General features: G+C 66.8%; 51 protein-coding genes (1 of these 51 cut by a window edge). 19 read left to right on the top strand and 32 right to left on the bottom strand.

The genetic code is table 11. The features are described 5' to 3' along the window. Positions 1-83: 83 nt before the first annotated feature. The 3 genes from RSO41_RS13150 to RSO41_RS13140 are packed head-to-tail and all read right to left on the bottom strand — an operon-like array spanning position 84 to position 4,581. Positions 84-2,348: an ATP-dependent DNA helicase gene (locus RSO41_RS13150; protein WP_315619597.1), complete on the bottom strand. Its 2,265-nt coding sequence runs from the start codon at positions 2,346-2,348 to the stop codon at positions 84-86. Further along, entirely contained in the window at positions 2,345-4,021 is a 1,677-nt protein-coding gene (locus RSO41_RS13145; protein ID WP_315619596.1) for a VRR-NUC domain-containing protein, read from the bottom strand. The genes RSO41_RS13150 and RSO41_RS13145 overlap by 4 nt, the downstream gene beginning before the upstream one ends. 32 nt (positions 4,022-4,053) lie before the next feature. Further along, complete coding sequence (locus RSO41_RS13140; protein ID WP_315619595.1) at positions 4,054-4,581, bottom strand: retropepsin-like aspartic protease; 528 nt, start codon at positions 4,579-4,581, stop codon at positions 4,054-4,056. 100 nt (positions 4,582-4,681) lie between these two features. Between RSO41_RS13140 and RSO41_RS13135 the strand changes: the two genes are divergently transcribed. After that, positions 4,682-5,296 (top strand): flavin reductase family protein, encoded by a 615-nt coding sequence (locus RSO41_RS13135; RefSeq protein ID WP_315619594.1) that lies wholly within the window; start codon positions 4,682-4,684, stop codon positions 5,294-5,296. Between the two features lie 58 nt (positions 5,297-5,354). On the opposite strand, the gene RSO41_RS13130 is transcribed toward RSO41_RS13135, so the two are convergent. The 3 genes from RSO41_RS13130 to RSO41_RS13120 form a co-directional block, all read right to left on the bottom strand. Beyond that, on the bottom strand, positions 5,355-6,710 hold the full coding sequence (locus RSO41_RS13130; RefSeq protein WP_315619593.1) for an MFS transporter: 1,356 nt from the start codon (positions 6,708-6,710) through the stop codon (positions 5,355-5,357). A 240-nt stretch (positions 6,711-6,950) separates the two neighbouring features. Next, a complete protein-coding gene (locus RSO41_RS13125; RefSeq protein WP_315619592.1) occupies positions 6,951-8,981 on the bottom strand; it encodes a CocE/NonD family hydrolase in 2,031 nt (676 codons plus the stop codon). Between the two features lie 15 nt (positions 8,982-8,996). Further along, the gene (locus tag RSO41_RS13120; protein ID WP_315619591.1) at positions 8,997-10,304 is read right to left on the bottom strand and encodes an acetyl-CoA carboxylase biotin carboxylase subunit family protein; all 1,308 of its coding nucleotides are present in this window, start codon (positions 10,302-10,304) and stop codon (positions 8,997-8,999) included. A 113-nt stretch (positions 10,305-10,417) separates the two neighbouring features. Here RSO41_RS13120 and RSO41_RS13115 point away from each other — a divergent pair, with 113 nt between their 5' ends. Both RSO41_RS13115 and RSO41_RS13110 read left to right on the top strand, forming a co-directional pair. Further along, on the top strand, positions 10,418-10,558 hold the full coding sequence (locus RSO41_RS13115) for a hypothetical protein (protein WP_315619590.1): 141 nt from the start codon (positions 10,418-10,420) through the stop codon (positions 10,556-10,558). Then, positions 10,555-10,842 carry a hypothetical protein gene (locus RSO41_RS13110; protein WP_315619589.1) on the top strand — a complete coding sequence of 96 codons (288 nt, stop codon included), beginning with the start codon at positions 10,555-10,557 and terminating at the stop codon, positions 10,840-10,842. The genes RSO41_RS13115 and RSO41_RS13110 overlap by 4 nt, the downstream gene beginning before the upstream one ends. 179 nt (positions 10,843-11,021) lie before the next feature. Here RSO41_RS13110 and RSO41_RS13105 read toward each other — a convergent pair whose 3' ends face one another. Further along, positions 11,022-12,215, bottom strand: coding sequence for a toxic anion resistance protein (locus RSO41_RS13105; protein WP_315619588.1), 1,194 nt, complete (start codon positions 12,213-12,215; stop codon positions 11,022-11,024). Positions 12,216-12,247: 32 nt separating this feature from the next. Next, positions 12,248-13,312, bottom strand: a complete 1,065-nt coding sequence (locus RSO41_RS13100; RefSeq protein WP_315619587.1) for a cobyrinic acid a,c-diamide synthase — start codon at positions 13,310-13,312, stop codon at positions 12,248-12,250. Positions 13,313-13,332: 20 nt separating this feature from the next. Here RSO41_RS13100 and RSO41_RS13095 point away from each other — a divergent pair, with 20 nt between their 5' ends. After that, a complete protein-coding gene (locus tag RSO41_RS13095; protein ID WP_315619586.1) occupies positions 13,333-14,160 on the top strand; it encodes a helix-turn-helix transcriptional regulator in 828 nt (275 codons plus the stop codon). A gap of 48 nt (positions 14,161-14,208) precedes the next feature. Here RSO41_RS13095 and RSO41_RS13090 read toward each other — a convergent pair whose 3' ends face one another. From RSO41_RS13090 to RSO41_RS13065, 6 genes are all read right to left on the bottom strand, one after another. Next, the gene (locus tag RSO41_RS13090) at positions 14,209-15,432 is read right to left on the bottom strand and encodes an MFS transporter (RefSeq protein ID WP_315619585.1); all 1,224 of its coding nucleotides are present in this window, start codon (positions 15,430-15,432) and stop codon (positions 14,209-14,211) included. Positions 15,433-15,596: 164 nt separating this feature from the next. After that, positions 15,597-16,715: an agmatine deiminase gene (gene aguA / locus RSO41_RS13085; RefSeq protein WP_315619584.1), complete on the bottom strand. Its 1,119-nt coding sequence runs from the start codon at positions 16,713-16,715 to the stop codon at positions 15,597-15,599. A gap of 70 nt (positions 16,716-16,785) precedes the next feature. Further along, on the bottom strand, positions 16,786-17,697 hold the full coding sequence (locus RSO41_RS13080; protein ID WP_315619583.1) for a LysR substrate-binding domain-containing protein: 912 nt from the start codon (positions 17,695-17,697) through the stop codon (positions 16,786-16,788). A gap of 195 nt (positions 17,698-17,892) precedes the next feature. Beyond that, a complete protein-coding gene (locus tag RSO41_RS13075; protein ID WP_315619582.1) occupies positions 17,893-19,788 on the bottom strand; it encodes an amidohydrolase in 1,896 nt (631 codons plus the stop codon). 34 nt (positions 19,789-19,822) lie between these two features. After that, positions 19,823-21,343, bottom strand: coding sequence for an aldehyde dehydrogenase (locus RSO41_RS13070; protein WP_315619581.1), 1,521 nt, complete (start codon positions 21,341-21,343; stop codon positions 19,823-19,825). Between the two features lie 15 nt (positions 21,344-21,358). Beyond that, positions 21,359-22,597, bottom strand: coding sequence for a M20 family metallo-hydrolase (locus tag RSO41_RS13065; protein ID WP_315619580.1), 1,239 nt, complete (start codon positions 22,595-22,597; stop codon positions 21,359-21,361). A 322-nt stretch (positions 22,598-22,919) separates the two neighbouring features. Here RSO41_RS13065 and RSO41_RS13060 point away from each other — a divergent pair, with 322 nt between their 5' ends. From RSO41_RS13060 to aguA (RSO41_RS13050), 3 genes are all read left to right on the top strand, one after another. After that, complete coding sequence (locus tag RSO41_RS13060) at positions 22,920-24,338, top strand: aminotransferase (protein ID WP_315619579.1); 1,419 nt, start codon at positions 22,920-22,922, stop codon at positions 24,336-24,338. Between the two features lie 65 nt (positions 24,339-24,403). Continuing rightward, a complete protein-coding gene (locus tag RSO41_RS13055; RefSeq protein ID WP_315619578.1) occupies positions 24,404-25,747 on the top strand; it encodes a Na+/H+ antiporter NhaC family protein in 1,344 nt (447 codons plus the stop codon). Positions 25,748-25,761: 14 nt separating this feature from the next. Next, a complete protein-coding gene (aguA, locus tag RSO41_RS13050; protein ID WP_315619603.1) occupies positions 25,762-26,892 on the top strand; it encodes an agmatine deiminase in 1,131 nt (376 codons plus the stop codon). A 23-nt stretch (positions 26,893-26,915) separates the two neighbouring features. Here aguA (RSO41_RS13050) and RSO41_RS13045 read toward each other — a convergent pair whose 3' ends face one another. Next, positions 26,916-27,086, bottom strand: coding sequence for a hypothetical protein (locus RSO41_RS13045; protein ID WP_315619577.1), 171 nt, complete (start codon positions 27,084-27,086; stop codon positions 26,916-26,918). 267 nt (positions 27,087-27,353) lie between these two features. On the opposite strand from RSO41_RS13045, the gene RSO41_RS13040 reads away from it, so the two are divergent. Then, positions 27,354-28,367, top strand: coding sequence for an LLM class flavin-dependent oxidoreductase (locus RSO41_RS13040; protein WP_315619576.1), 1,014 nt, complete (start codon positions 27,354-27,356; stop codon positions 28,365-28,367). A gap of 69 nt (positions 28,368-28,436) precedes the next feature. After that, a complete protein-coding gene (locus tag RSO41_RS13035; RefSeq protein WP_315619575.1) occupies positions 28,437-28,805 on the top strand; it encodes a hypothetical protein in 369 nt (122 codons plus the stop codon). Positions 28,806-28,833: 28 nt separating this feature from the next. On the opposite strand, the gene RSO41_RS13030 is transcribed toward RSO41_RS13035, so the two are convergent. The 6 genes from RSO41_RS13030 to RSO41_RS13005 form a co-directional block, all read right to left on the bottom strand. Then, positions 28,834-29,595, bottom strand: a complete 762-nt coding sequence (locus RSO41_RS13030; RefSeq protein ID WP_315619574.1) for an ion transporter — start codon at positions 29,593-29,595, stop codon at positions 28,834-28,836. 77 nt (positions 29,596-29,672) lie between these two features. Then, positions 29,673-30,458, bottom strand: coding sequence for a M48 family metallopeptidase (locus RSO41_RS13025; RefSeq protein ID WP_315619573.1), 786 nt, complete (start codon positions 30,456-30,458; stop codon positions 29,673-29,675). 96 nt (positions 30,459-30,554) lie between these two features. After that, positions 30,555-31,358: an alpha/beta fold hydrolase gene (locus tag RSO41_RS13020; RefSeq protein WP_315619572.1), complete on the bottom strand. Its 804-nt coding sequence runs from the start codon at positions 31,356-31,358 to the stop codon at positions 30,555-30,557. A 131-nt stretch (positions 31,359-31,489) separates the two neighbouring features. Then, entirely contained in the window at positions 31,490-32,698 is a 1,209-nt protein-coding gene (gene pcaF / locus RSO41_RS13015; RefSeq protein ID WP_315619571.1) for a 3-oxoadipyl-CoA thiolase, read from the bottom strand. A 57-nt stretch (positions 32,699-32,755) separates the two neighbouring features. Next, a complete protein-coding gene (locus RSO41_RS13010; protein ID WP_315619602.1) occupies positions 32,756-33,523 on the bottom strand; it encodes a CoA-transferase subunit beta in 768 nt (255 codons plus the stop codon). Between the two features lie 20 nt (positions 33,524-33,543). After that, positions 33,544-34,362 (bottom strand): CoA transferase subunit A, encoded by an 819-nt coding sequence (locus tag RSO41_RS13005; RefSeq protein WP_315619570.1) that lies wholly within the window; start codon positions 34,360-34,362, stop codon positions 33,544-33,546. 509 nt (positions 34,363-34,871) lie between these two features. Here RSO41_RS13005 and RSO41_RS13000 point away from each other — a divergent pair. Further along, a complete protein-coding gene (locus RSO41_RS13000) occupies positions 34,872-35,651 on the top strand; it encodes an IclR family transcriptional regulator C-terminal domain-containing protein (protein ID WP_315619569.1) in 780 nt (259 codons plus the stop codon). 73 nt (positions 35,652-35,724) lie between these two features. Here RSO41_RS13000 and aroQ read toward each other — a convergent pair whose 3' ends face one another. The 6 genes from aroQ to RSO41_RS12970 form a co-directional block, all read right to left on the bottom strand. Beyond that, positions 35,725-36,159, bottom strand: coding sequence for a type II 3-dehydroquinate dehydratase (gene aroQ / locus RSO41_RS12995; protein WP_315619601.1), 435 nt, complete (start codon positions 36,157-36,159; stop codon positions 35,725-35,727). Positions 36,160-36,191: 32 nt separating this feature from the next. Further along, entirely contained in the window at positions 36,192-39,176 is a 2,985-nt protein-coding gene (gene glnE, locus RSO41_RS12990; protein WP_315619567.1) for a bifunctional [glutamate--ammonia ligase]-adenylyl-L-tyrosine phosphorylase/[glutamate--ammonia-ligase] adenylyltransferase, read from the bottom strand. An 85-nt stretch (positions 39,177-39,261) separates the two neighbouring features. Beyond that, entirely contained in the window at positions 39,262-39,633 is a 372-nt protein-coding gene (locus RSO41_RS12985) for a diacylglycerol kinase (protein WP_315619566.1), read from the bottom strand. A gap of 10 nt (positions 39,634-39,643) precedes the next feature. Next, positions 39,644-41,095, bottom strand: a complete 1,452-nt coding sequence (gene dacB, locus RSO41_RS12980; protein WP_315619565.1) for a D-alanyl-D-alanine carboxypeptidase/D-alanyl-D-alanine-endopeptidase — start codon at positions 41,093-41,095, stop codon at positions 39,644-39,646. A gap of 86 nt (positions 41,096-41,181) precedes the next feature. Next, a complete protein-coding gene (locus tag RSO41_RS12975; RefSeq protein ID WP_315619564.1) occupies positions 41,182-41,511 on the bottom strand; it encodes a DMT family transporter in 330 nt (109 codons plus the stop codon). Next, positions 41,508-41,927: a PACE efflux transporter gene (locus RSO41_RS12970; protein ID WP_315619562.1), complete on the bottom strand. Its 420-nt coding sequence runs from the start codon at positions 41,925-41,927 to the stop codon at positions 41,508-41,510. The genes RSO41_RS12975 and RSO41_RS12970 overlap by 4 nt, the downstream gene beginning before the upstream one ends. 112 nt (positions 41,928-42,039) lie before the next feature. Between RSO41_RS12970 and RSO41_RS12965 the strand changes: the two genes are divergently transcribed. Then, positions 42,040-42,942, top strand: a complete 903-nt coding sequence (locus RSO41_RS12965; RefSeq protein ID WP_315619560.1) for a LysR family transcriptional regulator — start codon at positions 42,040-42,042, stop codon at positions 42,940-42,942. 6 nt (positions 42,943-42,948) lie between these two features. On the opposite strand, the gene RSO41_RS12960 is transcribed toward RSO41_RS12965, so the two are convergent. Then, positions 42,949-43,638, bottom strand: a complete 690-nt coding sequence (locus RSO41_RS12960) for a tRNA (guanine(46)-N(7))-methyltransferase TrmB (protein WP_315619558.1) — start codon at positions 43,636-43,638, stop codon at positions 42,949-42,951. Between the two features lie 186 nt (positions 43,639-43,824). Here RSO41_RS12960 and RSO41_RS12955 point away from each other — a divergent pair, with 186 nt between their 5' ends. From RSO41_RS12955 to RSO41_RS12930, 6 genes are all read left to right on the top strand, one after another. Then, positions 43,825-45,717, top strand: coding sequence for a beta-ketoacyl synthase (locus RSO41_RS12955; RefSeq protein WP_315619599.1), 1,893 nt, complete (start codon positions 43,825-43,827; stop codon positions 45,715-45,717). Further along, the gene (gene coaD / locus RSO41_RS12950) at positions 45,714-46,193 is read left to right on the top strand and encodes a pantetheine-phosphate adenylyltransferase (protein ID WP_275286774.1); all 480 of its coding nucleotides are present in this window, start codon (positions 45,714-45,716) and stop codon (positions 46,191-46,193) included. The genes RSO41_RS12955 and coaD overlap by 4 nt, the downstream gene beginning before the upstream one ends. A 183-nt stretch (positions 46,194-46,376) precedes the next feature. Further along, a complete protein-coding gene (locus RSO41_RS12945; protein WP_315619557.1) occupies positions 46,377-46,625 on the top strand; it encodes a YfhL family 4Fe-4S dicluster ferredoxin in 249 nt (82 codons plus the stop codon). An 87-nt stretch (positions 46,626-46,712) separates the two neighbouring features. Further along, a complete protein-coding gene (locus RSO41_RS12940) occupies positions 46,713-48,032 on the top strand; it encodes an MATE family efflux transporter (protein WP_315619555.1) in 1,320 nt (439 codons plus the stop codon). A 116-nt stretch (positions 48,033-48,148) separates the two neighbouring features. Continuing rightward, complete coding sequence (locus tag RSO41_RS12935; protein ID WP_315619553.1) at positions 48,149-49,459, top strand: short-chain fatty acid transporter; 1,311 nt, start codon at positions 48,149-48,151, stop codon at positions 49,457-49,459. Positions 49,460-49,587: 128 nt separating this feature from the next. Then, positions 49,588-50,094, top strand: coding sequence for an acyl-CoA thioesterase (locus tag RSO41_RS12930; protein ID WP_315619552.1), 507 nt, complete (start codon positions 49,588-49,590; stop codon positions 50,092-50,094). 40 nt (positions 50,095-50,134) lie between these two features. Here the strand turns inward: RSO41_RS12930 and RSO41_RS12925 are convergent, their stop codons facing one another. Continuing rightward, complete coding sequence (locus tag RSO41_RS12925) at positions 50,135-50,266, bottom strand: entericidin A/B family lipoprotein (protein WP_285918391.1); 132 nt, start codon at positions 50,264-50,266, stop codon at positions 50,135-50,137. 204 nt (positions 50,267-50,470) lie between these two features. On the opposite strand from RSO41_RS12925, the gene RSO41_RS12920 reads away from it, so the two are divergent. Continuing rightward, entirely contained in the window at positions 50,471-50,902 is a 432-nt protein-coding gene (locus RSO41_RS12920) for an HIT domain-containing protein (protein ID WP_315619549.1), read from the top strand. Here RSO41_RS12920 and RSO41_RS12915 read toward each other — a convergent pair. Then, positions 50,899-51,264: a hypothetical protein gene (locus RSO41_RS12915; protein ID WP_315619548.1), complete on the bottom strand. Its 366-nt coding sequence runs from the start codon at positions 51,262-51,264 to the stop codon at positions 50,899-50,901. The two genes, RSO41_RS12920 and RSO41_RS12915, sit on opposite strands and share 4 nt — an antisense overlap. Beyond that, positions 51,261-51,806, bottom strand: a complete 546-nt coding sequence (locus RSO41_RS12910; protein ID WP_315619547.1) for a hypothetical protein — start codon at positions 51,804-51,806, stop codon at positions 51,261-51,263. Before RSO41_RS12910 ends, RSO41_RS12915 begins: the two co-directional genes overlap by 4 nt. Before the next feature lie 173 nt (positions 51,807-51,979). Here RSO41_RS12910 and RSO41_RS12905 point away from each other — a divergent pair, with 173 nt between their 5' ends. Beyond that, positions 51,980-52,453, top strand: coding sequence for a Dps family protein (locus RSO41_RS12905; protein ID WP_275286783.1), 474 nt, complete (start codon positions 51,980-51,982; stop codon positions 52,451-52,453). A gap of 33 nt (positions 52,454-52,486) precedes the next feature. Here the strand turns inward: RSO41_RS12905 and rmuC are convergent, their stop codons facing one another. Next, on the bottom strand, positions 52,487-52,632 hold the end of the coding sequence (rmuC, locus tag RSO41_RS12900) for a DNA recombination protein RmuC (protein WP_315619543.1). The gene runs 1,288 nt beyond the window's last position; only the last 146 of its 1,434 coding nucleotides appear in the window; the start codon falls outside the window, past its right edge; its stop codon occupies positions 52,487-52,489.

Raw genomic sequence — 52,632 nt, 5'->3', positions numbered from 1 at the left:
CGTAGCTCGTAGCTCGTAGCTCGTAGCTCGTAGCTCGTAGCTCGTAGCTCGTAGCTCGTAGCTCGTAGCTCGTAGCTAAAAGCCTAGAGTCGCCACCAGTCCGGCAACAACCCCCGATTCTCGGCCCGCGCGAAGCGGTCATCCATGAGCACCACCACGCCCCGGTCGTCTGGGCCGCGGATCACTCGCCCGGCGGCCTGCACCACCTTGATCATCCCGGGCACCCGATAGGTGTAGTCGTCGCCACGCCCGAAGCGAGCCTGCAGGCGCTGCTTGAGCGCCTCGTTGATCGGGTCGAAGGGCGGCAGTCCCAGGGTGACGACGAAGGCTCCCACCAGTCGCTCGCCCGGCAGATCGATCCCCTCGGCGAAGGCGCCACCGAGCACCGCAAAGGCGATGCCGCGGCCGCCGGGCACGAAACCGGCCAGGAAGGCCTCGCGCTCCGCCTCGTCCATGCCACGCCGCTGGGCGCGCACCGGAATCTCGGGGCTGGCCTCGCGGAAGCGCGCCAGCGCCGCCTCCAGGTAGGCGAAGCTGCTGAAGAAGGCCAGATAGTGTCCAGGCCGCCGACGATACTGGCCGGCCAGTTCCTCGACGATCGGCGCCAGGGAGGCCTCGCGATCCTTGAGGCGGGTCGAGATATCGGCACGGCAACGCACCTCCAGCTGTTCAGCATCGAAGGGCGAGGCAACCCGCCGCACCACGCTGTCGGCCGGCAAGCCCAGCAGGTCGCGATGGTATTCGGGCGGACTCAGGGTCGCGGAGAACAGTACCGTCGAGTGTGCCGCCTCGAAGCGCGGCCCCAGAAAGTCCGCCGGCACCAGGTTGCGCACGCTCAATTCCGCCCGGCCACGGCCGTTACGCCGCAGTTCGCAAAGGGAGTGGTCGCCGAAGCGCTCTGCCAACCGGGTAAAAGTGAGCGCTTCGAACAGAAAGTCGCGCAGGGCCGGGTCGCCGCCTTCGGGGTGCTCGGCCAGATAATCGCCGACCGCCGAGACCGTCCGCTGCAGGGCGCCGAGCCAGCTATCGGGCACCGCCGGCAGGGCCTGCCACTCGGTGTCCGGCGTATCGCGCAACAAGGCTTGCCAGCGCCGGACCAGGCCGCCCAACGGTCGCTTCAGTGCCGGAGGCGCCTCGCGGTGCAGCCGGTTGAGTCGCGGCTGGGAGAGCCCGGCGCTGTACATGCCTCGCGCCCGCTCCACCAGGTTGTGGGCCTCGTCCACCAGCAGCGACAGACGCCAGTCGTCAGCCCGGGCGAGGCCATGCAGCAGCGCGCCGTCATCGAAGTAGTGATTGACGTCGCCGACCAGCACATCGCACCAACGCGCCAGTTCCTGGCCCAGATAGTAGGGACAGACATCATGCGTCAGCGCCAGCTCGCGCAGGCTCTCGCGATCCAGCCAGCCTCGCTCGACGGCGGCCCGGCGCGCCTCGGGCAACCGATCATAGAAGCCACGGGCCAGCGGGCAGGACTCGCCATGACAGGCACGATCCGGATACTCGCATGCCTTGTCCCGGGCCACCAGTTCCAGCACCCGCAACGGCAGGCGCGTCGCCCCCCAAGGCTCGGCGCCGAGCGCCGACAGGGCATCCAGCGCCAGCCGGCGCCCCGGCGTCTTCATGGTCAGAAAAGCCAGCCGGTCGATATGGTGACGCGGCATCGCCATCAGGGTGGGATACAGCGCCCCCAGGGTCTTGCCGATGCCGGTGGGCGCCTCGGCCAGCAGGCAGCGACCGCTCGCCGCGGCCCGGTAGGCGTCTTCGGCGAGCGCGCGCTGTCCTGGACGAAAGTCACCATGGGGAAAGGAGAGCCCGGCGAGTGCGTTGTCGCGGCGACCGCGATGCTCCGACTCGCACGCCGCCCAGGCCCGGAAGCGTCGACACAGCCCCGCCAGGAAATCGTGAAGCTCGCCGGCTTCGGCTTCCCGGGTTAACACCGTCTCGGTGCCGGTGACGATATCCAGATAGACCAGCGCCAGGGTCACCCGCGCCAGGCCCTCGGCCTCGCACAGCAGGGCACCATAGGCCGAGACCTGCGCCCAGTGCAGGGCTCGCTGGTTGGCGCCCATGCGCGAGAGGTCCCCACGATGCGTCTTGATCTCTTCGAGCCGTCGGCGGCGCGGATCGTAGCCGTCGGCGCGTCCACCAACGGTCAGGCCTTCGATTCGCCCCGACAGCGCCACTTCGGCCCGATAGCCTTCCTCCCGACGCGCGACCACCCGAGCATGGCCCTCGATGCCCTCGCGGGCGCTGGGCGCGGGCGTGAAGCGGTGGTCCAGGTCGCCCTCCCGGGCAGTGAACTCGCACAAGGCGCGTACCGCTACCCGATACCCCTCGCCCGTCGTCATGGCGCCTCCCGCCACGTCACATGACACACCGCCGCCGGGATGTCATGCGACCGGAAGAAGCTCAACCAGCGACGCTGATTGTCCTGCAGGCGGTCTCCCGGCCCCTTGACCTCGATCAATCGATAGCCCGGCACCTCGCCATCAGGCAGGAACTGGATCAGATCGGGCAACCCGGAACGATTCACCAGAGGGTCGGCCAGCAACCGCTCGAAGCAGGCGCGCAGATGCGTTGCCGGCAGGCGCGTCAGGGCAAGCTCGACCAGCGACAGCGGCAGCCGTTCCCAGTTAACGAAGGTCGCGGCCAGCCCCTGCTTGGCATGCCAGCGATCGAGGATGGTACGGCGGTAGTGCCCGTCGTCCAGCTCGACCAGGCAGGCGTCGAACCGGTCCCGGCGGCGTGCCACGAAGTCTTCGCGGCCCAGATCCGCCGGCCCGGACTGAAAAGGATGGAAAAAGGCCCCGGGCAGGGGCGCGAAGATCGCCTCCCAGCACAGCAGACCGAACAGCCCTGCGACCAAGGCATTTTCCACGAAATGGACCGGCGCTCCGGAGGTGGCCAGATGCTCGGCGACGGCAAGCTCCACCCCCTCGGCATGGGACGGCAATGTCAGGTCGAAGCGACTGGGCCGTGGCTCGGGCGCCTGGGGCGGCGGCGTCAACCCGAGCCGACGACACAGCCTAGGGCGCAGGCGCTCCAGGGCCTGGGCCTCGCGCTCGCCGACCGGGGCCGACCGCTCGAGCAGGGCATGCGCCAGCTCGTGCTCACCGCGCCGCTCCAGCAGGCGCAGCCGGCGAATGCGCCCCTCGCCGCTCCCCGCCTGTTCATAACAGGACAGGGCTGCATCGCCCTCTCCGCGACGCTCGGCTTCCCGCCCCAGGCGCACCAGCAAGCGTGCCCGGCGGCTCGCCAGCCAGGCGTTGCGCGGAGGAACATCCCCCAGCGACGCTCCAAGTGCCAGCGGACAGTCGCCCTCGTCGAGGCGCTCGCGCAGCCGATGGAGAGCGAGGTAATCATCGACTTCCTCGCGGCAACCGAACGCCCGCGAGCCTTCATCGAAGGGCACCGTCTCGAACTGCTGTACACCTAGCTCGGCCATCACGAATTCCGACCAGTCCTGGCGCATATTGCCGAAGAACATCAGACGCAGCCGGTCACACAACGCCATCATCGTCAGACGTACCAGTCGATCCGGTGCCTCGGGCCACCACTCGGTCAACGGCCGAGGCGTGACCAGCCGGGGTTCCAGTGCCTCACGCAGCGCCGCCTTGCTCGAAGAGCGCGGCAGGCCGGCGGCAGCGACCTCCTCGGCCAGCGCCTGGCGCAGCTCGGGCAGGCGCAACTGGCGAAACAGTTCGCCGACATCGCACTCAGGGTCGTCCTCGACGAAGCCGGCCGCGAGCAACGGCGCCAGCGCCTTCTCGACCGCGCCGATTTCGGCATACTCGAGGCGCGAGTGCCGAAAGAGCTCGCCTCGACGCATCACCATGCGCACCAGCAAGGCCCGGGAGGCCACCGGCAGCCGGGGAAAGGTCGCGAGAAAACCGCGCTCGGCGTCGTTCAACAGGTCGTCGTGCCGCGCGGCGACCCAGTCCAGCACGAACTGGAAGTTGGTCAGGTAATAGCGAGGGTCGTCGAGGGACGCCGAGGCACTCGTGGCAGAAGTACTGTTCATGCATACATGCTAACAGCTCGACGCAGCATGCCCTATCCCGAGGGCGTCCGAGACGGCGCCTCCAGGGTCATCCGATCCCCGCTGATCGCGATGTCGAAGCGTCCCAGATAGCTCATGCCCAACAGAGCCTTGTCGCCCAATCCCCCGCTGATGGAGCCGCGAACCTCCCGCGCCGTCAAACCACCCAGGCTGACCGTGTCGAGGGTGGTCAGATGGCCTCGCGCTCGCCCATTGGCGGTGGAGAACCAGGCCTCGCCCTGCCGCTCCAGGTCGAGCCGCTCGGCCAGGGTACCGGACACCGCCACATAAGTGGCACCGGTATCCAGCAGGAAGGGAACCGGCTCGCCATTGATGCGCCCGGTGGCCACGAAATGTCCCGAGGCGTTGCGCTCGAGGGTCAATGTCTCGCCGGCGTCCACATCGGCCAGATGGGCATTCGGATTCTCCCGACGCTCCAGCACACCCTGCAGCCACCAGGTGCCGAGCCCCAGCAACAATACCCAGAACAACAGCATCATGCCGAGGCCCATGCGTCGCACCCCGCCTTCCTGTTCGCTCATTCATCGCCCTCCCCTCGTCCGGTCGCGCCCATCATGACACTGGACGCCTGCCGGCGCCCATGCTGGGATAAGGCCTCCCGTTCATCATCAAGGAGCGACCATGAGCGACGCCCTGCTAACCGCCGATACCCTCGAGGCCGGCACCCTCTATCGGCTGCTTTCCGGCGCCATCGCGCCACGCCCCATCGCCTGGGTCGCCACCATCGATGCCGCAGGACACGCCAACCTGGCGCCCTTTTCGTTCTTCAACGTGGCCAGTGTCGACCCGCCCGTGCTGGCCTTCTCGCCGTTGCTGAACGGCGAGGGCAACGCCAAGGACACCCTGCGCAACCTCGACGAGGTGGCGGAATGCGTGGTGCACATCGGCGGCGAAGCGCTGGCCGAGCCTCTCAACGCTACCAGCGCCAGCCTGCCCCGTGGCGAGGACGAATTCGACCACGCCGGCCTGACCAAGGCGCCGCTGGGCGAGCTCCGGGTGCCGCGCATCGCCGAGGCCCCGATCGCTTTCGGCTGCCGGCTGCACGAGGTGATCCGCTTCGGTGACCGCCCCCTGGCCGGCAACCTGGTGCTCGCCGAGGTGGTAGCGGTCCATGCCGACCCGGGCGTCTGGAACGGCCGCCACGTGGACATCGAGGCCCTGCGCCCGATCGGTCGCCTCGCCGGCGCCGACTACAGCCGCACGACGGATCGGTTTGCCCTCGAACGGCCCAGGTAAGTTCAAGGCAGTACCGCACGCTACCAGCCGTCACGAGCGTAGCCGTCAATCGGTCTTCTTACCTGCCATTGCGGGCCTCCCAGTCCCTGGCCGCCTGCATGCCGCGGGACTGGCTCACGCCCAGGCAGATCAGGATGGCGACGATGAACAACGCCGCGCACAGCAGGATCGACGCCTGCAGGCCGACCACCGACTGCAGCAGGCCCAGGCCGATGATGCCAACGACGCCGGCCAGCTTGTTGGCCAACCCCCAAAAGCCGAAGAACTCGGCGGCCTTGCGACGCGGCGAGAACAGCCCCACCAGGGCGCGGCTGGCCGACTGGCTCGACCCCAGGCTGAGCCCCGCCAGGCAGCCGACCACCAGAAACAGGTGCTGCGCCTCCCAGCCAAGGCCAAACGCGGCATTGAGCCAGGTAGTGAGTGCCGGCGTGGCCCAGATCGCCAGGATCGCCGCCACCCACAGTGTCAGGGTGATCAGGTAGGTCACCCGGGTACCGATGCGGTCCTGGATGGCGCCGAAGCCGAGCGCGCCGGCGGCGGCGGTGATCTGCACGATGATGAACATGACATTGCGGATCGCGGCGTCCCAGCCGATCACCTGGGCGCCGTAAATGAAGGCGAAGGCGATGATGATGTAGACCCCGGCCATGGAGAACAGCAGCGACACCAGGAAGAGCCCCAGGTCGCGAAAGCGACGCAGCTCGTGCAGGGTCGTGGAGACCCGCTGCCAGGCGATCCGGTGATAGGGCACCCCCGGTGGCTGCGGCGTGCCGCGCTCGCGAAGCCACAGGAAGGTCGGGATGGCGGCGAGCAGGAAGAAGGCGGCGGCGAAGGGCCCCACCCAACGCACTCTATCGAAGTTCGCGGCGGTAGCCTCGCCCAGCACCACCAGGGTGAAGCCGGCGGCGAAGAGCCCGCCCACATAGCCCAGTGCCCAACCGAAGCCCGAGATGCGGCCCAGCGCCTCGGGCGGCCCCAGGTCGGGCAGGAAGGCGGCGATGAAGGACTCGCCCATCGAATAGGCGTAGTTGGACACCACGATCAACACCAGCCCCAGCACCACATAGCCGGGAGCCACGAAATAGAGCATGGCGGTGGCCCCGATGGTGGCCAGATAGCTGGCGAACAGGAAGCGCTTCTTCTCCGCCCGGTAGTCCATCACCGCACCGCACAATGGACCGGTGATCACCACCAGCAGGTAGCTGATCGAAAGCGCCAGGCTCCACAGGAAGTTGGCCAGCCGATAGTCGTCGCCGCGATCCCCGACGATCACCGTGGTGAAGAGTTCGCCGAACACCACGGTAATGATCAGCAGGGTGTAGGCCTGGTTGGCGAAGTCGAACATCGCCCAGCCCAGGATTTCCTTGCGCGAGGCCCAGGGCCTGGCGGGCACGTCGGCAGTCGTCACGCTCATGGGGGCATCCCTGTCGAGAAAGGGGCCAAGATAGCAGGCCGTCGCCCTACTCGACCATCGCCTTCCTGCACCAGCCAAGGCTTTCACAGTTAGCCGTGTACTCGGGGCTGACCCGGCGACAGGTCAACGAGGGGGCGCTGTGAACCCTTCCCTGGGCGCTACCGATTCCATCCCTGGAATAGGACCCCCTCTCCGACCTGTCCCCGGCGCCCCTCGCTACAGCCAGCAGCGATGACCCCGCTACACCAGATCTCGCGGAATCGTCTCGTCCCAGGTGCGAGCGAAGATGCGGGTCTCGCCTTCCCAGGCGTCCAGGGTGGCGCGCAGCCGGAAGTTGTCCGGGTCGCTGGTCATCAGGGTACGGGTCAGGGTGCGAACCTCCCAGTCGCCACGCTTGAAGCTGCGCTCCCATTCGGTCCAGCCGCTGATGCTGTCGTAGCTGCCGTAGGCGTAGCGGTAACGCTCGGTGACTCGGGCAGCGATCTCCAGGTCGATGTCGTCGAGCCGGTAGCGCCCCTCGTCGTTGATCACCTCGAGGGTGGTCTGGTCGTTGGCCAGATCGCGGATCACCCGCCAGCTCTCCTGGGTGGGCTGAATCAGGGTCTTGGCGATCGACGGCGCGCCCTCCGGCTCGGGGAAGGCCGGCAGGGCAGCCTCCTCCGCATGCCTCGGCGTGCGCACCGGCAGGATCAGCCGGCTACGCCCGGGGCACAGGGTCAGCGTGACCGGCCGCGGCGCCGGCCAGGCCAGCGGCCAGTAGCTGGTGGAGAGCGCCAGGCGGATGGCATGGCCGGCCGGAAACTGTTGGGCGATGTGCTTGAGCCCCACGGTCACCCGGTAGCGTCGGCCCGGCACCAACGGCTCGGGATGCTCGTCGCTGTCGCGATGGGTGAGGTTCAAGAGGCCGTAGGAAACCCGGGTGGCCTTGTCGTCCTCGGCGACATCGATCAGTCGCAGCGCCACCATGGCCACCGGCTGGTCGGCCTCCAGCTCGAGCTCGACGGTCGGCGCTCCGCAGATCTCGAGGGCCTCCTCGAGGCGCGGGGTCTGGAAGATCAGCGCGCCGCCGTCCTCGTCGCGCTGGTCATGAGGCAGGTCGGGGGGCGCGTTGTAGGAGCACCACTTGCCGGCGTAAAGCCCAACCGAGAGCGGCGAGCGGATGGCGAGCACGGCATCGTCGTCGTCCTCGTCCGGTGCCTCGGGCAGCAGGTCGTGGCCCACGGTGAGCTGGAAGGAGGCCTCGACGATGCGCGGCGACGGCCAGCTCGGCTCGGCCACCCACCGCCCGGGGCGCACCTCGTAGCGCGCCGAGGGCGGCACCGATTCCTGCATCCACACCCGCAGCATGGGCTCGTCCATGATGCCGGTGTCGCGGCCCTTGAGCCACTGGTCCCACCAGCGCAGCGACTCCTGGAGGAAGCCGATCGCCGGCCCCGGCACGCCCAGGTGCGGGTACTTGTGAGCCCAGGGGCCGACCAGCCCCTTGCGCGGCACCGTCAGGCCGGCCAGCAGCCGGAAGACGGCGTTGCAGTAACCGTCGGCCCAGCCGCTGATGGCGTAGACCGGGCAGCGAATGGCGGCGAAGTCCTCGCACACCGAACCGTGCCGCCAGTAGGCGTCGCGGCGCTGGTGCTCGAGCCACTGGGCCAGCCACAGCCCGCTGCCATCGAGGCGCTCGAGCCACATCTCCCGCCAGCGATCGCCGACCAGCGCCGGATCCGGCGGGCAGGCGTTGCCGTCGAACATGGTCGAGGCCCAGGACAGGTTGTCGCCCAGCAGGCAACCGCCCATGTGGTGGATGTCGTCGGCATAGCGATCATCGGTGGAGCACAGGGTGATCACCGCCTTGAGCGCCGGCGGGCCCAGGGCGGCGATCTGCAGGCCGTTGAAGCCGCCCCAGGAGATGCCCACCATGCCCACCTCGCCGCTGCACCAGGGCTGGGCGACCAGCCAGTCGATGATCGCCCCCCCATCGGCCAGCTCCTCGGGCAGGTACTCGTCGGTCAGCACGCCGTCGGACTCGCCGGTGCCGCGGATGTCGACCCGTACCCCGGCATAGCCGTGGCCGGCCCAGTAGGGATGGCTCTGGACGTCACGGGCGGCGGTGAGGTCCCGCTTGCGATAGGGCAAATACTCGAGGATCGCCGGCACCGGATGTTGCTCGGCATCCACCGGGCGCCAGATGCGCGCCGCCAGCCGGGTGCCGTCGGCCATGGGAATCCAGGTTTCCTCCTCCCGCACCGCGCGGGGAAAGTCGTCGACGATGCGCATCCCTGTCCTCCTTCCTCAGCCCACGACCTCATCGAACTCGAAGACCAGGCGCGCCGCCAGGCGGTCGTAGGCCTCGAGCAGCTGCTCCGCGTTGTCGGCCCCCATCCAGATATAGGCCAGCGCATAGCTGTAGCTGTCCTGCTCGGGCATCGTCGACAGGCGCTGCCCGGCGTCCACCTGCAGGGCAATCACGGTGCCCGGGAAGTCCGCCTCCAGGGCGGCGACTTCCGCGTCGCTCGGCACCCGGGTGGCCACGGCGTCGACGAAGAACACCCGGTAGAAGAACTTGGCCCCCACCGCGTAGTCGCCCCGGCGATGCGGCATGTCGGGGCGCCGCCCCAGCGCCAAGTCGATGGTGACCTGCTGGTTACTGACGCCGTCGACCTTCTCGAAGAGATCGCAGTGGGACTGGGAGATACGGGTATTGATCTCCAGCAGCCAGATGCGGTCCTGCACCTCGTCCCAGAAGTACTCGATGTTGAAGGCCGAGTTGTCGAAGCCGATGTGACGCATCACCGTGTCGGTGAGTTCGCGCATCTTGTCCTGGACGGCATCAGGCAGCCCGGACGGATAGCGGTAATGGAAGAAACTCAGCACCTGAGGGTAGCGCAGCGAGTCGACGATGCCGTAGCTGACCACCTCGCCCTCGAAGACATAACCCTCCACGGTACACTGCCAGCCGCCGATGATCTCCTCGGCCATGCAGAAGTGGCCGTCCACGGCGGCGATCTCGTCGGGCAGGCGGGCATGCTCGAGCACGGTGTTGAAGGGGTCGGCAATCAGGCCAATGTCCTCGCGCAGCTTCTCGATGGCGTGGTAGAAGTCTTCCGGCGTGTCGATGCGGAAGCCCAGCCGCGACCCCGAGGACTTGATCGGCTTGATGAAAAAGGGGAAGTAGAGCCCGGCCTCGCCGATATGGGTCAGGGCATCGTCGTCGAAGGGGTCGAAGGCCGTGAAGCCGGGAATGTAGTCGGGAATCACCTCCTTCTGTACCTTCCGGCTCCAGTACTTGTGCTCGCACTTGAGCAGGCTCGCAAGCGAGGGGGAACGGGTGCCGAAACGCTCGCAGAGGATCGGCAGCATGGTCGACACGGGGAAGTCCATGTAGCCGACGATGGCATCGACGTTGCCGTCGAAGGCCTCCAACTGCTCGGTCGCCTCCTCGAGCATGGCCGCGATGTCGAAGACCTCGGTGTCGTAGACCGCCGCGGGGGCGATGACCCCGTGGAAGCGGCAGCCGTCGGCGCCCCTCAAGTGTTCGAGTCGCTCCCGGTTGACGTCGTTGAGTCCTACCACGAAGACATTGCGCACTCCGCTATCCATGATCCCCCCTTGCGGCTTCGAGCCGCGTCACCGAAGCATCACGGCCCATCCCGGATGCCTTCGCGACGATGCGAGCATCGCTACCTGCAGCATAGTCCAGGGCGTGTCCTCCCATGACGACGCTCGCCCCTGGTGCGCTGAAACGCGATGCGTGCACGGCGTCGACCGAAGCCTTCAGCGGGCCATGGCGGGAACTCCTGCTGATCGACGGGATCGTCAAGAGAGAGCAGGACCATCATATGGAGGAGTCATGAATCAACGAGATGCCTTGATCGAGCGCTTGAAGGACAGCCTCGCCGACTGGAACGCCGAGATCGAAGCACTGGCCGAACGCGCGCGCCGAGCCGGTGACCGGACCAGCGAGCGCCATCAGGAAGACCTCGAGCGCCTGAAGGCGCAACGCGACGAGGCGCGTCGCCGACTCGACGAACTGCAGGCCTCCGGCGAGGAGGCCTGGGACGATATGCGTCAGGGTGCCGATGAAGCCTGGGAGCAGTTGCGGGAAGCGTGGAAGCGGGCCAGTTCACGCTTCAAGTGAGGGAAGCACTGCATAAATACCTGCTCCTGCAAATCGCTTCGTTACGCGGTGCTCGAAAGCTCGTCTAACCCTCGTTATGTCTCGCTTTCTGCGCTCCGGGCGCCTTGCGTGACCCACATGGATGTGGGAAATGCGATGGCCCGTCGGGAACGGGCCTAGCCTTTACTAGGCTCGGTAATTTATTCAGCGCTTCCTGAATCGGAAGCTCGGCGCGCCTCATCATCCGACTCACCCCGGTCCAGACGCTCGGTGGCCGAACGCCCTCGCTGCGCCAGGCCTTCCAGGCGCTCGATCTGTGACGCTAACTGCGGCAAGGCATCGCGACGATAGTGCGCCAGGTCGTCGATCGCGCCCATGACATCGCCGAAGGCGTTTTCCAGCGACTGCATGTCCAGGGTCGCCGAGGATGCCCGGGTCTGGATGTCCACGCCCTGCCGCTTCAGGGCCTCGGCGGTACCGGCGATGGTCTCGGAGGTAGCGGCATTGAGTGACTCGATGCGCTCCAGTACCAGTCGCTGGTTGGCCAGCGCCAGGGCCACCGTGGCTGCCACGCTGAGCGCCGAGACGGTGACGTTGATCGCCCGGTCCACACCTCGCATCAGTTCGCGGTTGTTGCGGATGATGACCTCGAGGGCCAGCACGCCCTGCTGACTGACCGCCTGCTGCTGCTGGAGATCGAGAATCCGCTGACGCAGGGGAAACAGCAACTCTTCCTCGACGAAACCACGTCGCTGCTCATCGAGCTCCGGCAGGGCATTTTCCAGGCGAGAGTCGATGGCACGCCCCAGCGCGACCTGGCGCTCCAGCTGGTCGAGCGTCTCGCGCAGGGCCTGCTGGTCATCGTTCAGGGTAATGTTGTCGCGCGCCAGCCGGTCGCGCCCCCCTTCCAGATCGGCGATGATGGCGTCGAGCGCCTGCTGGGCGGTCTCGAAGCGCTGGAAATAACGCTGCAGGCGCGTTCCCATGCCGGGAATCCAGCGTCGAAGACGATCCATCGGCCCCGGCTCCAGGCGATGGTGGCGTGGGTCCAGCGAGTTCATCCGGCCCCGCAAGTCCCCCAGCGCCTTGGCCACCGGCCCGCCATCTTCTCCTTCGCGGGCCAACTGATGCAGCGGCGTCTTGAGCATCTCACTCTGGTGGGCAGCCTGACGCTGAAGGTCGAGCCCCATCTCGTCTACCGCCCGGCGCTGCTCCGCGGCGTCACCGGCCTGGTCTCCCAGGATCTCCTCGACGAAGGCCTCGGCCGTCGCCTCGAGTTCCGGGTCCAGGGTCTCTCGATGCGTCGGCTCGTCATGCGCCAGCTCCTCGGCGATACGCTCCACCGGGGGCAGCGACAGGCGGCCACCCGGTTGGTCTTTGGAGGCATCCGTCATGGTGTTTCTCCCTTGTCAGCCAGGCCCTTTGGTCAATCGGATGGGCGCGACTGCTGCCGCTGCCCATAACGCTCGGCCCCCTCGATGAAGCGTCGCAACTCATCGCAGGCCCGCTCTGCGCCCAGGGCCGCCTTGGGCCGTCCGGTAACCACGCTGGACAGCCTCACTGCCGCATCGTCCAGTGCCGTCAGGGCCGCCTCGTTACGTGCCGCAAGACGGCGCAGGGCAATCTCGGTCTCCTCGAGCAAGGCCAGCCGTCGCCGCAGGGCTTCCGTCTCCTCGGCGGACAACCGCGCGGCGTCCTTGGCGAGTCGACGACGTACATAGTCGGCATCCATGCCTCGAATGCCCTTTGCCCGGTCGACCATGGCATCGAAATCGTCCACGGCTCCCAGGCTCACCTGACCGACCAGCGAACGAGCTCGCTCGAAGGCCAGTTCGCCGGGTTCGAAACGCGCTTCCAGGATCTCATGCACATGCCGATAACGACCATGGAGGCGGTCGACCCGGGAAGCCAGCTCCGGGCGATCAACGCCGAGCAGTTCCCCCTTGACGCGACACAGAGCCCGGACGATCTCGTCGGCGCCCACCGGCGGACGGGTCGGGTCGAGCTCGACGACGCCGGACTCGGAGCGTGCACGCTCACGACGCAATGCCACCTCGTGCCGGTGCTGCCGACGGCGCGAGCGCCAGCGACGCCAGCGACGCTCCAGAGGCAGCTCGACGGCGATGGCGACCAAGCCCGCCAGCCAGCCCCAGAGGCTGGGGCCGAAGCCACCCCACAACGATGTCAGCCACATCAGAAAGCTGATGAAGGGCAACACGGCACCATAGCGCACCAGCACGTGCCAGCGCTGCGGGGACTCGGTGGGCAGTGCCAGCCGTGGCTTCACCAGGCCGATCAGGCACCACGGCGGACAAGTGAGGAACAGGCCGTAGGCTGCCCCCTGCAGAAACTCCAGCATGGTGTCGTCGATCCTCCGCTGTTGCTCGTCCGGCCCCTTCATGATGCGGTGCCTAGCGCCGCTTAGCCACCCCGCATTGCAGGGCGGTTCACCGACCGCCTCCGTGATATGCTGCCAGATGCGGTTCATCATCCATCAGCACGGTTATCCTCGTGACTCCGACCGAGCATCTCGCCAATGCCGCCAGCCTGACCTGGCACCGTCACCTCGCCCGTCTGTTCCAGGCCGCCGCCGGCAGCGGCTTCCCGACCCTGCTGGAACAGACACTGCGCGAATTGGTCGGCTTCGATACCATCCTGATCAACACCTACAAGGGACAACGGCGACCGCTGCTGATTCACGACAATTATCCACCGACGCGCCGCGAACAGGGCATCGAACGCTACCTGAGCCAGGCCTACCTGCTGGACCCCTTCTTCAAGGCCGTTCACGACGGGCTGGAGAGCGGCGCGCATCGACTGCGTGAACTGGCGCCGGACCGCTTCGAGAGCAGCGATTACTATCACCACTATTATCGAGCCCTGGGGCTCACCGACGAAATCGGCCTTTTCGCCAGGGTCGATACCGACGTGGTGATGGTGGTCTCACTGGGATTTCGCGATGACGCGCCTCGGGTGACGCGGCGCGACATGCTGGCGCTGCGTCATATCGCGCCGGTGCTCGACGTCCTGCTCGGCGAGTACTGGAAGTGGCAGGAGCACCGTTTCCACCGGTGCCTGGCCGAACGCGAGCCGGTGGAAGAAGCCTTCGACAGCTTCGGCCAGGAGAGTCTGACGGCGCGCGAGCGAGAGATCGTGCGCCTGCTGCTGGCGGGCCATTCCACCAAGTCGGCGGCCCGCGAGCTCGACATCAGCGACGGCACCGTCAAGGTGCACCGCAAGCACATCTACCAGCGCCTCGAGGTCTCCAGCCAGTCGCAGCTGTTCCGGCTATTCCTCGACCACGTGGCACTGGTTTCCCGCCAGCAGACAGAACAGTAGGCGAGCCCCCTTGGGAGCTCGCTCGTTGTCACGATCATCTGCTAGCGACTACTCGGCGTCGGCCATCTCGGGCACCAGCCGGCGCAGCCGGGCGTAGACGACGGCGTAGAGGCACAGCGCCGCCAGCGACCCCACCGCGCCGAGCAGCATCACCGCGCCGTAGCCCAGCTCCCGGGCCAGCAGGAAGCCGGCGATCGCCGGGGCGGCGGTCTGGGCGAGCCCCTGGGCGGCCGGCACCAGGGCCGCATAGCGGCCCGAGGCGTCGATATGGCTCAGGGTGCCAAGCTGGAAGATGTCAGTGAACAGCCAGGCGATGCAGAAGCCGAAGGTGCCGATGACGAAGGTGGTCGCGGAGATCTCCACGGCCAGCAGCGCCAGCACCCCGGCCATGCCCACCAGTGCGGCCATCAGCACCCGCGACTGGCCGGCACGACGGCTCAGCCACACCGCCGCGACGCAGCCGGCCAGGGTAAAGACGTTGCCCAGGGTCAGCACGTTGGCGATGAAGGCATCCGTCAGCCCGGCGTCGACCCCGGCGCGCTCGATGAACGCCCAGAACGAGCCGATGGTGATATAGAAGCACGATACCGCCAGCAGGCAGCACCACGGCAGTAGACGCGGCAGGCGCGGGGCGGTGTCCGCTTCGCGCTCGCCGGTCGGTTTCTCGGCGCCGGACGGGGTGTGCGGATAGAGGCAGGGAATCACCGCCAGGCACAGCGCGAAGGCCACGCAGAAGGCCAGGAAGATGCCGTCGATGCCCCAGGTCCCGGTCAGGTGGGGAATGGTGTAGAGCTCGATGGCGTTGATCGCCACCAGGCCGAACATCATGATGCTGAAGTTGCGCCCGGTCTGGGTGGTGATGGCCAGGCAGGCGATGCCGGTGGAGTAGCAGATGCCGCCGCCGAAGCCCGCCAGCACGCGCATTGCCAGCAGGGGCTCATAGTCCTGGTACTGGGTCGACAAGTAGTTGCCGGCGATCGCCACCAAGATGCCGAACAGCGCCAGGTGGCGCCGATTGAGGCGCGACACCAGGGCGGCGGTGGCCAGCGAGGCCAGGAACATGCCGCCCAGGTCCGCCGAGGCCAGCCAGCCCACCTGCTGCTCGTCGAAGTGCAGGAAGTCGGCCCATGCCCCGACCATCAGCGGCATGCCCATGACCACGGCGTTGCCGACGAAGCTGATCGCCACGGCGGCGGCGATGGCCAGCGGATGGTCGACGCCGATGCGCGGGAGTCCCCGGGCCTCGCCCGGGACGGTGGTGGATTGTGTCATCGTGGATACCTCACTCGCTTGTTGGTTGTTGTCGAGTCGGTTCCGGCCGCAGGGGCCCCTGGGGCCCCGCACAGGCGGGGCACCGGCGGCCGCTGGGGCCGACTGTCGAGCTGGGGAATCAGGCCACGGCCGCCGCGCGAGGGGCGACGGCCGGGCGCGCCGGCTCAGCCGCCGGTCGGCGTCGGGGCGGCGTACTGGGGCATGGTGATGCAGGCGACGTTGCCGCCGCCGAGCAGGATCTCGCGGGAACCCTCGATGCCGACGATGCGGTGACGGGGGAACAGCTCGGCCAGGGTGGCCTGGGCGACGCGATCGTTGGGATCGCCGAACAGCGGCACCACGATCACCGAGTTGCCGGCGTAGTAGTTGATGTAGGAGGCGCAGATGCGGGTGCCGGCCTGGCGCGGGTGAGTGCCGTCGACCTGGTCCAGGCCCTCGGCTTCCTCGGCGGTCCACTCCAGGGCCCGCGGCTGGGGCATCTTGTGCACGGTGAGCTCGCGCCCACGGGCGTCGCGGGTGCTCTTCAACACCTCATAGGCCTCCTGGTAGATCTCCCACTGCGGGTCGTCCCGGTCGTCGGTCCACTGCAGCAGCACCTCGCCGGGGCGCACGAAGCAGGCCAGGTCGTCGATGTGGCCATCGGTCTCGTCGAACTTGCAGCCCCGCGGCAGCCAGATCACCCGCTCGGCGCCGAGGTAGTCCTCGAGATGCCGGGTCACCGCGTCCTTGCCCAGGTGGCCATTGCGGTTGCGGTTGAGCAGGCACTGCTCGGTGGTCAGCAGGGTGCCCTGGCCGTCTGACTGGATGCCGCCCATCTCGGCGATGAACGGCGCCCGGTAGCGGTCCAGCCCCTCGATCTCGAGCACCTTCCGGGCGATCTGATCGTCCTGGTCCCAGGGGAAGTACAGCCCGCCGTCGAGCCCGCCGTAGGCGTTGAACTCGAAGTCCACGCCGCGCACCTCGCCGGTCGCGTCGTTGACCAGGAAGCTCGGGCCGCTGTCGCGGAACCAACTGTCGTTGCAGGTCATCTCCACCACCCGCACCGAGGGCGGCAGCAGGCGCCGGGCGTTGGCGAACTGGGCGGCGGAGGCGCAGACGGTGACCGGCTCGCTCTCGGCGATGGCGGCGGCGATCCCGGCCCACACTCGCTGCGCCGGCTTGCCGCCGTTGCGCCACACGTCCGGGCGCTCCGGCCAGCCCAGCCAGCAGCCGGCCTTGGGTTCGAACTCGCCGGGCAGCCGGAAACCGTCGGCCTTGGGCAGGGAGGTCAGCAAGCGCGCCATGGAACACCTCGTTCTCGTTGTTGGGGTATTCCGATGCTAGGCCCGGCCTCTCGTGACACACCAACGACGATTATTGCGCCACCCTTGAATGGAATTCAGGGGTCTCGAGCAGCGCGACGCACCAGTCGATGAAGTGCGCGACCGCCGGCCGCTCGAGGCGCTGGCGGTCGCAGACCAGCGCGTACTGGCCGAGCGAGCCCACGCTGGCGGCGAAGGGGCGCACCAGCCGCCCTCGTGTCAGGTCCTCCGAGGCCGTCAGCGCATCGCCGAGCGCTACGCCCAGGCCGTTGGCGGCGGCTTCCAGGGCCAGGCCGGCGTGTTCGAAGTAGAGGTTGCGTCCGGCCCGGGCGTCGCCGGCGTGAGTGGCCAGCCAGGCGGCCCAGGTGCCGCCGTCCTGGTCGTCGTGCAGCAGCCGGCAGTGGGCCAGGTCCTCGGGTCGGGTCAGGCCGCCCGCATTGAACAGCCCCGGGCTGCACACCGGGAAGAAGTGCAGCGGCGGCAGGGGGCGCACGAAGAGCTCGTGGGCATCCGCCGGCCCGGCGCCGTAGATGATCGCCAGGTCGAGGTCGGGGCCAACGTCCTGGACGTCGTAGGCCCGGGCATGCAGGTGCAGGTCGATGTGCGGGTAGCGACGGCAGAAGTCGTCCAGGCGCCCCACCAGCCACTTCTGGGCCAGCTCGGCGGGCACGGCCACCTGCAGCGCGGCCTGGGTGTCCGGGGCGGCGATCGCCTCGCAGGCCTCGCCGACCCGCTCGAAGGCCTGCTGCAGGCTGTGCAGCAGGCGCCGGGCCTGGGGGGTGGGCTGCATGTGGCGCCCGCGGCGCACGAACAGCGTCGCCCCCAGTTGCTCCTCCAACTGGCGGACCTGGTGGCTGACGGCGCTGTCGGTGACGCACAGCTCCGCCGCGGCGCGGCCGAAGTGGGCATGGCGGGCGGCGCACTCGAAGGTGCGCAGCGCGGTCAACGAGGGCAATCGGCGCATGGCGGGAGCCTCCTCGGGCGCTCTCTCGACGGGGCTATCAGGATACGCGACTTCCGCCCGCCGCACGCCGATCTGCGAAGAACCAAAAAAAGCCGGCCCGAGGGCCGGCAAACGACGTGGAAAGCATTACCCAATGGCACGTCGATGAACTCGGAGGGCGCCGCTGGCGGCGCCCCCGACGATCGTGGGAACAGCCTAGGGCTGGAAGTCCTCGGCGCGATGAACGACGTCGCCGCCGACCATGGTCATCAGCACTTGGGTCTCGGAGATGTCCTCGGCCGGGATCTCGAACAGGTTCCGGTCGAGGACCAGCAGGTCGGCCAGCTTGCCGACTTCCAGCGAGCCGGTGACCTCGTCCTGGTGCATGGCGTAGGCGGCGTTGAGGGTGATGCCACGGATCGCCGCGTCCAGCGACAGGGCCTGCTGCTCGGCGTTGAGGTCGCCGGCATAGGCCGGGAACTCCGGCCCCCAGTCGGCCTCGCGCAGCACCGCCGCCTCGAGGGCGAACCAGTGGTCGAGCGGGTCCACCGGATAGTCGCTGCCGTAGGCGATCTTCGCGCCCGCCGCGGCGAGTTCGCCCTCCGGCTCGTAGCCGGCCCAGCGCTCGGCGCCGAGGTAGGGCTTCACCGCATCGGTGGAGTCCGGCGCCGGCTTGGCCCATTGGTAGGACATCACCGGCACCACCCCGAGCCCCTCGAAGCGCTCGTGATCGGCGGCGTCGACCAGCTCGGCGTGGGACATCAGCGGCCGCGAGTCGCCGCCCCGGTCGTAGCCGCTGGCCTGCGGCGCGGTGGCGTCGGCTTCCCGCAGCATGGCGAAGGCGTCCAGGGTGTTGCGCACCGCGCGGTCGCCGATGGCGTGGATCTGCGTCTGGTAGCCGCGCTCGGCGAACCGGGTCGCCATCTCGCCCAGGGTCTCGGCGTCGATGTAGGCCTCGCCACGGTTGTCCCCGGGCCGCCAGTCCGGTGCGTCCTCGCTGCCGGCGTTGACGCGATAGGGCTCGAGCAGCGCCGCGGTCTGGGTAGGCGCCTGCAGGATGCCGTCGGCCATCACCTCGCCGACGCCCGCTACCGAGACGCCGGGCTCGGCCACCAGGCGGGGGCCTTGTTGCTCGCCGGGCCGCCAGGCGCGTACCTGCAGCGGCAGCCGCTCGGGGCTCTCGACGGCCTCGCGGATGGCGTCGAGCTCGTCGATGAAGGCCGCCAGCTCGTCGCCGGTTCTGGCCCCGGAGTCGATCAGGAAGTGGGCCCGGGCGGTCAGGCCGTGGGCCTCGCGCAGCTCGGCGAAGGTCTCGACCGTGTCCCGCGATTCGCTCTGGGCCTGGAAGCTGGTGATGCCCTCCTCGGCCAGCACCGCCAGGCCGCGACGGGCCGCGTCGACGGGATCCAGCGGCGGCCGCTCCGGCATGGCCTCGTCCACCAGGAACTGGGCGTCGTCGTAGAGCCAGCCGTTCGGCCGGCCCCGGTCGTCGTGCTTGATGACCCCGCCCTGGGGGTCCGGGGTGTCGGCGTCGATGCCGGCCAGCTCGAGGGCCCGGGAGTTGGCCAGGGCCGCGTGGCCCCAGACGTCGTAGACGATGATCGGCCGCTCGGTGTCGATGGCGTCCAGCACTGCCTTGTCCACCTCGGTGCCGCGGGGCTTGAGGAACTGCACGTACCAGTGTTCGACCGTCAGCCAATCGTCTCGCTGGGTGCCGAAATCGGGATCGGCGAGGCAGCCCTCGAGGTGCGCGGTAAACTCGTCGACGCTCAGCGGCCGGTAGTCGAGGTCGCACTGGGCACGGCCGGCGGTGATGCCGTGGATATGGGCGTCCTGCAGCCCCGGCATCACCATCCTGCCGTCGAGGTCGATCACCCGGGTGTCCGGGCCGACGTAGGCGTCCACGCCGGCCTCGTCGCCGACGTAGACGATCTCCCCGTCGCGCACCGCCAGCGCCTCGGCGCTGGGGTGCTCGGCGTCGACGGTGTAGAGGCTGCCATCGCGCAGCACGGTATCGGCCGGCGACTGAGCCTCGGCGGCGGCACCGACGCTCAGGGTGGTCAGCGCGCCGGCCAGCAGGGCACGACTCGTCATCGAGGTCTTGTTGGGCATTGTTGTTGTCCTTCCGTTAGTGGATCACACCCTCTCAGGGCGCCAGGGTCATCCATACGCTCTTCAGATCGGAATACTCCTCCAGCGAGTGGTGGGACTTGTCGCGGCCGTTGCCCGACTGCTTGACGCCGCCGAAGGGCACCGTCTGGTCCATGTCCGCCCAGTTGTTGACGAACACCTGACCCGAGCGCAGCCGGCGGGTGACGCGCATGATGCGGTCGATGTCCTGGCTCCACAGCCCGGCCGCCAGGCCGTAGTCGCTGTCGTTGGCCAGCCGCACGGCCTCCTCCTCGCTGTCGAAGCCGAACACCGACAGCACCGGGCCGAAGATCTCCTCGCGGCCGATGGCCATGGCGTCGGTGACGCCGTCGAACACCGTCGGCGGGATAAACAACCCCTTGCCCTCGACCGCGGTGGCCTCACCGCCGACCCGCAGGGTCGCGCCCTCTTCCACGCCTCTACGGATATAGTCGAGCACCCGCTCGTGCTGGGCCTGGTCGACCATGGCGCCCATGAAACTCTCGGGGTCCAGCGGGTCGCCGGGCTGCATGCGCTCAGCGGCGGCCAGCACCTTGTCGACGAAGGCCTCGCGGATCGAATTCTCGACCAGCAGCCGCGAGCCGGCGATGCACACCTCGCCCTGGTTGTGGAAGATCGCTCCCGCGGCGTGCTCGGCGACCTTGTCGAGATCCTTGCAGTCGGCGAAGACCAGGTTCGGGCTCTTGCCACCGCACTCCAGGAACACCTTCTTGAGGTTCGACTGGCCGGCGTACTGCATCAGCTGCTTGCCGACCCCGGTGGAGCCGGTGAAGGCCAGGCAGTCGACGTCCATCGACAGCGCCAGCGCCTTGCCCACGGTGTGGCCGAAGCCCGGCAGCACCTGGAACACACCGCGCGGCAGGCCGGCCTCGCGGGCCAGGCCGGCCAGGCGCAGCGCCGACAGCGGCGACTTCTCGGAGGGCTTGAGGATCACGCTGTTGCCGGCGGCCAGCGCCGGGGCGATCTTCCAGGCGGTCATCATCAGCGGGAAGTTCCACGGCACGATGGAGGCCACCACACCGAGCGGCTCGCGCAGCACCAGGCCCAGGGCGTCATCGCCGGTGGGCGCGACCTCGCCGTAGAGCTTGTCGATGGACTCGGCGTGATGGCGCAGGCAGCCGATGGCGCCGGCCATGTCGCCCAGCGAGCTCGTCACCGGCTTGCCCATGTCCAGGGTGTCGAGCAGCGCCAGCTCGTGCTGGTGGGCCTCCATCAGCTCGGCGAGCTTGAGCAGCACGGCCTTGCGGCCGGCCGGAGAGCGCCGCGACCACTCGCCGCCGTCGAAGGCGCGCCGGGCGGCCGCCACCGCCGCCTCGGCGTCGGCGGCGTCGCAGCTCGCCACCTCGGCCAGCCGCTCGCCGGTGGCCGGATTGGTGGTGGTCAGGGTCGCGCCATCGGCGGCGTCGACGAAGGCATCGTCGAGATAGGCGCGGGTCTGGAGGCCTTGCTCGACCAGCGAGGCGGCCAGCGCCTGCCAGTCGTCGCGGGTCTGGGGAATGCGGCGATGTTCGGTCATAGAAGACTCCCGTGATCAGGCCGGACGGTCGGCGCGGGCGACCATGGCGTCGCACAGCACCTGGGCACCCAGGCTGCAGTGCTCCGGGGTGGCGTACTCCGCCTCGTTGTGGCTGATGCCGTCGCGGCAGGGAATGAAGATCATCGAGGTGGGGGCGACGCGGGACACGTAGACGGAATCATGCCCGGCGCCGCTCATCATGCGCCGATAGGGCACCGCCTGGGCCCGGGTCGCGGCCTCCACCGCGGCGATGCACTCGGGGGCGAACGTCACCACCGGCGAGGCCCAGATCCGCTGCTGCGACACCGCCACGCCGAAGGTCTCGCCGGCGGCGGCCAGCTCGCGCTCGAACAGCGCCTGGAGGGCGTCCAGCTCGGCTTCCACCACGTGGCGCAGGTCGACGGTGAGGCGCACCTCGCCGGGGATGACGTTGCGCGAGGCCGCCTCGATGTCCAGGCAGCCGCAGGTGACCTTGGTGTCGCCGCTGGCGTCGGCCAGGGCATGGGCCTGCAGGCGGTCGATCAGCCGCGCTGCCGCCGCCAGGGCGTCGTGGCGCAGCCGCATCGGCGTCGGGCCGGCATGGGCCGACTGGCCGGCGAAGGTGACGTCGAACCAGCGCATGCCTTGCACGCCGGTGACCACGCCCACGGATTCCCCGGCGTCCTCGAGCACCGGGCCCTGCTCGATGTGCAACTCGAAGAAGCCATCCAGCCGCGGCTCGCCCACCGGCAGGTCGCCGGCGAAGCCGCAGGCCTCCAGGGCCTCGCCGAGGGTCACCCCGTCGGCGTCGCGGCGGTTCAGGGTGTCCTCGACGGCGAATTCACCGGCGTAGGTGCCGGAGGCGACCATCGCCGGGGCAAAGCGGCTGCCCTCCTCGTTGGTCCACACCACCAGCTCGAGGGGGCGCTCGGTGACGATGCCCTGGTCGTGCAGGGTCCGGAACACCTCGAGCCCGGCCAGAACGCCGAGGATGCCGTCGAAGCGGCCGCCCTTGGGCTGGGTGTCCAGATGGCTGCCGGTGGCCACCGGCTCGAGGTCATCGCGCTTGCCGGCGCGGCGGATAAAGAGGTTGCCGACCCGGTCGACCCGCCAGGTGCAGCCGATCGCCTCGCACCAGTCGAGCAGCAGGCGCCGGCCGGCGGCGTCCTCGGGGGTCAGCGCCAGGCGGCAGCTGCCGCCGTTGGCGGTGGGGCCGATCTCGGCCATGGCCATCAGCGTATCCCACAGCCGCTGGCCGTCGATGGAAATCGTCATGGTGCGCCTCTCCGGTCGTTGTTCGGGCAGGGCAAGCATCGCTGTACATGTCGAGGGGCGCCGGGGACAGGTCATAGAGGAGGTCTTTTGCCAGGGATGGCAAAAGTAGCGCCCATGGATGGGTTCACAGCGCCTCCTCGGAGACCTGTCGACGGACCAGCCCCGTGCGACAACGCAAACGATAGCCCTGGTGATAGGGGGCAATGCGTGCCGTGGGATCACCTTACGAGGACGGCGCGAGTCCCCGATATACCCCAATCAGGATATGTCGCCCCCTCCCCGAGGCTGGCTAGTCTGGCGCTTACTCAGAGGAGGTATTGCCATGACCACAACAAGCACCCGTCAGACGACCGACCGTCCCGTCCTCGATGCCGAGACCCTGTGGCAGAAGGACAAGGATCACTTCATCCACCCCTTCACCGACTTCAGCACCTTCCACGAGGAGGGCTGCGACCTGATCACCGACAGTGACGGGATCTATGTAGAAGACGCACACGGAAATCGCTTTATCGACGGCATCGCCGGGCTGTGGTGCGTCAACGTCGGGCACGGCCGCGCCGAGATCGGCCAGGCCATGGCCGACCAGGCCACCCGCATGGCCTACTTCTCGACCTTCAACAATCTGTCCAACGCCCCGGCCGCGGAGCTCGCCGCCAAGCTGGCCGAGCTGGCCCCCGCGCATCTGAACCACGTCTTCTACAGCTGCGGCGGCTCGACGGCCAACGACGCCACCATTCGCCTGGTGCACTACTACTTCAACCGCCTGGGCAAGCCGAACAAGAAGCGCATCCTGTCGCGCAACAACGCCTATCACGGCACCACCTATCTGTCCTCGACCCTGACCGGCATCGCCAGCAACAACTGGGCGTTCGACACCCTCGACCACCTGGTGACCCACCTCAGCGAGGCCAATTGCTATCGTCGCCCCGAGGGCATGAGCGAGGCCGAGTACTGCGATCACCTGGTGAAGGAATTCGAGGACACCGTCGCCGAGATCGGCGCCGACAACATCGCCGCCTTCATCGCCGAGCCGATCATGGGCGCCGGCGGCGTACTGGTGGCCCCCGAGGGCTACCACAAGCGCATGCAGGCGGTGTGCCGCGCCAACGAGATCCTGTTCATCGCCGACGAGGTGGTCACCGGCTTCGGCCGCCTGGGGCACTTCTTCGCCTCCGAGGCGGTGTTCGAGACCCAGCCGGACATCATCAACTGCGCCAAGGGGCTATCTTCCGGCTACGCGCCGCTGGGCGCCACCCTGATCTCCGACGAGCTCTACGAGGTGCTGGGCACCCCGCAGGGCAAGGGCGGCGTGCTGAGCACCGGCTTCACCTACTCCGGTCATCCGGTGAGCTGCGCGGCGGCACTGAAGAGCATCGAGATCATCGAGCGCGAGGCGATCTGCGAGAATGTCCGCGAGGTCGGCCCCTACCTCGAGCAGCAGCTCAAGACCCTTTCGCACCATAAAACGGTCGGGGATGTCCGAGGGAGCCACTTTATGATGTGTCTCGAGAACGTGGCCGACAAGGACACCAAGGAGCTGTTGCCGGTGGAGGCGCGGGTCGGCGACCGCATCGCCTTCGAGGCCCAGCAGCGCGGCTTGATCATTCGCCCGGTGGGCCATCTGAACGTGATCTCGCCGACCCTGATCTGGAGCCGCGAGACCGTCGACACCGCGGTGGCGATCCTCGACGAGGCGCTCACTGCGGCCACCGAATCCCTGCGAGAAGACGGCTTCCTGTAAGACGCAATCACCCGGCCGCCACTCGACAGGGGCCGTCACCCAACAACGACAATAGAGATCGACCCATGGATACCTATGGCGCCTGGAGCCTGATCCCCACCCTGGTGGTGCTGGGCATGGCTCTGCTGACCCGACGCACTATCGAATCCCTGCTGGCCGGCACCCTGGTCGGCCTGCTGATGATCGACCCGACCACCGTCGTCACCCAGGGCTCCGACATCCTGCTCGGGGTGCTGGGCAACGACACCGTCACCTGGATCATTCTGGTCTGCGGCCTGTTCGGCAGCCTGATCGCCCTGCTGGTCAAGACCGGCGGGGTGCTGAGCTTCGGCGACGTGATGACCCGCCGCATCCACACCAAGCAACAGAGCCTGCTGACCACCTGGTTCCTGGGCCTGATCATCTTCGTCGACGACTACCTGAACGCGCTGACCATCAGCGCCTCGATGAAGAAGATCACCGACCGCTTCGGCATCTCCCGGGAGAAGCTGGCCTATATCGTCGACTCCACCGCGGCCCCAATCTGCATCCTGGTGCCCTTCTCCACCTGGGCGGTGTTCTTCGCCGGCCTGCTGGAGGAGAACAACGTGACCGGCAACGGCATGGGGCTGTACATCGAGGCCATCCCCTACATGTTCTATGCCTGGGTGGCGGCGGCCATCGTGCCGCTGGTGGCGCTCGGCTGGATGCCCGACATCGGCCCGATGAAGGCCGCCGAGGCCCGCGCCGCGGGCGGCCAGCTGATGCCCGAGGGGGTCGATGACACCGCCCTGGAGGTGGACGAGGACAAGCCGCGCCCGCACCTGATCAACTTCCTGCTGCCCATCGCCACCCTGATCTTCTTCACCTGGTACTTCGACATCGACATCCTGCGCGGCGTCATCGTGTCGCTGGCCGTGCTGCTGGTGCTGATCGGCGCCCAGCGCCTGCTGAGCTTCCACGAGACCTTCGACACCGCCCTGGACGGGTTCAAGGCGATGATCATGCCGCTCGGCACCCTGGTGGCCGGCTTCACCCTCAAGGAGGTCAACGACGTCCTGGGGCTGACCGACTTCGTGATCACCACCGTGGAGCCGCTGATGACCTCCGGCCTGCTGCCCGCGGTGGTGTTCGTCACCATGGCCTTCCTGGCCTTCGCCACCGGTTCCTTCTGGGGCCTGTTCGCCGTGGCCATGCCCATCGTGCTGCCCCTGGCCGCCAGCGTCGACGCCAGCATGCCGCTGGTGGTGGGCGCGCTGATCTCGGCCAGCGCCTTCGGCAGCCACGCCTGCTTCTACGGCGACTCCACCGTGCTCTCGGCCCAGGGCAGCGGCTGCACGCCGATGGCCCACGCCCTGACCCAGCTTCCCTATGTGCTGATTGCCGCCACCATCGCCACCGGTGTATTCCTGGTGGTCGGCCACCTGTGAGACCTGCCATGACGATGACATCTCCCCAAGGCGCCCGGACGGGCGCCACTCCCGAGAGCCCGGCGGCCCAGGGCTTCGCCATGCCCGCCGAGTTCGCCCCCCATGAGGCCTGCTGGATGCTCTGGCCCCAGCGTCCCGACACCTGGCGCTACGGGGCCAAGCCGGCCCAGCAGGCCTTCGTCGAGGTGGCCACGGCCATCGCCGAGAGCGAGACGGTGTTCGTCGGCGTCAACGACGAGCAGTACGAGAACGCCCGCATCCAGCTGCCCGATCACGTGCGGGTGGTCGAGCTCTCCTGCAACGACGCCTGGATGCGCGACGTGGGCCCCACCTTCCTCACCCATCCGGACGGCCGCCTGGCCATGGTCGACTGGGAGTTCAACGCCTGGGGCGGCCTGCAGGGCGGGCTCTACTTTCCCTGGGACAAGGATCGCCGCATCCGCACCAAGATCGCCGAGATGCTCGGCGTCGAGCGCTTCGTGGCGCCGGTAGTACTGGAGGGAGGGGCCATCCACGTGGATGGCGAAGGCACCCTGCTGACCACCGAGGAATGCCTGCTCAACGCCAACCGCAACCCGGACCTGTCGAAGGCCGAGATGGAGCGGATCCTGTGCGACACCCTGGGCGTGCAGAAGGTGATCTGGCTGCCCCGCGGCTGCCACCTCGACGAGACCGACGGCCACGTCGACAACCTGGTCTGCTTCGTGGCCCCCGGCGAGGTGGCCCTGACCTGGACCGACGACGAGGCCGACCCGCAGCACGCCATCTCCCGGGAGGCGCTGGCCGTGCTGGAGAGCGCCACCGACGCCCGGGGCCGGACGCTGACGGTGCACCGGCTGCCCCAGCCCGGGCCACTGCATATCGGCGAGGACGAGGCCAGCGGCATCGACCGCCTGAGCCATTCCCACCCGCGGCGCCCCGGCGACCGCATGGCCGGCTCCTACGTGAACTTCTACATCGGCGACTCGGTGGTGGTGATGCCGCTGCTCGACCCGGCCCGGGACGACGAGGCCCTTGCCATCATCGAAGGGCTGTTCCCGACGCGACGCGTGATCGGCGTACCGGCCCGGGAGATCCTGCTCGGCGGCGGTAACATCCACTGCATCACCCAGCAGCAGCCCCGGAAACATCGCGATCAAGCATGACAAGGTAAGCGACGCCACGGTCCTTATAGCGTCAGGTTGAGGATCAGCGCCGCCCCGCCGACCAGCAGGGCGGTTATCACGGCAAGCGTCACGACCCTGTCCAGCCACCGGTCGAAACGACCCCAATCGCACCGCAACCGCCGGCTCGGCGCATGCCGCCGAGTCGCGCCGGTTCGCCTGCGAGTCCGTGACATCTCCGCCATTTTTCCTCCGACACCCTGAGCGCCTGCGGTGCTCACCGCGCGCCCGTCTCCATCCATGTGGTCAATCTCGCCATCCTGGCGAAGAAAAACGCCAATATCATGAGTATAAGTAAACGCACGCCGCATGCCATGCTTTACGTATACCTTGTCAGCATCATCGCACGCGCGTGACGACTCCCCCGATCGTCCTTCCCCATTGTTTCTTCCTTGCGTCGCCCTCACCTACAAAGAAAGCATGCTAACTTTTGGGAGATCCCCATGCCCCGACTGGCCGATACCCCCCTCTCCGTTCTGGACCTGGCCCCGATCCGACAGGGCGGCAGCGCCGCCGACAGCTTCAACGAGAGCGTCGCACTGGCCCGCCTGACCGAACGCCTCGGCTTCACGCGCTACTGGGTCGCCGAACACCACAGCATCGATGGCATCGCCAGCGCCGCCACCGCCGTGTTGATCGGCCACCTGGCGGGAAAGACCTCGCATATCCGCGTGGGCAGCGGTGGCATCATGCTGCCCAACCACCCGCCTCTGGTGATCGCCGAACAGTTCGGTACCCTGGAGACCCTCTATCCAGACCGCATCGACCTCGGCCTCGGCCGCGCCCCGGGTTCCGACGGCGCCACCATGGCGGCCATGCGCCGTGACCCGCGCGCCGGCGTCGACGACTTCCCTCAGCGCCTCGAAGAGCTACGCGGCTTCCTCGACGACGAGCGGGCCGACCAGCGTGTGCGCGCCATCCCCGGGCAAGGCACCAGGGTGCCCCTCTGGTTGCTTGGCTCCAGCGACTACAGCGCGCGACTGGCCGCCCGTGAAGGCCTGCCCTTCGCCTTCGCCGCCCAGTTCGCCCCCGCCCAGTTGCACGACGCCCTGCGGCTGTATCGCGATAACTTCCAGCCGTCTTCGGTTCTGGACGCGCCCTACGCCATGGTCGGCCTGCCGGTGGTTGCCGCCGAAGACGATGACCGGGCGGAGTTCCTCGCCTCGACGGCACGTCAGAAGTTTCTCGGCATGATACGTGGTCGCCGCACCCGAGCCCTGCCGCCGGTGGAGCAGCTCGACTGGTCTCCCCTGGAGCAAGCACAGGTCGAACAGTTCTTCGGTGCCGCCGTGATCGGTGGTCCACAGCGCGTGCGCGACGGCCTGGAGGGCTTTCTGGAAAGCACCGGAGCGGATGAGCTGATGATCCATACCGATGTCTATGCACAAGAAGATCGCCTGCGAAGCTACGAAATACTCGGCGAACTCTGGCAGACTGGCCGCACGGAACATTCATGAAGCAGCGCTTTCCAAGTGGCAGTCATTCACGGCACGGTCGCGACGCGACCGGCCTTCATGGAGATTCCCATGTCCAACCCCAATGACCCACGCAGCAACGCCGCCTGGCGTGCCGCTCAACAGTGGCAGCAGCGTGCCCGCCAGGCCAAGCCCGGCGGCAATGTCAGCGGTATCAAGCTGCTGTTCACCTGGCTGTTCTTCGGCGTGATGATGATCATCGGCACCGTGATCGGCCTGGTCTTCCTGTTGATCGGCTGGGCCATGTTGCCCTTCCTGCGCCGCCGCATGAAGAAACGCATGGAAGAAATGCGCGCCGAACAGGCCCAGGACGTCGGCGGCGCGACGTACCGAGAGCCCCGCTCCGGCGATGGCCGCGCGCGAGACCACCAGGTGCTCGAAGGTGACTACGAGACCCGCGACGACCGCTCGAATTCCTGAGTCGCCATGCCGCAAACGAAATAGCCCATCAACGCTCGCCGGGGGGTGAGTCACGCTCCTCGCGCAGGGCCGCGACTTCCTGGCGAAGCGTCTGGATCTCGCCATACAGGTCGCGGATCAACTCACGACTGGCGCGGTGCTGACGGGCATTCTCGTCGTCCTGTTCCTCGACGAACAGCGAGCCGACGTAGGCGGCGAAACTGCCGAACATGCCGACCCCGGCGACCATCAACATGGCCGCCACGACGCGCCCCAGGGTCGTGATCGGATAGTAGTCGCCATACCCCACGGTGGTGACCGTGACGAAAGCCCACCACAGGGCCTCCTCGGCGGTGTCGATGCTGCTTTCCGGGTTGGGCCCTTCCACCATCAGGATCGTCATGGACCCGAAGGCCACCAGAAGCAGGGTCGCCGTCGTGACGGAAATGAAGAAACCCTTCGCACGGTTGCGGAAAAGCAGTCGCCAGATCATGTGCAGGGACTTGATTGCCCGCAGCAGGCGAATGACCTGAACCACCCGCACCAGACGGCCGGCAAACAGCCACCCAGCAGGAATACTGGCCACCAGGTCGATCCAGCCCCAGCGCATGAAGCGCCACTTGTTTCGCGCGGCTCGAAAACGGATGCAGAAGTCGGCGAAGAAGAACACGCAGACGACCAGGTCGATATAGTGCAGCAGGCGCGACATCTCGGGCGAAAGCGTGAACAGCACGTCCACCGCCAGGGCACCGAGCACATAGATCGACAGCACCAGGATCAGTAACTGGAAGGGGGATAGACGATCATCCATGGACGGCTACCGGGTTGCGAAGACAGGCCCTCGCCACCTTACCCGGCCATGCCCGGCTTGTCGCCCCGGGAGACGTGTCACGAGCAGGATGAAGGAACGGCCGTTTCACGAATGCCTTGTGCCTCCGGAAGGTACTCCTTCAACTGTCCGATACGCGACTCATGCGCCGGATGAGTCGACAGGAACTCCGGGGGCTGATCGCCCCCGACGGCGGCCATGTTCCGCCACAGCGCCACACTCTGGGCGGGATCGAAGCCCGCCTCGGCCATGATCATCAGGCCCATCAGATCGGCCTCTTCCTCATGGGTGCGACTGAAGGGCAAGGCGATACCCAGTCGCGCCCCGATACCCAGCGCACGCTGCAACGGCTCCTGGGCAAGTTCACCCTCGCCGAGCAGGCCGACCAGCAGCAGCGCCGACTTGATGCCCAGTTGCTGAGTCATGCGCTCGTTACCATGATCGGCCAGCACATGCCCGATTTCGTGCCCGATCACCGCTGCCAGCTGTGACGGCGACTCGGCCACCCTCAACAAGCCGGCATGCACACCGATGCGGCCGCCCGGCAAGGCGAAGGCATTGGGCGACGATCGATCGAATACTGCCACTTCCCATTCATCGGGCATGTCCACCTGCGGGTAATGGCGCCGCGCGGCGGCTACCAGCTCCCGAGCGATGCACTCCACTTGCCGATTGATAGCGGACTCGGTAACGACCGGCCCTTGCTGTCGCATCTGTTCGAAGGCATCCGCCCCCATCCGCGACATCAACGCCTCGGGCACCAGTGCCAGCTGCTGACGACCGGTGGGCGTCTGATCGCAGCCGGCCAGAAGCAGAATCGCCGTCACAAGCAGGAATAGACGCATTGGCGGCACTCTCCAGATCATCGAGGCGCCAGCATATCATCGAGGCAACAGGTATTCGTGCAGTTGGCGACACAACTGCTCAGTAAAAATGCCTCACTACTGCCAGCATGCCAGCAAGTACGTTGCGACGTCGCCCGGTCTTTCCACCGAGGGCACGTGGCCGACGGCCTCGAGGACCTCCAGCGGTGCGCCGTCGCACTCGGCGGCCAGGGCCTGCAGGGTCTCGGGCGGGGTCGCCATGTCCTCGCTGCCGCCCAACAGATGGACGTCGACGCCCTGGGGGCGAGCGCACGCTTCCTTGAGTTGACCGCGGAAGTCGCTGCGACCGAGCATCTCGCACAGCCGGGCATAGCTCTCGCCGTCGGTGCGCGCCATCTGGACGCACCAGCCGCTCTCCAGGGCCGGGACGCGCTTGATCAGGTCGGCGGCGAACCAGCGCGGCACGATCTCGCCGGCCATGGCCGCCAGGCCTTCCTCGCGCACGCGGCCAGCACGGGTATTCCACATCTCGGCGTTGCCGATCACCGCCCCGGTGTTGGTCAGGGTCACCGACAGTAGTCGCTCGGCGTGGGCCTTGAGCAACTGCTGTCCGACCACACCACCGATTGAGGTGCCGACGAAGTGGAAGCGTGCCGCGCCGGCCTGATCGGCCAGGGCCAAGGCCTCGGCGGCCAACGCCTCGGGGGTGACCTCACCGCCGTCGGCCGGCCAAGCCTCACTGGCGCCGTGCCCCGGCAGGTCCCAGGTCAGCACCCGATAGCGCGGCAGCAGCGACGCCAGCACGTCGTCCCACACCGCCTGGGTCATGCCCAACGGATGGGCCAGGACCACCAGCGGATTGGCCTCGGCGCCCAGCAAGCGATAGGCCACGCTGCGGCCGTCGATATTCAGAAATGCCATCCGATCTCTCCCATGACAAGGCACCGACGCAAGGCGCGACGCCTTATTCGACATAGACGGAAGAACGCGGCTTCGCCGCTCAAGAGGGAAGACCGGTCTCTTCCCTCTTCTCCCTTCCCTCTTCTATCCCTTTACGCCCGCTCGATCAGCGTGGCGATGCCTTGGCCCACGCCGACGCACATGGTGCACAGCGCATAGCGCTTGCCGGTCTTCTGGAGCTCATGGGCGGCGGTCATCAGCAGCCGCGCGCCGGACATGCCCAGCGGGTGGCCCAGGGCGATGGCGCCGCCATTGGGGTTCACGCGCGGGTCGTCGTCCTCGAGGCCCAGGTCGCGCATGCAGGCGAGCGCCTGGGCGGCGAAGGCCTCGTTGAGCTCGATGACGTCGATCTCGTCGAGGGAGACGCCGGTGCGCTCGAGCAGGCGACGCACCGCGGGCACCGGGCCATAGCCCATGATACGCGGCTCGACGCCGGCGGTGGCCATGCCGACGACCCTGGCCATCGGCTGCAGGCCGTGCTGCTCCACCGCCGCTTGGCTGGCCACCAGCATCGCCGCGGCACCGTCGTTGACCCCGGAGGCGTTGCCCGCGGTGACGCTGCCACCCTCCGCCTTGAAGGGCGTGGGCAGCTTGGCGAGCTTCTCGACGGTGGTGCCGGCGCGCGGGTGCTCGTCGGTATCGAAAACCAGCGGCTCCTGCTTGCGGCGCGGGATCTCGATGGCGACGATCTCCTCGGCAAAGCGGCCGGCCTGCTGGGCCTCGGCGACCTTGGCCTGGGAGCGCGCGGCGAAGGCGTCCTGGTCCTCGCGGGAGATGCCGAACTGCTCGGCCACGTTCTCCGCGGTCTCGGGCATCGAGTGGGTCTCGTAGACCTTCTTCATCAACGGGTTGACGAAGCGCCAGCCGATGGTGGTGTCCTCGATCTGCTGGCCGCGGGAGTAGGCACCCTCGGCCTTGCCCATCACATAGGGCGCCCGGGACATGGACTCCACGCCACCGGCCAGCGCCAGGTCCATCTCGCCGGCCTTGATGGCGCGGAAGGCGGTGCCCACGGCGTCCATGCCCGAGCCGCACAGGCGGTTCATGGTGGTGCCTGGAACCGAGGGCGGCAGGCCGGCCAGCAGCGACGACATGCGCGCCACGTTGCGGTTGTCCTCGCCGGCCTGGTTGGCGCAGCCCATGAAGACTTCCTCGATCGCCGCGGCCTCGAGCCGGGGCGCCTCGGCCAACACGGCCTTGAAGATGTCGGCGGCCAGGTCGTCGGGACGCACGCCGGCCAGGGTGCCGCCGAAGCGGCCGATGGCGCTGCGGCGCGGATGACAGAGATAGACGTCGGTCATGGCAAGACTCCTTGATCGCCCCGGCGCAGCCGGGACGACGATGTCGTTGGCGGCGGCTTATTGGCCGGTGTGAGCGCGGGCGGTCCTATCCTTGAGCTCACGCAGCACCTCGAGCTCGCGGGCGCTGGGCTCCGGGGTGCTCTCCAGGGACTCGGCGAAGCGGATCTCCCAGCCGGTGGCCTCCTGAACCTGCTCGGCAGTCACGCCCGGATGCAGCGACACCACCACCAGCTCCTTGGTCTCTGGATCCGGTTTCATCACGCACAGGTCGGTGATCACCCGGGTCGGGCCCTTGCCGATGTTGGGCACGCCGTCGCGGCCCTTGCCGTCGCGTCCGAAGCCCAGGGTGGTGACGAAGTCGACCTGGTCGACGAAGGCGCGCTTGGAGTGCTTGAGGGTGATGAAGACCTCCCCCGCATTCGTCGCGATCTCGGGGGCCCCGCCTCCGCCCGGAAGACGCACCTTGGGCGCGGTGTAGTCGCCGATCAGCGTGGTGTTGAGGTTGCAGTAGCGGTCGATCTGGGCGGTGCCGAGGAAACCGACGTTGATCTTTCCGCCCTGCAGCCAGTAGCGGAACATCTCCGGCACCGAGACGGTGGTCAGCGCGGTCTCGGCGAGCTCGCCGTCGCCGATCGACAGCGGCAGCACCTCGGGCTTGGTCTGCAGGGTGCCGGACTCGTAGATCAGCACCACATCCGGGGCGTGGGTCAGGCGCGCCAGGTTGGCGGCCTCACTGGGCAGGCCGATGCCGACGAAGCAGGTGGTGCCGTTCTCCAGCGCCCGCGCGGCGGTCACGGTCATCATCTCGCCGGCGGTGTAATCCAGGCTCTTCTCGACGGTACTCATCAGGCGTTCTCCCCGGCGTTCATGACGTTCTCATCGATCCATTGGGTGAAGGCGTCGCGGTCGCGGGCGATGGCGTCCCACTCCTTGTAGAAGCGGTTGTTGCGCGGGTAGTAGCCGTGCGCATAGGACGGCAGCGAGCCCTTCTCGGCCACGGCGATGGCGTCGATGGCCCAGCCCGGGATCACGCAGGCATTGGGATGGGTGTCGAGGTCGTCGACGATCTCCTCGACCGTGACGATGCTGTGCCTGGCGGCCAGTACGGCCTCCTTCTGCACGCCGACGATGCCCTCCACCAGCACGTTGCCGGCGCGGTCGGCCTTCTGGGCGTGGACGATGGAGACGTCCGGACGCACCGAAGGCACCGCCGCCAGGCGCTCGCCGGTGAAGGGGCACTCGATGAACTTGATCTGGTCGTTGACGTTGGGCAGCTCGCTGCCCACATAGCCACGCAGCACGGCCAGCGGTAGCCCGGCGGCCCCGGCCTCGAAGGCGCACGCCATGGCGGCATGGCTGTGCTCGAGGATCTCGATCTGGCGTGGCCAACCCTTCTCCACCGCATCGCGCAGGCGGTGCAGGGAACCCACGCCGGGGTTGCCGCCCCAGGAAAAGATCACCTTCTTCGCGCAGCCGGCGCCGATCAGCTGGTCGTAGACCAGGTCGGGCGTCATGCGGATCAGGGTCAGGTCACGTTTGCCCTGGCGGATGACTTCATGTCCGGTGGCAAAGGGAATCAGGTGGGTGAAGCCCTCCATGGCCACGGTGGCGCCGTCTTCGACGTAGCGCGCCACCGCGTCATGCAGGCTGAGGATCTCGGCCATGATATTCGCCTCTGATGGGAACGCCCGGAGCGGCGGCTCGCAAGGCTCGCCGGCGTTCGCGGTTGCTGTTCTAAACAAATTGTGCGCTATACGAACATAGATTTGTTATACGAACAACTTAATCTTTGCTCTCGGCTCAGTCAAATCCACCAACAAACAAATGGGGCCGGCATTGCCGACCCCTTGGTAAAAAATTCTTTTATTTTCATTCGACTACAATTACGCATAGCCATATGGTTGCCGACTCCTCCGGTGCTTCGCTACTACCAAGGTATAAAGACGGAAAGCGACGACGGGATACCAGCATGCCGGAAGAGAAAGTCTCGCCACGGCAAGAGCGCCGGTCCATGGGGAAGTAGCAGAATCAGTTCGGGAGAATGGCATGACCCTTCCCGTCGAAGAGTAGGGGCGAGCCTCTCACTCAGCCTAGGTCGGACATATGTTCGCAATTCGAACATATATGCTAGATTGGTGACGAATCGACATGAACCCCCTGCGAAGACACGCCCATGCAAGACGAGACACTGACAGCCGACGATCGCGACTTCGTGACGGCATTGGCCAGCGGCCTGGAAGTCATCCAGGCCTTCGACGAAGATACCCCGCGCATGACACTGAGCGAGGTCGCCGCCAAGACAGACATGAACCGGGCCCGCGCCCGCCGCTTCCTGCTGACGCTCCATGCCCTGGGCTACGTGCGCAAACAACAGCGCCACTTCGAACTCGCTCCCAAGGCCCTGCAGCTAGGCTATGCCTACCTGTCTGCCAACAACTACCGCTCGGTGATTCAGCAATACCTGGAAGACATCACCGCCGAGATCGGCGAATCCTCGTCGCTGGGGGTGCTGGACGGCAACGAAGTGATCTATGTGGCCCGTTCTGCCGCCAAGCATAGGCTGATGGCGATCACCCTGTCGGTCGGTACACGCCTGCCGGCGGCCTATACCTCGATGGGACGTGTGCTGCTGTCACAGCTACCGGATGAGGAACTGGCCCGCTACCTCGAACAGGTGGAACTCGAACCCCATACCGAATGCTCCATCACCGACACGGCTCAGTTGCGCAACTGTCTCGAACAGGTACGCCAACAGGGTTACAGCATCGTCGATCAGGAACTGGACCCGGGGCTGCGCTCACTGGCCGTACCGGCCTTCGATGCCAACGGCAAACTGCTTGGCGCCATCAACATCAGCACCAACGCCGCACGCATCGACTTCGACACCCTCACCCAATCGTTCCTGCCGCTGCTGCAGGACAAGGTGCAGTTGATCCGTACCCATGTCAGCTGAGTCACGCGCCTACGCCGCCTTCACCATGCCGACGGCGCGCCGCTGTTCGTCTCGCCCGGATAGAACCGGGGCATCAGGCGTCGGCCATTACCGCCTCAAGCGCCAGCCCGTAACCCCGGCTGCCGAGCCCGGCGATCACCCCGTCGGCGCGCAGCGAGACGTAGGAGTGGTGACGAAACGTCTCGCGCTGGTGGACATTGGAGAGGTGCACCTCGATCACCTTGCCGTCGAAGGCATTGAGGGCATCGAGAATCGCGACCGAGGTATGGGTATAAGCCGCGGGGTTGATGATGATCGCCACGGTGCCATCCAGCCGGGCGGCATGAATGGCATCGATCAGTTCCCCCTCGTGATTGCTCTGCCGAACGTCGATCTCCCAGCCCGCTCCCATGGCCTGTTCACGCAGGGAATCATCAATGTCGGCGAGCGTTTCTCGGCCGTAGATATCCGGCTGGCGGGTGCCCAGCAGGTTGAGATTGGGGCCATGCAGGATCAGGACCTTGTTCATGATGATGGCTTCCTTGTTCGTGGTGCCGGCGGTCATGCCCCCGGCTCGAGCAGCCGTTCCCATACCGCGACGACGGCATCGCGGTGTCTCTGGAAGTCCTCGACTCCGCCGCGGGCCGGTTCGCGGGTCAGGGCTGAGCGATGGGACGCCGTGCGGCAGGCCAGATAGGCCTCGCGCAGCCGGCGGCAATCGTCGGCCGGTAGCCGACCGGTCTCCTCGAGGGTCTCGAGGATGCGCATGTTGTCGCTGTAGGTCAGCAGCTCGGGCGTCTCGTGCCCCATGGCGAGTACCGCGTACTGGCACAGGAACTCGATGTCGACCATACCGCCCGGGTCGTGCTTGAGATCGAAGCTGTCGGCATCGGCCTTGCCGCCCAGGTGCTCGCGCATCCGGTTGCGCATGGCCACGACCTCGCCCCGCAGCTCGCCGAGGTCACGTTCGCCGCCGAGGATATCGCAGCGTACCTCGGCGAAACGCTCGCTCAAGGTGTCGTGGCCCGCCACCACGCGCGCTCTGACCAGGGCCTGATGCTCCCAGGTCCAGGCTTCACGGCGCTGGTAATCGGCGAAGGCATCGAGACTCGAGACCAGTAGTCCCGAGTTGCCCGAGGGACGCAGGCGCATGTCGACCTCGTAGAGGCTACCTGCCGGCGTCATGGCGGTAAGCAGGTGGATGATGCGCTGGCCGAGCCGGGTAAAGAATACCGCGTTGTCGATGGGCCTTTCTCCGTCGGTGCTGCCCTGCCCGGCGCCGTCGTGCAGGAACACCAGGTCCAGGTCGGAACCATAGCCGAGCTCGATGCCGCCGAGCTTGCCGTAACCGATGATCAGAAATTCCGGCACCTGGTCACAGCGACCGCCATCTCGACGTTCGGGAAAACCATGCTTGCGCGTCAGGTGCTTCCAGGCCATGGCCAGCACCGCCTCGAGCACCACTTCGGCGATATAGGTCAGGTAGTCGCTGACCTTCATCAGGTGACGGGTGCCGGCGATGTCCGAGGCGGCGACGTGCAGCACCTGGGCGTGCTTGAAGACCCGCAACGCCTCCAGCTGACCTTCCTCGTCATCCTCGGGAATCCGCCCCAGGGTCTGGCGCAGCTCATCGGCCAGGCGCGCCTTGTCGGCCGGGGTATAGAGGGTATCCGGTGTGAGCAGCTCATCGAGCAGAATGGGGTAGCGCGCCAGTTGCTCGGCGATCCAGGGGCTGGCGCTGCACAGACGCATGAGATGCTCCAGGGCCACCGGGTTCTCGCGAAGCAGCGCCAGATAGGCGGTGCGGCGCAGCACCGCTTCGATCAACGGCAGCACCCGCTCCAGAGCCGTATCAGGCGCATCGCTGTCCGCAGCAGCCTCCAGCAGCAAGGGCATCAGGGCATCGAGACGTTCGAAGCCGATGCGCTGCATGGCCTGAATCTGCCGGGAGCGGCGCAGCGCCATCAATCGGCGCAGGCTGGCATCGGCCGCAACGAAACCGCCCGTCTCCAGCAGGGCCATGGCGTCTTCGTCGCTTTCATGGCCGCGCCACAGGGCCCGCCATTCCTCGAGATCGACGCCGCTGTTCCCTTCCGAGGCCTCGTCGTCCTGTTCCGAGTCCTCCTCGGGCTCGGCGATCACCGCATCGAAATGCCGGCGTACTCGCGCCCGGACCTCGTCGAGGCGCCCCATCACCGCCGGCCAGTCTTCCATGTCCAGCCCCAGGGCGACGCGCTCGCGTTCGAGCTCGCCATCGGGCAGTGTCTGGGTCTGGCGATCCTCGAGGGCTTGCAGGATATGCTCCAGGTCACGCAGGAAGCGATAATCCGGTTCGAGTTCGTCGACCACCTCTTGCGGCAGCAACCCCAGCCCCGGCAAACGCTCGAGCGCCGTGCGCAACGAGGTCACCTGCAGCTCCGTGTCACGCCCTCCGCGGATCAACTGGAAGGCCTGCACCACGAATTCCACCTCGCGAATGCCACCGGGGCCGAGCTTGATGTTGTCCTCCATGCCGCGGCGCTTCACCTCGCGGTTGATCATCGACTTCAACTCGCGCAGCGATTCGATGGCACCGAAGTCGAGGTACTTGCGATAGACGAAGGGCCGCAGGCTGGCCAGCAACTCATCGCCGGCATCCCGGTCACCGGCGACCGGCCGCGCCTTGAGCATGGCGTAGCGTTCCCATTCACGCCCCTGATCCTGATAGTAGCCAGCCAGGGAGGCGAAGCTGCCGACCAGGGGCCCGCCATCCCCCAGGGGACGCAGCCGCATGTCGACTCGGAAGGCGAAGCCGTCGGCGGTCACCGCGTCCAGCGCGGCGATCAACTTCTGGCCGAGCTTGGTAAAATATTCCTGATGCGCCAGCGACTTGCGTCCCCCCTGGGTCTCGCCCTTCTCCGGAAAGGCGAAGATCAGGTCGATGTCGGAGGAGAGGTTGAGTTCGCCGGCCCCAAGCTTGCCCATGCCCAGTACCACCAGACGCTGCTCGCTGCCGTCGGCCCGCGCCGCAGGACGCCCCCAGCGCGGCTCGACGTGAGCCTCGAGCCAGGTCAGGGCCGACTCCAGGCATATCTCGGCCAGGCGCGACACGGCAGCGCTGGTGCTCCACATATCGACACCCGCCGGACGGGTCAGGTCGCGCCACACGATGCCCAGCATGCGAGCCTGCCGAAATCGCCGAATGGCAGCATGCATGGCCGCTTCATCCTCGACGTCCTCGAGGCGTCCTTCGAGCGACTCGCGCAGTACCGCCTCGGACGGCGCCTCATCCAGCTCGCCCTCGGCGTCCAGATGGGCGAGCCAATCGGGATGCCGTACCAGCGTCTCCACGGCAAAGCCGGAAACGGCCAGCACCCGGGCCAGTTGTTCGCGCCGACCGGGTGACAGTGCCGTCCAGCACTCGCTGGGCGCCTCCTGTCCCTGCATCGAGGCCAGGTTGTCGGCCTGCTCAAGCGAAGCAGCGAGGCGCTCCCAGGCATGTCGCAACGCCGTGGTCGGCGGTTCGGGAATGGCATCCAGGGGCAGGAAATCGGTAGGCAGGGCCATGGGCGTCTCATCGTCGGCTGGCGAATGCCCTCAGCATAACCAAGCGAGCGCCTCAGACACTAGGCGCGTTCAGGGAAACGCCGATTTACCCCAGGAACTTGTCCCACAACAGCAGCCCCCAGGTCAGCCCGGCGAAGATCAACGCCAGCATCACCGCGGCCGAGCCGATGTCCTTGGCGCGCCCGGAGAGCTTGTGACGCTCGGGCCCGATGCGATCCACCACGCTTTCGACGGCGGTGTTGAGCAGCTCGACGATCAGCACCAGCAGGCAGCTACCGACCAGCAGGATCCACTCCACCGGCGACCCACCGACCCACCAGGCCAGGGGTATCAATACCAGGCAGAGGCCAAGCTCCTGACGGAAGGCCGATTCATAGCGATAGGCCGCCTTGAACCCCTTCAAGGAATAGCGAGTGGAATGCACCAGGTGGCGCCAGCCGGTGTGTCCAGGTTTCATGAGCGAGTTCCTAGTTGGTCTCGATGAGGTGCGCCAGGTCCTCGGAAAGGCGTTCCAGCACCATTGTCCAGTTGAGATAAGGGGTCGACTCGGTGCCGTTGACCAGCACGGTGAAGGCCCCCCATCGGTTCGATTCCGTACGGAAGTAGCCGGTGATCGCCCGCACCCTCACCGGCTCGTTGAGGGTGCCGGTCTTGATCATCACGCGATCCTGGAAGGTTGCCGGCCCCTTGCGGATGAAACGCATCACCCCGTTGCGGGGTGATTGCAGACCGGCCACGAAACTGGGAAACAGCGACGGTTGGTCGAACATGTGCGCCAATAGCCCATTCACGCCACTAGCGGTGGTCCGATTCTCCGGCGTCAGGCCGCTGCCGCTGCGCAGCGTCAGGGGGCCATGCCCGGGAACGCCGGCGGCGAAGGCTTCGATGGCCGCACCTCCCTGCTCCAGAGTAGGGCGCGGCCCTGCCGCCATGTCCAGCGCGAGGACATCGGCCATGAAATTGTTGGAGTAATTGAGGGTCCGTAGCAGGACCTCCTGAAGGGGCTTGCCATCCACCGCTGCCAGTTGTCGTGACGAGGCCGGCGGTTTGACGGTACTGGTGGCATGCCCACCGCGAACCCGAATACCGGCACGCTCGAGCATCGCCTTCAGCAATTGCGCGGTCTGGTCGGCTGGATCGGCGCTGGCACGATAGAGGTCGCGAGGATAGGCGTTGGTGGAAATCTGACCGGTGAGGCGCATCACATCCCCGCCGCCCTCGGTCAGTCGCAGGGCCGATAGCTGGGTCCCGCTATCGGCGGCCCTGGTGTCGACCCGGTTGTCGATGCCCGGTAGCACGGCCTTGCTGTCGCAGCCGGTAACCGTCGCGGACGTGCCGGGTGCCGCTCCCGGCGCGACATTCACGCACCAGCTGCCAAAGTTGACGCCCGCCGAAGAGAGCAGTGCACTATAGCTGTTATCCACTCGACGACGCGCCTGACAGCGATCAGTGGTGATGCAATCTACCGGGCCAAAGCGCCATTGACTGACCACCAGCCGGCCGGTCACCTCGCGCACGCCGGCCTGGTACAGTCGCTGCACCAGCCGCCACAGGTCTTCGCTGGTCAATGCCGGGTCGCCGCCGCCGTCGAACACCAGGTCGCCGCCAAGCACTCCATTGGCATCGGGCTCAACGGTACTGACCAGGCGAGTGGTGAACCGGTGCTGGGGACCGAAGCGATCGAGGGCCGCCGCCGCCAGGTACACCTTGGAAACCGAGGCCGGCGACAGCGAAAGCGTCGGCGACAGGCTTGCCAGGACCCTGTCGGATCGATCCCCCGTCCCCAGCAGGCGTGCCTCGGCACTGATGCGAAAGCCGTCGTCGACCAGCGTCGAGAGTCGCGGAAACCCCGACGCCATGGCGGACAACGGCAGCAATGACAAGACCAGCAGACAGCAGCTCAGCGTACGGTGAAACATGATGGCATCCATGCAGCGTGCATTCGGGCGACGTGGCGACACCGCAGTTTACCCGGGCATGGAAAGCGTTTCGACAGTGCGTCGGCTCAGTGCGCCGCCGATGAGGAAAATATCTGAATCACCGCCACGCCGCCGATGATCAGGGCCATCCCCACCACCGCCGGTAGATCGGGGCGTTCGCCATAGACCACCATGCCGACCAGCGTCACCAGCACGATACCGAGCCCTGCCCAGACGGCATAGGCGATCCCCACCGGCAGACTACGGAACACCAGCGTCAACAGATAGAAGGTCGTGGCATAGCCCACCACCACCAGCACGCTGGGCCAGAAGCGCGAAAATTCGTCCGATGCCTTGAGGGCCGATGTCGCCACCACTTCGGCGATGATCGCCAGGGCGAGAAACACATAACTCATCCGCACTCTCCCCGCGCCAGTCGCCGACGCATGACATGATCGAAAGCCGTGTTGAATACCATGGCATAGGCCAGAAAGAACAGCATGAAACCGAGATCCAGCCAGAAGGCCTCGATGATTCCGATACCGAGCCACCAGGCCACGACCGGCAGTGTCATGAGCAACAGTCCCAGCTCGAAGCCGAAGGCCTGGGCCAGGCGCTGGACGAGGGTGCGACGACGCGTCGGCACCCAGATATCGAACAGCCGGTTCCAGACCAGATTCCAGAGCATGGCGGCACTCGCCAGCCCCACCGCCAGCACGCCGACCTCGCCCAGACCGTGCCCGGTCAGCCAGCTCGCCAGCGGCGTCACCATCACCAGCCCTCCCATCTCGAAGAGCAGGGTGTGCGTGACCCTTTCCTTCCAGGAGCGCATCGTGACCTCCTCACCCAAATCGTGCGGGCCGACATGGCCTCGACGTGACCTCTCATTCTCGTCATCATGGCGATGGGTGCGAGTTGGAATCCATCAAATTTTCAGATAGGTCATGAACGTCATGCGCTGGAGCCTCGACCAGCTCGAAATCCTCATCGCCTGCGCCGAACGAGGCTCCTTCTCGGCGGCGGCCAGGCACCTGGGTCGCGCCCAGTCCGCGATCAGCACCGCCATCGCTCACCTCGAGGCCGATCTCGACTGCCAGCTGTTCGACCGCACCGGACGGATGCCCCGCCTCACGGAAGCCGGCGAGTCGCTGCTTCACGAGGCCCGGGCCGTGATCCGCCAGTGCCAGCGACTCGAATCCCGGGCCCGCGCCATCGGTCAAGGCGAGGAGGCTCGGCTGGTCCTGGCCATCGACGAAGCCCTGGTGGAAATGCCGCCGGTGGACGAGAGCCTGGAAGCGCTGGCCGGCCACTATCCAGCCTTGCAGCTGACGCTGCTCTACGGCGCCCAGGGCGATATCGCCGGCTGGGTGGAAGACCGTACCGCTGATCTCGGCATTCTGCTGCGCCAGCAGGGCCAGGGACCGTTACTGGAAGGCATCCGCATCGCCCACCTCCAGCAAGCCCTGGTCGTGGCACGCCACCATCCTCTCGCCGGGCTCGCCACGCCCTCGACAGGGGATTTGGCCGGACACCGGCAACTGCTGATCGCCTCGCGCAGCGAGGGCGACGCTTGGCAACCGCTGAGTGCCCAATTCTGGCGCCTCAACAGCTTCTACTCCATGGCCGAACTGGCAACCCGAGGACTCGGCTGGGCCTTGGTGCCACAGCATATCGCCCAGTATCCCCCCTTTCGCGACGACCTCATCCACCTGGCCAGCGACGCCCTCGGCACACCCCCGGTCATCGAGGTCGAGACGGTCTCCCGCCGCGATGGTGGGCGCGGCCCCATCGCGCAGTGGCTGCAGCGCACCCTGGGGGAACGCTTTCGGGATCACCGACTCAGGTGAGTGTCATCACACCCTTGGCAGCAGCTCGGGACGATGCGGTAGCTCAGTCACCAGCCGCCAGAGCGACTGCCCACTTTGCCGATATTTGCCCTCAAAAGGTGTCAGCGGCTCAGCGTCGGGCTCAAACGCCTCGACCCGCCCCTCGACGCCGGTGGCCTGCCGCAGCGCCAGGGCGAATTCCTCGACATAGAGCCGCCAGTTGGAACGTAGCTCGAGCCGTCCTCCCAGGGCCGGAATGGCCGGAAACACCGGATGGCCATGCCAGCGCATCTTGAGATGCACCGACTTGGGGTAAGGATTGGGATACAGCAGGTAGTGCCGCGCCGGTCGCCAGCCTTCGGTCAGCGCCAACCGCCAGAAATCGACCAGGTCGGCACGCACCAGCAGTGCGTTGTCGGGCAAGGTGCCATGATCCCGAGACAACCGATCGGCACTGCGGTCGACGCCGATCACCGCACATTCTGGATGCGCACTGGCCAGGTGGCGGGTCGACAGCCCCACCCCGCAGCCGGCATCCAGGATCAGCGGCATTCTCGCCCGGGCGGCGCGCCAGTGCTCGGCCCGCTCGAAGGCCTCGCGGGTATGCTCGGCCACGGGCTTGCGCGAGGGGTGTTGCAACGCCCGCTCGACACGGCGTGCCAGGTCCCGGTGAGGGCCGGACTGATTGGAAACAATGGCGCGGGAATGTCCAGTCATGGAAGGAACCGATGGCGATGACGACGGCCGAGCATTCTAGCAGCCCCTCCACCCCGGCGCAGCGGCCCCGCATGACGCCGTGGCGGGCCGGGTGCTATGATCCATGGCCTATCAAGAGACGATTCTGCCCTGTTATTTCAATCCAACGAGGAACCCGGCTTGTCACACTTACCGGTGATCGTGGGCATGGGCGGCGTAAATCCCGCCGGCCGCACCTCGGGCCATCAGGCGTTTCGCCGCACCGTGCTCGACGCCCTGCCCGATGATGACCAGGCCCAGACCCTGCTCGGCCTGGCGGCGATGATGCGCCTGGCCGACGCCCAGGCCGACGGTGCCTGGCACGACGCCGAAGGCCATCCCCTCGACGCCGCCACGCTCGTCGAGCGCACCCGCCAGCGTGTACTGGACCATACCCTGATCCGACGCATCGAGGATCCCCGCTTCAACGCCGAGGGCTTGCCCGCCAATCGCCGGGCGACACTGGCGCTGGACACGCCCTTGACCTTTCGCGTGCGCCGTCGCCAGTTGCCCGACGACCTGCCGCCGACCTGGCAGGTTCGCGAGATCGACCGCCGCAACATGGAAGTCACGGTGCCAGCCGGCGAGATGGACGTCATGCTGCCCGAGACCCGCCCCGCCCAGGTGCGCGCCGCCGGCCAGTTGCCCTCGGGCTTCGAACCCAGCCGCTTCTACCGCAGCGTTCACCACCCCCGCGGGCTCTCCATGGCGATCTTCGCCGCCAGCGACTGCCTGGGCGACAGCGGTCTGGTCTGGGATGACCTGCGCGACCGCCTGGATCCCGACCAGATCGCGGTGTACGCCGGCAACTCCATCGGTCAACTCGATGACGAGGGCTGGGGCGGCCTGCTCAAGAGCTTCGTCTCCGGCAAGCGGGCCACCTCCAAGCAGATGCCGCTGGGCTACGGGCAGATGCCCGCCGACTTCCTCAATGCCTACGTGCTGGGCAGCGTGGGCGGCACCGGCGCGGCGCTGGGCGCCTGTGCCAGCTTTCTCTACAACCTCCGGCTGGGCGTGGACGACATCCGTGCCGGGCGCCGCCGCATCGTGATGGTCGGCACCGCCGACGCACCGATCACCCCGGAAATTGTCGAGGGCTTTCGCGCCATGGGGGCGCTTGCCGATGACGACAGCCTGCGCGCCCTGGACGCCCTGGAGCTGCTGACCGACGCCGACTACCAGCGAGCCTGTCGCCCCTTCGCCCGCAACTGTGGCTTCACCATGGGGGAGTCCAGCCAGTTCCTGATGCTGATGGACGACGCCCTGGCTCTGGAGGTCGGGGCCGAGCTGCTCGGCAGCGTGCCCGATGTCTTCGTCAACGCCGACGGCTGGAAACGTTCCATCTCGGCACCGGGTATCGGCAACTACATCACCCTCGGCAAGGCAGCATCGCTGGTACGCGACATGCTCGGCGAAAACGCCCTGCGGCATCGCACCTTCCTGCATGCCCACGGCACCAGCACGCCCAAGAATCGCGTCACCGAATCCCACGTCTTCGACCTGGTCGCCCAGGCGCATGGCATCGAGGACTGGCCGGTGACGGCGATCAAGACCTTCGTCGGCCATTCCCAGGGCGGCGCCGCCGGCGACCAGTTGGCCAGCGCCCTGGGCAGCTTCGCCCATGGTCTGCTGCCGGGCATTCCGACCCTCGACGCCGTGGCCGACGACGTCCACACCGACCGGCTACGCTTCTTCCGCGACCCTCTGACCTTCGAGGCAGACGCCGCCTTCATCAACGCCAAGGGCTTCGGTGGCAACAATGCCACCGGCGTGGTGCTCTCCCCCGGGGTCACCGAGCGTCTGCTCACCGCTCGCCACGGCGAGGCTGCCATGAACGATTGGCGCACCCGCCGCGAGGCCACTCGAGAAACCGCCGCCGCTTACTGCCGCGATGCCGACCGCGGTCATTTCGCGCCCCGTTACCGCTTCGGCGAGGGCGTTCTCGAGGGCCCCGAGCTCGACGTCGGCGATGATGCCATTCATATCCCGGGCTATGCCCAGCCGGTCTCGCTGGCCGTGGACAACCCCTTCGGCCGGCTCGATGACGGGGAGGACTCATGAGTACCGCCGTTTATCCCGGAACCTTCGACCCCATCACCAACGGCCACTACGACCTGATCGAACGCGCGGCGCGCCTCTTCGACCACATCGTGGTAGCCATCGCCTCCAGTCCCGGCAAGTCGCCGGCCCTGGACATCGACGCGCGCATCACCCTGGCCCGCAAGGTCGTCGAGCACCACGACAACGTGGAAGTCGTCGGCTTCTCCGGCTTGCTCACCGAATTCATGCGCCAGCGCCAGGCCCGCATTCTCCTGCGAGGCCTGCGCGCGGTGTCCGATTTCGAGTACGAGCTGCAACTGGCCAACATGAACCGCGCCCAGATGCCGGAGCTGGAGACCGTCTTCCTGACACCGGAAGTGGAAAACTCCTATATCTCCTCCACCCTGGTGCGCGAGATCGCACGCCTCGGCGGCGACGTGTCGCAGCACGTCCACCCCGATGTCGCCGAAGCGCTCAAGAATCGCTACAATACCTGACCGAAGTACTCGGGCTTACGTGCCCGACATCGATTTGCTCAATTCCCGTTTAGCATCTTGTGAGCTGAAGCCAGACAAGGCGACATCGAGCACAAGGCGCCGTTCAGGCGTACTGAATGAGTGCCTTGGCCGAAACGTCAACGCCGTATGGCCGATGCGCAGCAGATTTTCATGAGGCGTTCCATGGCCCTGATGATCACCGACGAATGCATCAACTGCGACGTCTGCGAACCCGAATGCCCCAATGACGCCATCTCACCGGGGGAAGAGATCTACATCATCGACCCCGACCACTGCACCGAGTGCGTCGGCCACTACGACGAGCCACAGTGCCAGCAGGTCTGCCCGGTCGACTGCATCCCCCTCGACCCGGAACGCAAGGAGTCCCGGGAAGAGCTGATGGAAAAATACCGGGTCATCACCGCGGCCTGAGCGCCTGCCTTCACGGCGGTTGCCGGGCTTGCACCCACCGGCGGCGGCGGCCATCCTGTCGGGCTCGCTGAACCTCCGGAGCCCGTCGTGTCATCTTCCGATCCCGCCCATCGGCGCGTCTGGTCACTGGCCTGGCCGATCATTCTCTCCAACATCACCGTACCGCTGCTCGGCCTGGTGGATACCGCCGTGGTCGGGCACCTATCGGACTCTCGTTATCTGGCCGCGGTCACCCTGGGGGCGACCCTGTTCGGCTTCCTCTACTGGGGATTCGGTTTCCTGCGCATGGGTACCACTGGCTTGACCTCACAGGCGGCGGGCCGCGGCGACGACGAAGGTGTGCGCAACCTGCTCGGCCAGTCGATGCTACTGGCACTTGGCATCGGCCTCGTCCTGATCCTGGCGGGCGGCCCGCTGGTCGAGCTCGGCCTCTGGCTGCTGGACGGCAGCGTCGAAGCCACGGCGCTGGCCGGCGAATACGCGCGGATCCGACTATGGTCAGCGCCGGCGGTGCTGGCCAACTACGCCATCCTTGGCTGGTTCCTCGGTCAGCAGAACTCTCGGGTAACGCTGATCATCCTGGTGCTGACCAACGCCGTGAACATCCTGCTCGACCTGCTCTTCGTGGTCGGACTCGGCATGACCAGCGATGGCGTGGCCTGGGCCACGGTCATCGCCGATATCAGCGCCCTGGCGGTGGGGCTCTGCCTGGTCAGCCGTCAACTGCGTCGGCTCGGCGGACGCTTCCGGCGCGAGCGGCTCCTGCGTCTCGACGCCTACACCGAGCTCTTCCAGGTCAATGCCAACCTCTTCGTGCGCACCCTGGGCCTGTTGTTCGCCATGGCCTTCTTCACCGCCCAGGGCGCGGCTCAGGGCGATACCATTCTGGCCGCCAATGCGGTGCTGTTACAGTTCATCATGCTCACCTCCTACGGCCTGGACGGTTTCGCCCATGCTGCCGAGGCCCTGACCGGCCACGCCGTGGGCCGTGCCCGCTGGCGGGAGTTCGCCCAGGCGGTACGCGGCGCGACCCGGTTCTCGCTGCTGACCGCCGGCGCCACCGCTCTGGTCTTTGCGCTGGGCGGCCATTGGCTGATCGCGCTGCTCACCGGACTGCCGGACGTTCGTACCAGCGCCGGCGAGTACCTGCCCTGGGTGGTGGTCATGCCGCTGATCGCGGTGTGGAGCTACTTGCTGGACGGCGTCTTCATCGGCGCCACGGCAATTCGCGAGATGCGCAACAGCATCTTCATCGGCCTGGCCGTCTACCTGCCCGTCTGGTGGTTCGCTCAGCCACTCGACAATCACGGCCTTTGGCTGGCCTTCACCGTCTTCACCGCGACCCGCTCGGCCGTGTTGATCGCCTATTACCGGCACTATCGCCGATGGCACTGGCGCGATGCTTGAACAGGCCTTCGGCCTTGAACTTTGGTGGCTTTGACAGCCCTTGGGAAGTCGGGCAACTTGATGCTGCCAACTCACTGATCTGACAAAAATTCTCGTCGCCTAGAGGCCAAGCTGCCATGCTCAAGTCACTGTCGCGCCCAGCCGTCAAACTGGTCGAGCGGTATCTCCCTGACCCCTACATTTTCGTGCTGCTGCTGACGGTAATCGCCGCCGCCGCGGCCATCGCCGTCGAGCGTCAGACACCCCTGGCGGTCCTGCGCTTCTGGGGCGATGGGTTCTGGAACCTGCTGTCGTTCTCGATGCAGATGCTGCTGGTGCTGGTCACCGGCTTCATGCTGGCCAGCTCGCCCCCCGTCAAGCGCCTGCTACAGCGCCTGGCCGGCCTGGCCAACAACGCCGGCGCCGCCATTATCCTGGTGACCCTGGTATCCTTGGCTGCCAGCTGGATCAACTGGGGCTTCGGCCTGGTGGTGGGGGCCCTGTTTGCCAAGGAGCTGGCCCGCCAGATTCGCGTCGACTATCGTCTGCTGGTCGCCAGCGCCTACTCCGGCTTCATCGTCTGGCATGGCGGGCTGGCCGGTTCGGTCCCCCTGACCATCGCCACCGACGGCCATTTCGCCATCGAACAGATCGGCGTCATCGGCACCTCCGAGACTATCTTCTCGCTGTTCAACCTCGGCATCGTGGTGGCACTGTTCATCGCCATGCCACTGATCAACCGAATGATGCTCCCAGACGAGAAGGACAGCGTGTATATCGACCCGAGCCTGCTGGGCGAGGAAGAAGAGCGTCGCGTCCGCATTACCCGGCCGGCGGAGCGCCTCGAGAACAGCGTGACCCTGGCCTGGCTGGTGGGCATCCCGGGGCTGCTGTTCCTGCTCGACCACTTCGTGCTTCGCGGTGGCGGCCTCAATCTCAATGTGGTCAACTTTCTCTTCCTGTTCCTGGCCATCGTCCTTCACCGCACGCCCCGCAGCCTGCTCGAGAGCCTGCACGAAGCGATTAGAGGCGGCGCCGGCATCGTCATCCAGTTTCCTTTCTACGCCGGCATCATGGCGATCATGGTGCAGTCCGGCCTGGCCGAGACACTCTCCGGCGCTCTGATATCAATGGCCTCCGAGGCCTCGCTGCCCTTCTGGAGCTTCATCAGCGCCGGTATCGTCAATATCTTCGTGCCCTCCGGCGGCGGCCAGTGGGCCGTGCAGGCACCGGTCATGCTGCCAGCCGCCGAGGCGCTGGGCGTGGATATTCCCCGCATTGCCATGGCCGTGGCCTGGGGCGACGCCTGGACCAACCTGCTGCAACCCTTCTGGGCCCTGCCGGTCCTCGGCATCGCCGGCCTCAAGGCCAAGGACATCATGGGGTTCTGCCTGATCCAGCTGCTGCTGACGGGGGTGATCATCGCCGCCGGCCTGACCTGGCTCTAGCCCTTGCCTGAAAGCTGCTTGCGCTCACCGGCTTTTCAGACAGGGGCGATGCAAGTACTACGCGTCCGCTCCCCTTCAACGGAGAACGGACGCTATGCTGTGGGCAATCTTCGCAAGAGACACCTCAGATGACCGAGCATGCACTACCCGGCCAGCACGAACTGACCATGACCGTGCTGATGACACCCGACATGGCCAACTTCAGTGGCAAGGTCCATGGCGGCGCTATCCTCAAGAAACTCGACGAGGTCGCCTATGCCTGCGCCAGCCGTTATTCGGGCCACTATGTGGTGACGCTATCGGTGGACCAGGTACGCTTCAAGCAACCGATCCATGTCGGCGAGCTGGTCACCTTCCTGGCCAGCATCAACCATGTGGGACGCTCATCCATGGAGGTCGGCATCAAGGTGGTGGCCGAAAACATCCAGGACCAGCTGCTGCGTCATACCAACAGCTGTTATCTGACCATGGTCGCGGTGGACGAGGAAGGCCATCCTGCCGAGATTCCACCTCTTGAACCGGCGACGCCCAAACAGCAATTGCGACAGGAAAGAGCGGTATTACGCAAACAGAGGCGAATGAAGGCAGAACAGGAAGAGCGTCAAGCACTCGCCGAGCATAATGCCAGCAAGTGAGCCACGGCCCGACCCGCCGGGCCGTGGCAAAGGCCGTGCATCAGGAAGACGACTGCTGGATGGCCTCACCGCCCTCTTCAATGTCCTGACCGACACCTCGCACGGTATTGCACCCCGCGAGCAGCGACAGCGTGAACAGGGTGATCATCATCAGAGAAAGGGTCCGTTTCATCGGGCTCTCCTTGTTACGGCCGGTAGGGGAAACGGCTCACGAGGCGCTCAGCGCCACTGGCGCCTTGTCTGCCTCTCAGCGCTTCCGGGACAGGATGCTACCCGTTCAATCTAGCAGGATCGGCGATCCTGCACAGCCCCTCGCTTCACTTCTGTCCGGGCTATGGCATGCTGGGCGCAAACCGACGACACCGAGGAACTCTGAATGCCGGATTTCGAACCGGACGCCCGCCTGGTCGACGACAGCTACCCCGTCACCGAACTTCCACTCTGCCAGTTACGGCTGATGGACGATGCTCGCTTTCCCTGGCTGGTTCTGGTGCCGCGTCGCACCGGCGTCACCGAAGTCATCGAGCTGGACGAAGCCGATCAGCGCCAGCTCTGGCGGGAAGCCACCCTGGTCGGCGGTGTCCTGAAGGAGTGCCTGGCAGGCGACAAGCTCAATATCGCCACCCTGGGCAATGTGGTCGCCCAGCTCCACCTGCATGTGATCCTGCGCCGTCATGACGACGATGCCTGGCCGGCACCGGTCTGGGGCCATGGCCAGGCATCTCCGTATGACCTGGACGGGCTGGCCAGCATTCGCGATCGCCTGTTGGCAGAGATAGAAGCCATCGATTGGGACGGCTCGCCCTAACCCCCACGACCGAGTCGCGAGCGCAGCGCCATCATCCACGGCTCGAGCAGGTGAGGGGGGAGGGGACGACCGCCACGCAGGGCCGTCATCTCGACATGACTGCCTCGTTCTGCGGACGCTACCTCGAGGCGAACCCGGTAGCCCGGCCAGCGTCCGAGCACGGCCTCGACACGCCCCAGGTCGCCATCGGCGTGACGCACGACATAGCCACGCTCCATCAGCAAGGCCATGGATTCATCCAGCACAGCGGCTACCGAGCCCGGCACGGTCCCCGTGACGGGCTCGGCGGGCGTCGGCGGTGCCATGCTCGCGCAGCCTCCCAATGTCAGTATCAGGGCAATACCCAGCACCCCGCGTCTCATGGCGATGCCTCCCCGGCCTCGATGGCATCGCGGAGCTCATGACAGAAATCCGCGTCACTGGCGGTACGCGACTGTCGCAACTGGCCCCGCCAGTCGTATAACTGCACGTCCCGCGACACCCTCACCGACTCGCCGCCGACCACCACCGAGACACGTTCGATCCGGGTCGCCTCCTCGGAGGCCGCTCCTCCACCGCCAAAGCCGATGCCCAGGCCCACACCGGACGACACATGACCGCCACTGCCTCCGAACAGAAAGCCGCCGAAACGCGGCTCAGGGTCGACGGCATTATGATAGATCGTACGTTCGGCACGCTCCGCACTGACAAACCCCAGCGAAGTATCAGTATCTCGTACCAGGAAGTCCCGGCTCTCCAGCACCTCGACCACGCGCGCCAGTGGAACGGCGCCTTCATTCACCGGCCAGTGACAGGCAGCGGCAGGTGCCGGCTCGGCTTCCGGCATGCGGGTCGGCGTGACCTGACAGCCAACCAGCGCCAGGAACGGGGCCATCGACAGGATCTTCCAGTATCCGCCAGCCATGTGCATCACTCCTTGGTGTCTCCTCGACAGTCTAGCAGTCGCCAACCACTTGAAGCCCCGCCAGGTCGCCCGCATGTCATCAATCAACGCTATGGTGGCCATGCAGGAAATTCGCTTAACGGCCACTACCCCGACGCCTATACTGGCCCAACACGAATCAAGGAGGCATTCGCATGAGCGATACCAACAGCATCGGCCTGCACGAAGGCAGCGCCAGCCAGCTCGCCGAACGGCTCAACGCCCTGCTGGCCAACTACCAGATCTTCTACATGAACGTGCGCGGCTATCACTGGAACGTGAAGGGCGAGAACTTCTTCGAGCTGCACACCAAGTTCGAAGAGTTCTATACCGACCTGCTGGTCAAGGTCGACGAAGTCGCCGAGCGCATCCTGACCCTCGGCCATCAGCCGGTACACGCCTACAGCGACTACTTCCGCCTCTCCACCATTGAGGAAGAAAAGAGCATCCATGATGGCGTCGCATGTGTACGTGGCGTGGTCAAGGGCTATCAGACACTGATCGAGCTGCAACGCGAGATCCTGTCATTGGCTTCCGACGCCGACGACGAAGGCACCGCATCGCTGGTCAGCGACTATATTCGCGAGCAGGAGAAGACGATCTGGATGTTGAACGCCTATCTCGGCTAAGAAGGCGTTTACAACTTACTGCGCTCGACGAATTCACATCCCGTCTTGTCCATCATCGTCGCCGCCTTTCGGGGCGGCGTCGTCGTGTTCGGGGGATGCATCCGACGCCTCGCCATCGGCGGCGCGTACCAGGTCGTCGGGCAGCGGCTTCTTCATCCGCACCCCCAGACGCTCCAGCT

Source organism: Halomonas sp. I1 (assembly GCF_032334135.1).
Classification (GTDB): domain Bacteria; phylum Pseudomonadota; class Gammaproteobacteria; order Pseudomonadales; family Halomonadaceae; genus Halomonas.
This window is presented reverse-complemented; position numbering and strand designations above follow the sequence as displayed.

Bases quoted from the DNA above. Each gene is read 5' to 3' on its own strand.
- RSO41_RS13150 (WP_315619597.1), bottom strand. From the start codon at position 2,348: ATGACGACGGGCGAGGGGTATCGGGTAGCGGTACGCGCCTTGTGCGAG.
- RSO41_RS13145 (WP_315619596.1), bottom strand. From the start codon at position 4,021: ATGAACAGTACTTCTGCCACGAGTGCCTCGGCGTCCCTCGACGACCCT.
- RSO41_RS13140 (WP_315619595.1), bottom strand. From the start codon at position 4,581: ATGAGCGAACAGGAAGGCGGGGTGCGACGCATGGGCCTCGGCATGATG.
- RSO41_RS13135 (WP_315619594.1), top strand. From the start codon at position 4,682: ATGAGCGACGCCCTGCTAACCGCCGATACCCTCGAGGCCGGCACCCTC.
- RSO41_RS13130 (WP_315619593.1), bottom strand. From the start codon at position 6,710: ATGAGCGTGACGACTGCCGACGTGCCCGCCAGGCCCTGGGCCTCGCGC.
- RSO41_RS13125 (WP_315619592.1), bottom strand. From the start codon at position 8,981: ATGCGCATCGTCGACGACTTTCCCCGCGCGGTGCGGGAGGAGGAAACC.
- RSO41_RS13120 (WP_315619591.1), bottom strand. From the start codon at position 10,304: ATGGATAGCGGAGTGCGCAATGTCTTCGTGGTAGGACTCAACGACGTC.
- RSO41_RS13115 (WP_315619590.1), top strand. From the start codon at position 10,418: ATGACGACGCTCGCCCCTGGTGCGCTGAAACGCGATGCGTGCACGGCG.
- RSO41_RS13110 (WP_315619589.1), top strand. From the start codon at position 10,555: ATGAATCAACGAGATGCCTTGATCGAGCGCTTGAAGGACAGCCTCGCC.
- RSO41_RS13105 (WP_315619588.1), bottom strand. From the start codon at position 12,215: ATGACGGATGCCTCCAAAGACCAACCGGGTGGCCGCCTGTCGCTGCCC.
- RSO41_RS13100 (WP_315619587.1), bottom strand. From the start codon at position 13,312: ATGATGAACCGCATCTGGCAGCATATCACGGAGGCGGTCGGTGAACCG.
- RSO41_RS13090 (WP_315619585.1), bottom strand. From the start codon at position 15,432: ATGACACAATCCACCACCGTCCCGGGCGAGGCCCGGGGACTCCCGCGC.
- aguA (WP_315619584.1), bottom strand. From the start codon at position 16,715: ATGGCGCGCTTGCTGACCTCCCTGCCCAAGGCCGACGGTTTCCGGCTG.
- RSO41_RS13080 (WP_315619583.1), bottom strand. From the start codon at position 17,697: ATGCGCCGATTGCCCTCGTTGACCGCGCTGCGCACCTTCGAGTGCGCC.
- RSO41_RS13075 (WP_315619582.1), bottom strand. From the start codon at position 19,788: ATGCCCAACAAGACCTCGATGACGAGTCGTGCCCTGCTGGCCGGCGCG.
- RSO41_RS13070 (WP_315619581.1), bottom strand. From the start codon at position 21,343: ATGACCGAACATCGCCGCATTCCCCAGACCCGCGACGACTGGCAGGCG.
- RSO41_RS13065 (WP_315619580.1), bottom strand. From the start codon at position 22,597: ATGACGATTTCCATCGACGGCCAGCGGCTGTGGGATACGCTGATGGCC.
- RSO41_RS13060 (WP_315619579.1), top strand. From the start codon at position 22,920: ATGACCACAACAAGCACCCGTCAGACGACCGACCGTCCCGTCCTCGAT.
- RSO41_RS13055 (WP_315619578.1), top strand. From the start codon at position 24,404: ATGGATACCTATGGCGCCTGGAGCCTGATCCCCACCCTGGTGGTGCTG.
- aguA (WP_315619603.1), top strand. From the start codon at position 25,762: ATGACATCTCCCCAAGGCGCCCGGACGGGCGCCACTCCCGAGAGCCCG.
- RSO41_RS13045 (WP_315619577.1), bottom strand. From the start codon at position 27,086: ATGTCACGGACTCGCAGGCGAACCGGCGCGACTCGGCGGCATGCGCCG.
- RSO41_RS13040 (WP_315619576.1), top strand. From the start codon at position 27,354: ATGCCCCGACTGGCCGATACCCCCCTCTCCGTTCTGGACCTGGCCCCG.
- RSO41_RS13035 (WP_315619575.1), top strand. From the start codon at position 28,437: ATGTCCAACCCCAATGACCCACGCAGCAACGCCGCCTGGCGTGCCGCT.
- RSO41_RS13030 (WP_315619574.1), bottom strand. From the start codon at position 29,595: ATGGATGATCGTCTATCCCCCTTCCAGTTACTGATCCTGGTGCTGTCG.
- RSO41_RS13025 (WP_315619573.1), bottom strand. From the start codon at position 30,458: ATGCGTCTATTCCTGCTTGTGACGGCGATTCTGCTTCTGGCCGGCTGC.
- RSO41_RS13020 (WP_315619572.1), bottom strand. From the start codon at position 31,358: ATGGCATTTCTGAATATCGACGGCCGCAGCGTGGCCTATCGCTTGCTG.
- pcaF (WP_315619571.1), bottom strand. From the start codon at position 32,698: ATGACCGACGTCTATCTCTGTCATCCGCGCCGCAGCGCCATCGGCCGC.
- RSO41_RS13005 (WP_315619570.1), bottom strand. From the start codon at position 34,362: ATGGCCGAGATCCTCAGCCTGCATGACGCGGTGGCGCGCTACGTCGAA.
- RSO41_RS13000 (WP_315619569.1), top strand. From the start codon at position 34,872: ATGCAAGACGAGACACTGACAGCCGACGATCGCGACTTCGTGACGGCA.
- aroQ (WP_315619601.1), bottom strand. From the start codon at position 36,159: ATGAACAAGGTCCTGATCCTGCATGGCCCCAATCTCAACCTGCTGGGC.
- glnE (WP_315619567.1), bottom strand. From the start codon at position 39,176: ATGGCCCTGCCTACCGATTTCCTGCCCCTGGATGCCATTCCCGAACCG.
- RSO41_RS12985 (WP_315619566.1), bottom strand. From the start codon at position 39,633: ATGAAACCTGGACACACCGGCTGGCGCCACCTGGTGCATTCCACTCGC.
- dacB (WP_315619565.1), bottom strand. From the start codon at position 41,095: ATGTTTCACCGTACGCTGAGCTGCTGTCTGCTGGTCTTGTCATTGCTG.
- RSO41_RS12975 (WP_315619564.1), bottom strand. From the start codon at position 41,511: ATGAGTTATGTGTTTCTCGCCCTGGCGATCATCGCCGAAGTGGTGGCG.
- RSO41_RS12970 (WP_315619562.1), bottom strand. From the start codon at position 41,927: ATGCGCTCCTGGAAGGAAAGGGTCACGCACACCCTGCTCTTCGAGATG.
- RSO41_RS12965 (WP_315619560.1), top strand. From the start codon at position 42,040: ATGAACGTCATGCGCTGGAGCCTCGACCAGCTCGAAATCCTCATCGCC.
- RSO41_RS12960 (WP_315619558.1), bottom strand. From the start codon at position 43,638: ATGACTGGACATTCCCGCGCCATTGTTTCCAATCAGTCCGGCCCTCAC.
- RSO41_RS12955 (WP_315619599.1), top strand. From the start codon at position 43,825: ATGGGCGGCGTAAATCCCGCCGGCCGCACCTCGGGCCATCAGGCGTTT.
- coaD (WP_275286774.1), top strand. From the start codon at position 45,714: ATGAGTACCGCCGTTTATCCCGGAACCTTCGACCCCATCACCAACGGC.
- RSO41_RS12945 (WP_315619557.1), top strand. From the start codon at position 46,377: ATGGCCCTGATGATCACCGACGAATGCATCAACTGCGACGTCTGCGAA.
- RSO41_RS12935 (WP_315619553.1), top strand. From the start codon at position 48,149: ATGCTCAAGTCACTGTCGCGCCCAGCCGTCAAACTGGTCGAGCGGTAT.
- RSO41_RS12930 (WP_315619552.1), top strand. From the start codon at position 49,588: ATGACCGAGCATGCACTACCCGGCCAGCACGAACTGACCATGACCGTG.
- RSO41_RS12925 (WP_285918391.1), bottom strand. From the start codon at position 50,266: ATGAAACGGACCCTTTCTCTGATGATGATCACCCTGTTCACGCTGTCG.
- RSO41_RS12920 (WP_315619549.1), top strand. From the start codon at position 50,471: ATGCCGGATTTCGAACCGGACGCCCGCCTGGTCGACGACAGCTACCCC.
- RSO41_RS12915 (WP_315619548.1), bottom strand. From the start codon at position 51,264: ATGAGACGCGGGGTGCTGGGTATTGCCCTGATACTGACATTGGGAGGC.
- RSO41_RS12910 (WP_315619547.1), bottom strand. From the start codon at position 51,806: ATGGCTGGCGGATACTGGAAGATCCTGTCGATGGCCCCGTTCCTGGCG.
- RSO41_RS12905 (WP_275286783.1), top strand. From the start codon at position 51,980: ATGAGCGATACCAACAGCATCGGCCTGCACGAAGGCAGCGCCAGCCAG.